At 67.4% G+C, this 54,239-nt stretch carries 55 protein-coding genes and 1 tRNA gene (1 of these 56 running past the window's edge); 34 read left to right on the forward strand and 22 right to left on the reverse strand.

Annotated elements, in window-relative coordinates; genetic code table 11:
- From BUR94_RS00005 to BUR94_RS00025, 5 genes are all read left to right on the forward strand, one after another.
- Positions 1 to 92: EF-Tu C-terminal domain-related protein (locus BUR94_RS00005; RefSeq protein ID WP_211330766.1), on the forward strand; the 92-nt coding region annotated here is incomplete at its 5' end.
- Between the two features lie 173 nt (positions 93 to 265).
- A complete protein-coding gene (locus BUR94_RS00010; protein WP_074254242.1) occupies positions 266 to 727 on the forward strand; it encodes a (2Fe-2S)-binding protein in 462 nt (153 codons plus the stop codon).
- Between the two features lie 3 nt (positions 728 to 730).
- Positions 731 to 2,881 (forward strand): xanthine dehydrogenase family protein molybdopterin-binding subunit, encoded by a 2,151-nt coding sequence (locus BUR94_RS00015; RefSeq protein WP_074254243.1) that lies wholly within the window; start codon positions 731 to 733, stop codon positions 2,879 to 2,881.
- A gap of 139 nt (positions 2,882 to 3,020) precedes the next feature.
- Positions 3,021 to 3,992: a zinc transporter ZntB gene (locus BUR94_RS00020; RefSeq protein ID WP_074254244.1), complete on the forward strand. Its 972-nt coding sequence runs from the start codon at positions 3,021 to 3,023 to the stop codon at positions 3,990 to 3,992.
- Between the two features lie 87 nt (positions 3,993 to 4,079).
- Positions 4,080 to 4,155 (forward strand) — tRNA-Trp (locus BUR94_RS00025).
- A 58-nt stretch (positions 4,156 to 4,213) separates the two neighbouring features.
- On the opposite strand, the gene BUR94_RS00030 is transcribed toward BUR94_RS00025, so the two are convergent.
- The 6 genes from BUR94_RS00030 to BUR94_RS00060 form a co-directional block, all read right to left on the reverse strand.
- Complete coding sequence (locus BUR94_RS00030; RefSeq protein WP_074254245.1) at positions 4,214 to 5,260, reverse strand: tyrosine-type recombinase/integrase; 1,047 nt, start codon at positions 5,258 to 5,260, stop codon at positions 4,214 to 4,216.
- A gap of 194 nt (positions 5,261 to 5,454) precedes the next feature.
- Positions 5,455 to 5,784 (reverse strand): DUF2190 family protein, encoded by a 330-nt coding sequence (locus tag BUR94_RS00040; protein ID WP_074254247.1) that lies wholly within the window; start codon positions 5,782 to 5,784, stop codon positions 5,455 to 5,457.
- 1 nt (position 5,785) lies between these two features.
- Positions 5,786 to 6,004 carry a phage head-tail joining protein gene (locus BUR94_RS00045; protein ID WP_074254248.1) on the reverse strand — a complete coding sequence of 73 codons (219 nt, stop codon included), beginning with the start codon at positions 6,002 to 6,004 and terminating at the stop codon, positions 5,786 to 5,788.
- On the reverse strand, positions 6,004 to 7,782 hold the full coding sequence (locus BUR94_RS00050; protein ID WP_084192846.1) for a prohead protease/major capsid protein fusion protein: 1,779 nt from the start codon (positions 7,780 to 7,782) through the stop codon (positions 6,004 to 6,006). The genes BUR94_RS00045 and BUR94_RS00050 overlap by 1 nt, the downstream gene beginning before the upstream one ends.
- The gene (locus BUR94_RS00055; protein ID WP_245794291.1) at positions 7,772 to 9,046 is read right to left on the reverse strand and encodes a phage portal protein; all 1,275 of its coding nucleotides are present in this window, start codon (positions 9,044 to 9,046) and stop codon (positions 7,772 to 7,774) included. Before BUR94_RS00055 ends, BUR94_RS00050 begins: the two co-directional genes overlap by 11 nt.
- Positions 9,047 to 9,156: 110 nt before the next feature.
- Positions 9,157 to 9,780: a hypothetical protein gene (locus tag BUR94_RS00060; RefSeq protein WP_074254250.1), complete on the reverse strand. Its 624-nt coding sequence runs from the start codon at positions 9,778 to 9,780 to the stop codon at positions 9,157 to 9,159.
- A gap of 559 nt (positions 9,781 to 10,339) precedes the next feature.
- Between BUR94_RS00060 and BUR94_RS20345 the strand changes: the two genes are divergently transcribed.
- A complete protein-coding gene (locus BUR94_RS20345; protein ID WP_139301180.1) occupies positions 10,340 to 11,149 on the forward strand; it encodes a hypothetical protein in 810 nt (269 codons plus the stop codon).
- A gap of 25 nt (positions 11,150 to 11,174) precedes the next feature.
- Here BUR94_RS20345 and BUR94_RS00065 read toward each other — a convergent pair whose 3' ends face one another.
- Positions 11,175 to 12,947, reverse strand: coding sequence for a phage terminase large subunit family protein (locus BUR94_RS00065; protein ID WP_074254251.1), 1,773 nt, complete (start codon positions 12,945 to 12,947; stop codon positions 11,175 to 11,177).
- Positions 12,937 to 13,368 (reverse strand): hypothetical protein, encoded by a 432-nt coding sequence (locus tag BUR94_RS00070; protein ID WP_139301181.1) that lies wholly within the window; start codon positions 13,366 to 13,368, stop codon positions 12,937 to 12,939. Before BUR94_RS00070 ends, BUR94_RS00065 begins: the two co-directional genes overlap by 11 nt.
- Before the next feature lie 302 nt (positions 13,369 to 13,670).
- Here BUR94_RS00070 and BUR94_RS20350 point away from each other — a divergent pair, with 302 nt between their 5' ends.
- Positions 13,671 to 14,282: a hypothetical protein gene (locus tag BUR94_RS20350; protein ID WP_139301182.1), complete on the forward strand. Its 612-nt coding sequence runs from the start codon at positions 13,671 to 13,673 to the stop codon at positions 14,280 to 14,282.
- 172 nt (positions 14,283 to 14,454) lie between these two features.
- Here the strand turns inward: BUR94_RS20350 and BUR94_RS00075 are convergent, their stop codons facing one another.
- Positions 14,455 to 16,347, reverse strand: a complete 1,893-nt coding sequence (locus tag BUR94_RS00075; protein WP_245794532.1) for an AAA family ATPase — start codon at positions 16,345 to 16,347, stop codon at positions 14,455 to 14,457.
- A 395-nt stretch (positions 16,348 to 16,742) separates the two neighbouring features.
- Between BUR94_RS00075 and BUR94_RS00080 the strand changes: the two genes are divergently transcribed.
- The 3 genes from BUR94_RS00080 to BUR94_RS00090 all read left to right on the forward strand — a co-directional run bounded on the left by BUR94_RS00080 (position 16,743) and on the right by BUR94_RS00090 (position 21,077).
- A complete protein-coding gene (locus BUR94_RS00080) occupies positions 16,743 to 18,389 on the forward strand; it encodes an electron transfer flavoprotein-ubiquinone oxidoreductase (protein WP_245794293.1) in 1,647 nt (548 codons plus the stop codon).
- 128 nt (positions 18,390 to 18,517) lie between these two features.
- Entirely contained in the window at positions 18,518 to 20,233 is a 1,716-nt protein-coding gene (locus BUR94_RS00085; protein WP_074254255.1) for a tetratricopeptide repeat protein, read from the forward strand.
- Positions 20,220 to 21,077 carry a 4-(cytidine 5'-diphospho)-2-C-methyl-D-erythritol kinase gene (locus BUR94_RS00090; RefSeq protein ID WP_074254256.1) on the forward strand — a complete coding sequence of 286 codons (858 nt, stop codon included), beginning with the start codon at positions 20,220 to 20,222 and terminating at the stop codon, positions 21,075 to 21,077. Before BUR94_RS00085 ends, BUR94_RS00090 begins: the two co-directional genes overlap by 14 nt.
- A 21-nt stretch (positions 21,078 to 21,098) precedes the next feature.
- Here BUR94_RS00090 and BUR94_RS00095 read toward each other — a convergent pair whose 3' ends face one another.
- Entirely contained in the window at positions 21,099 to 22,037 is a 939-nt protein-coding gene (locus BUR94_RS00095) for a polyprenyl synthetase family protein (RefSeq protein ID WP_245794534.1), read from the reverse strand.
- A gap of 130 nt (positions 22,038 to 22,167) precedes the next feature.
- On the opposite strand from BUR94_RS00095, the gene BUR94_RS00100 reads away from it, so the two are divergent.
- From BUR94_RS00100 to BUR94_RS00110, 3 genes are all read left to right on the forward strand, one after another.
- Complete coding sequence (locus BUR94_RS00100) at positions 22,168 to 22,386, forward strand: putative signal transducing protein (protein WP_074254257.1); 219 nt, start codon at positions 22,168 to 22,170, stop codon at positions 22,384 to 22,386.
- A 31-nt stretch (positions 22,387 to 22,417) separates the two neighbouring features.
- A complete protein-coding gene (locus tag BUR94_RS00105; protein ID WP_245794295.1) occupies positions 22,418 to 23,137 on the forward strand; it encodes a tRNA1(Val) (adenine(37)-N6)-methyltransferase in 720 nt (239 codons plus the stop codon).
- A 138-nt stretch (positions 23,138 to 23,275) separates the two neighbouring features.
- Positions 23,276 to 23,440 carry a YdcH family protein gene (locus tag BUR94_RS00110; RefSeq protein WP_074254259.1) on the forward strand — a complete coding sequence of 55 codons (165 nt, stop codon included), beginning with the start codon at positions 23,276 to 23,278 and terminating at the stop codon, positions 23,438 to 23,440.
- Here the strand turns inward: BUR94_RS00110 and yddG are convergent.
- Together yddG and gcvA are read right to left on the reverse strand one after the other, a co-directional pair.
- Positions 23,421 to 24,311 (reverse strand): aromatic amino acid exporter YddG, encoded by an 891-nt coding sequence (gene yddG / locus BUR94_RS00115; RefSeq protein WP_074254260.1) that lies wholly within the window; start codon positions 24,309 to 24,311, stop codon positions 23,421 to 23,423. The genes BUR94_RS00110 and yddG overlap by 20 nt on opposite strands.
- The gene (gene gcvA / locus BUR94_RS00120; RefSeq protein ID WP_074254261.1) at positions 24,308 to 25,249 is read right to left on the reverse strand and encodes a transcriptional regulator GcvA; all 942 of its coding nucleotides are present in this window, start codon (positions 25,247 to 25,249) and stop codon (positions 24,308 to 24,310) included. Before gcvA ends, yddG begins: the two co-directional genes overlap by 4 nt.
- Before the next feature lie 110 nt (positions 25,250 to 25,359).
- Here gcvA and BUR94_RS20560 point away from each other — a divergent pair, with 110 nt between their 5' ends.
- Complete coding sequence (locus BUR94_RS20560; RefSeq protein ID WP_175570396.1) at positions 25,360 to 25,521, forward strand: hypothetical protein; 162 nt, start codon at positions 25,360 to 25,362, stop codon at positions 25,519 to 25,521.
- Here BUR94_RS20560 and phbB read toward each other — a convergent pair.
- From phbB to BUR94_RS00135, 3 genes are all read right to left on the reverse strand, one after another.
- A complete protein-coding gene (gene phbB, locus BUR94_RS00125) occupies positions 25,518 to 26,240 on the reverse strand; it encodes an acetoacetyl-CoA reductase (protein WP_074254262.1) in 723 nt (240 codons plus the stop codon). The genes BUR94_RS20560 and phbB overlap by 4 nt on opposite strands.
- 90 nt (positions 26,241 to 26,330) lie before the next feature.
- Complete coding sequence (locus BUR94_RS00130; protein WP_074254263.1) at positions 26,331 to 27,506, reverse strand: acetyl-CoA C-acetyltransferase; 1,176 nt, start codon at positions 27,504 to 27,506, stop codon at positions 26,331 to 26,333.
- 294 nt (positions 27,507 to 27,800) lie between these two features.
- Positions 27,801 to 28,643, reverse strand: coding sequence for an EAL domain-containing protein (locus BUR94_RS00135; RefSeq protein ID WP_074254264.1), 843 nt, complete (start codon positions 28,641 to 28,643; stop codon positions 27,801 to 27,803).
- Positions 28,644 to 28,743: 100 nt separating this feature from the next.
- Between BUR94_RS00135 and BUR94_RS00140 the strand changes: the two genes are divergently transcribed.
- A complete protein-coding gene (locus BUR94_RS00140) occupies positions 28,744 to 29,325 on the forward strand; it encodes a DNA-3-methyladenine glycosylase I (protein ID WP_074254265.1) in 582 nt (193 codons plus the stop codon).
- A gap of 25 nt (positions 29,326 to 29,350) precedes the next feature.
- Here the strand turns inward: BUR94_RS00140 and BUR94_RS00145 are convergent, their stop codons facing one another.
- The gene (locus tag BUR94_RS00145) at positions 29,351 to 29,902 is read right to left on the reverse strand and encodes a TlpA family protein disulfide reductase (RefSeq protein ID WP_074254266.1); all 552 of its coding nucleotides are present in this window, start codon (positions 29,900 to 29,902) and stop codon (positions 29,351 to 29,353) included.
- Positions 29,903 to 29,925: 23 nt separating this feature from the next.
- On the opposite strand from BUR94_RS00145, the gene argH reads away from it, so the two are divergent.
- From argH to BUR94_RS00170, 6 genes are all read left to right on the forward strand, one after another.
- Positions 29,926 to 31,326: an argininosuccinate lyase gene (gene argH / locus BUR94_RS00150; RefSeq protein ID WP_074254267.1), complete on the forward strand. Its 1,401-nt coding sequence runs from the start codon at positions 29,926 to 29,928 to the stop codon at positions 31,324 to 31,326.
- A complete protein-coding gene (locus BUR94_RS20355; protein ID WP_139301183.1) occupies positions 31,323 to 31,460 on the forward strand; it encodes an argininosuccinate lyase in 138 nt (45 codons plus the stop codon). Before argH ends, BUR94_RS20355 begins: the two co-directional genes overlap by 4 nt.
- Positions 31,457 to 31,663 (forward strand): hypothetical protein, encoded by a 207-nt coding sequence (locus tag BUR94_RS00155; RefSeq protein WP_074254268.1) that lies wholly within the window; start codon positions 31,457 to 31,459, stop codon positions 31,661 to 31,663. The genes BUR94_RS20355 and BUR94_RS00155 overlap by 4 nt, the downstream gene beginning before the upstream one ends.
- Entirely contained in the window at positions 31,641 to 31,826 is a 186-nt protein-coding gene (locus tag BUR94_RS00160; protein WP_074254269.1) for a hypothetical protein, read from the forward strand. Before BUR94_RS00155 ends, BUR94_RS00160 begins: the two co-directional genes overlap by 23 nt.
- 97 nt (positions 31,827 to 31,923) lie before the next feature.
- The gene (lysA, locus tag BUR94_RS00165) at positions 31,924 to 33,222 is read left to right on the forward strand and encodes a diaminopimelate decarboxylase (protein WP_074254270.1); all 1,299 of its coding nucleotides are present in this window, start codon (positions 31,924 to 31,926) and stop codon (positions 33,220 to 33,222) included.
- Positions 33,223 to 33,238: 16 nt separating this feature from the next.
- On the forward strand, positions 33,239 to 35,836 hold the full coding sequence (locus BUR94_RS00170; RefSeq protein WP_074254271.1) for a TIGR02302 family protein: 2,598 nt from the start codon (positions 33,239 to 33,241) through the stop codon (positions 35,834 to 35,836).
- A gap of 72 nt (positions 35,837 to 35,908) precedes the next feature.
- On the opposite strand, the gene BUR94_RS00175 is transcribed toward BUR94_RS00170, so the two are convergent.
- Positions 35,909 to 36,859, reverse strand: coding sequence for a zinc-ribbon domain-containing protein (locus BUR94_RS00175; RefSeq protein ID WP_074254272.1), 951 nt, complete (start codon positions 36,857 to 36,859; stop codon positions 35,909 to 35,911).
- Between the two features lie 172 nt (positions 36,860 to 37,031).
- On the opposite strand from BUR94_RS00175, the gene BUR94_RS00180 reads away from it, so the two are divergent.
- Genes BUR94_RS00180 through BUR94_RS00195 form a run of 4 tightly spaced genes read left to right on the forward strand, consistent with a single transcriptional unit; the run spans position 37,032 to position 40,001 of the window.
- The gene (locus tag BUR94_RS00180; RefSeq protein WP_074254273.1) at positions 37,032 to 37,709 is read left to right on the forward strand and encodes a cell division ATP-binding protein FtsE; all 678 of its coding nucleotides are present in this window, start codon (positions 37,032 to 37,034) and stop codon (positions 37,707 to 37,709) included.
- A gap of 20 nt (positions 37,710 to 37,729) precedes the next feature.
- Positions 37,730 to 38,650 carry a cell division protein FtsX gene (locus BUR94_RS00185; protein WP_245794299.1) on the forward strand — a complete coding sequence of 307 codons (921 nt, stop codon included), beginning with the start codon at positions 37,730 to 37,732 and terminating at the stop codon, positions 38,648 to 38,650.
- A complete protein-coding gene (locus BUR94_RS00190; protein ID WP_074254274.1) occupies positions 38,647 to 39,399 on the forward strand; it encodes a lysophospholipid acyltransferase family protein in 753 nt (250 codons plus the stop codon). The genes BUR94_RS00185 and BUR94_RS00190 overlap by 4 nt, the downstream gene beginning before the upstream one ends.
- On the forward strand, positions 39,396 to 40,001 hold the full coding sequence (locus BUR94_RS00195; RefSeq protein ID WP_074254275.1) for a pyridoxamine 5'-phosphate oxidase family protein: 606 nt from the start codon (positions 39,396 to 39,398) through the stop codon (positions 39,999 to 40,001). Before BUR94_RS00190 ends, BUR94_RS00195 begins: the two co-directional genes overlap by 4 nt.
- Before the next feature lie 67 nt (positions 40,002 to 40,068).
- Here the strand turns inward: BUR94_RS00195 and BUR94_RS00200 are convergent, their stop codons facing one another.
- Positions 40,069 to 41,031 carry an acetyl-CoA carboxylase carboxyltransferase subunit alpha gene (locus tag BUR94_RS00200; protein ID WP_074254276.1) on the reverse strand — a complete coding sequence of 321 codons (963 nt, stop codon included), beginning with the start codon at positions 41,029 to 41,031 and terminating at the stop codon, positions 40,069 to 40,071.
- A 118-nt stretch (positions 41,032 to 41,149) separates the two neighbouring features.
- Here BUR94_RS00200 and BUR94_RS00205 point away from each other — a divergent pair, with 118 nt between their 5' ends.
- Positions 41,150 to 41,980 carry an AraC family transcriptional regulator gene (locus BUR94_RS00205; protein WP_084192849.1) on the forward strand — a complete coding sequence of 277 codons (831 nt, stop codon included), beginning with the start codon at positions 41,150 to 41,152 and terminating at the stop codon, positions 41,978 to 41,980.
- On the opposite strand, the gene BUR94_RS00210 is transcribed toward BUR94_RS00205, so the two are convergent.
- Complete coding sequence (locus tag BUR94_RS00210) at positions 41,977 to 42,933, reverse strand: L-malyl-CoA/beta-methylmalyl-CoA lyase (RefSeq protein WP_074254277.1); 957 nt, start codon at positions 42,931 to 42,933, stop codon at positions 41,977 to 41,979. The two genes, BUR94_RS00205 and BUR94_RS00210, sit on opposite strands and share 4 nt — an antisense overlap.
- Before the next feature lie 268 nt (positions 42,934 to 43,201).
- Between BUR94_RS00210 and dgcN the strand changes: the two genes are divergently transcribed.
- From dgcN to BUR94_RS00235, 5 genes are all read left to right on the forward strand, one after another.
- A complete protein-coding gene (dgcN, locus tag BUR94_RS00215; RefSeq protein ID WP_074254278.1) occupies positions 43,202 to 44,209 on the forward strand; it encodes an N-acetyltransferase DgcN in 1,008 nt (335 codons plus the stop codon).
- 72 nt (positions 44,210 to 44,281) lie between these two features.
- Complete coding sequence (gene dgcA, locus BUR94_RS00220) at positions 44,282 to 45,247, forward strand: N-acetyl-D-Glu racemase DgcA (protein ID WP_074254279.1); 966 nt, start codon at positions 44,282 to 44,284, stop codon at positions 45,245 to 45,247.
- A 182-nt stretch (positions 45,248 to 45,429) separates the two neighbouring features.
- A complete protein-coding gene (locus tag BUR94_RS00225; RefSeq protein ID WP_074254280.1) occupies positions 45,430 to 46,284 on the forward strand; it encodes a D-amino-acid transaminase in 855 nt (284 codons plus the stop codon).
- A gap of 111 nt (positions 46,285 to 46,395) precedes the next feature.
- A complete protein-coding gene (locus BUR94_RS00230) occupies positions 46,396 to 48,915 on the forward strand; it encodes an OmpA family protein (RefSeq protein ID WP_074254281.1) in 2,520 nt (839 codons plus the stop codon).
- Positions 48,916 to 48,927: 12 nt separating this feature from the next.
- Complete coding sequence (locus tag BUR94_RS00235) at positions 48,928 to 49,662, forward strand: hypothetical protein (protein ID WP_074254282.1); 735 nt, start codon at positions 48,928 to 48,930, stop codon at positions 49,660 to 49,662.
- A 160-nt stretch (positions 49,663 to 49,822) separates the two neighbouring features.
- Here the strand turns inward: BUR94_RS00235 and BUR94_RS00240 are convergent, their stop codons facing one another.
- The gene (locus BUR94_RS00240) at positions 49,823 to 50,134 is read right to left on the reverse strand and encodes a DUF1244 domain-containing protein (protein WP_074254283.1); all 312 of its coding nucleotides are present in this window, start codon (positions 50,132 to 50,134) and stop codon (positions 49,823 to 49,825) included.
- Between the two features lie 199 nt (positions 50,135 to 50,333).
- Here BUR94_RS00240 and BUR94_RS00245 point away from each other — a divergent pair, with 199 nt between their 5' ends.
- Entirely contained in the window at positions 50,334 to 51,386 is a 1,053-nt protein-coding gene (locus tag BUR94_RS00245; RefSeq protein ID WP_074254284.1) for a Gfo/Idh/MocA family protein, read from the forward strand.
- Between the two features lie 7 nt (positions 51,387 to 51,393).
- On the opposite strand, the gene BUR94_RS00250 is transcribed toward BUR94_RS00245, so the two are convergent.
- On the reverse strand, positions 51,394 to 52,161 hold the full coding sequence (locus tag BUR94_RS00250) for an N-formylglutamate amidohydrolase (protein ID WP_425445228.1): 768 nt from the start codon (positions 52,159 to 52,161) through the stop codon (positions 51,394 to 51,396).
- 124 nt (positions 52,162 to 52,285) lie between these two features.
- Between BUR94_RS00250 and pyk the strand changes: the two genes are divergently transcribed.
- Positions 52,286 to 53,731, forward strand: a complete 1,446-nt coding sequence (gene pyk / locus BUR94_RS00255) for a pyruvate kinase (protein WP_074254285.1) — start codon at positions 52,286 to 52,288, stop codon at positions 53,729 to 53,731.
- 219 nt (positions 53,732 to 53,950) lie between these two features.
- Positions 53,951 to 54,181: a hypothetical protein gene (locus tag BUR94_RS00260; RefSeq protein WP_245794301.1), complete on the forward strand. Its 231-nt coding sequence runs from the start codon at positions 53,951 to 53,953 to the stop codon at positions 54,179 to 54,181.
- On the opposite strand, the gene BUR94_RS00265 is transcribed toward BUR94_RS00260, so the two are convergent.
- Positions 54,178 to 54,239, reverse strand: the final stretch of a protein-coding gene (locus BUR94_RS00265) for a dienelactone hydrolase family protein (protein ID WP_074254286.1). 631 nt of this gene lie beyond the right edge of the window; 62 of the gene's 693 nt are visible here — the last part of the coding sequence; its start codon lies beyond the right edge, outside the window; the stop codon is at positions 54,178 to 54,180. The two genes, BUR94_RS00260 and BUR94_RS00265, sit on opposite strands and share 4 nt — an antisense overlap.

Below are 54,239 nucleotides of genomic sequence, written 5' to 3' on the forward strand. Positions count from 1 at the left end.
CCCCGATCGCCATGGAAGACGGCCTCCGCTTCGCCATCCGCGAAGGCGGCCGCACCGTCGGCGCCGGCGTCGTCTCCAAGATCATCGAGTGATCTTGCGCCCGGGCGTTTCGCCCGGCGGCTAAAAAGACAGCAGGGGCCGCCTCGGCAGGAGGCGGCCCCGTTTTTTTTGCAGAACCGGGCAGGACAAGCGCCGATCCGGCCCTATCTCCCTGCGCAAGGTGAACGGCACGGTTCACCATGCCAGCTCAGGGAGGCCAGCACAGATGTCGATTTCCTTCACGCTCAATGGAGAGGCGGTCAGCGTGGACGCGCCCGAGGAGATGCCGCTCCTCTGGGTGATCCGCGACCGGCTCAAGCTCACCGGCACCAAGTTCGGCTGTGGCGTGGCCTCCTGCGGGGCCTGCACGGTGCATATCGACGGCCAGCCGACCCGCTCCTGCCAGACCTGGATCTCGGATGTGGAAGGTGCCGAGGTGACCACCATCGAGGGCATCAACGGCACGGTCGCCGAGGCGGTGCAGGCCGCATGGCGCGAGAACGACGTGGTGCAGTGCGGCTACTGCCAGTCGGGGCAGATGATGCAGGCCATCGGCCTGCTGACCGAGAACGCGGCGCCGAGCGACGATGACATCGACGCGGCCATGGGCGGCAATGTCTGCCGCTGCGCCACCTACGTGAGGATCCGCGCCGCGATCCACGATGCCGCCAAGCGGATGGAGGGCTGAGCCATGAAGGATTTCAAGACGTCTCGCCGTGGATTCCTCGCCGGAGCGACCGCCGGAGCCCTTGTCATCGGGTTCGGCCCGAAGGGCGCATTGGCCGCGGGCCACGAGGGCACGCTGATGCCCAACCCTTTCGTCCGGATCGCGCCCGATGGCACGGTGACGGTGATCCTCAAGCATTTCGAGATGGGGCAGGGCACCACCACCGGCCTCGCCACGCTGGTGGCGGAGGAGCTGGATGCCGATTGGGAGAAGGTCGACATCGCGTTCGCCCCGGCAGATGCCACGAAATACGCCAACACGCTCTTCGGGATGCAGGGCACCGGCGGCTCGACGGCCATGGCCAACAGCTACATGCAATACCGCCAGGCGGGGGCCGCAGCCCGGGCGATGCTGCTGGAGGCGGCCTCGATGGAATGGGCGGTGCGTGCCAGTGACATCGTGATCGAGAACGGCGTGGCCACGCATGGCAACTACCGCGCGACCCTGGGCGAGATGGTGGCCCTTGTGAAGGCGGGAGCCGAGCCGCCGACCGATCCTATCCTGAAGGAGCCGAAGGACTTTCGGCTCATCGGAAGGGATCTGCTGCGCCGCAAGGACACGCCCGGCAAGACCGACGGCAGCGCGATCTTTGCGATGGACGTGGCGCCGGAGGGCACTATCCATGCGGTAATGGCGCGCGCGCCGCGCTTTGGCGGGACGGTCGCCAGCTTTGACGCCACCGCCGCCCTCGCGGTGCCCGGCGTGACCGCGGTGAAGCAGACGCCGAAGGGCATTGCGGTTTTTGCCGAGGATACCTGGGCTGCGATCCGGGGCCGCGAGGCGCTGACAGTGGAGTGGGACTTCTCCGCCGCCGAGGGCCGCTCGACCGAGGAGATGGAGGCCGAATACGCCGCCGCGCTCGATGGCGAGGGGCCGGTTGCCCGCAATGACGCGGGCGTGGAGGAGGCGCTGGCGTCGGGCACGGCGGTGGAGGCGGAGTTCGACTTCCCGTTCCTTGCCCATGCGCCGATGGAGCCCATGGTCTGCGTGGTGCAGGTCAAGGACGGCAAGGCGCATATCTGGGATGGCTCGCAGTTTCCGACCATCACCCAGATGGCAGTGGGCGCGGTGACCGGCGTGGGCGCGGAGAACACCACCATCGAGACGGTCTATGCCGGCGGCTCCTTCGGGCGCCGGGCCAACATGGACAGCGATTACCACGTGGAGGCCGCGATGGCCGCCGTTGCGCTCGGGACCGATCAGCCGGTGAAGCTGGTCTGGACCCGCGAGGACGACGTGCAGGGCGGCTACTACCGGCCGATGGTCAAGCACCGGGTGAAGGCGGCGGTCGACGGCGAGGGCAAGCTCGCCGCCTGGCGCTCGCAGGTGGCCTCGAAGTCGATCTTCGCCGGCACGCCGATGGAGCAGATGATGGTGCACGAGGGCGTCGACCACGCCTCGGTGGAGGGGGTCAGCGACACGCCCTACAGCATTCCGGCGATGCATGTTTCGGTGCGCAACATGGAGACGCCGGTGCCGGTGCTCTGGTGGCGCTCGGTCGGCAACAGCCACACCGCCTATGCCATGGAAGTGGCCATGGACATGGCGGCGGAGGCGGCGGGCGCGGACCCTGTGGCCTTCCGCGAGGGGCTGCTCGGAGGCAACCCGCGCCTGCTGGGCGTGCTGAAGCTCGCCGCCGAGAAGGCAGGATGGGGCAGTGAGCTGCCCGAGGGCTGGGGCCGGGGCGTGGCGGCACACTTCTCGTTTCAGAGCTACGTGGCGCAGGTGGCGGAGGTTTCGACCGACGCCGACGGCCGGGTGAAGCTGGAGCGGATCGTGGCGGCGGTGGATTGCGGCGTGGCGGTCAACCCCGACGTGATCCGGGCCCAGATCGAAGGCGGCATCGGTTATGGCCTCGGCCATGCGATGCGCCAGAAGATCACCTTCGACGGCGGGGAAGTGGTGCAGAGCAACTTTCCCGATTATGAGCCGCTGCGGATCGGCGACATGCCGAAGATCGAGGTGCATATCGTGCCGTCCGCCGAGGCGCCCACGGGCATCGGCGAGCCGGGCCTGCCGCCTGCGGCACCTGCGGTGGCCAATGCGATCTATGCCGCGACGGGCAAGCGGATCTTCCGGCTGCCGATGGTGGATGCGGGCGTGGAGTTTGCCTGACCACCGGGGCCCGGCCGTGGCGCGCGTGGGGCACGGGCGGGCCCTGCCAGGGTGCGGCCGGGGCCAGGGGCGACGGGGGGTGACCCTCGGGTGTTGATTTGATGTTGCCCAGCGCCGCGGGGCGGGTAGCCTCGCGGACATGGATCATATCGAATTCGCCTATTGTCTGAACGGTTCCGACGCGGGAAAGCGGCTGGACAGCCAGGATCACATCGTCGAGCGGCTTAAGGCCGACGAACTGGCCTGGCTCCACCTGATCGCAGACCACCCCGACACCGACCCCTGGATGGAGGAGGTGCTGGACTTCGTCGAGGCGCCGACCCGCGCGGCGCTCACCGCCAAGTCGACCCGCCCGCGCGCCTCGGTGCAGGAGGACGGGCTGGTGGTGATCCTGCGGGGCGTCAACCTGAACCCCGGCGAGGAGGTCGAAGACATGGTCTCGCTCCGGGTGTTCCTGAACCCGGCGCGGATCATCACCCTGTCGCGCCGCCCGCTGCGCACGCTGGCCGAGCTGCGCGAGCAGGTGGAGGCGGGCGAGGGGCCTCAGAGCGTGGGGGCCTTTCTGACCGGGATCGTCGAGCGCATGGGCGGGCGGATCGACGAGACGATCTTCGAGCTGGCCGAGCGGGTCGACGTGCTGGAGGACGAGGTGATCTCGGCGCCCGCGCCCGAGCAGCGGGCGCAGGTGGTGGACGAGCGCCAGGAGGTGATCGACCTGCGGCGCTACCTCGGGCCGCAGCGCGACGCGATCAGCCAGCTGGCCAGCGGCGGCCATGCGATGCTGTCGAAGCAAGACCGGCGGCGGCTGGCGGAGGCGCATGACAAGCTGGTGCGCGCGGTGGAAGAGCTGGACGCCATGCGCGACCGGCTGATCGTGCTCAAGGAAGAGATCGACGCCGCGGTGCAGGACCGGCTGAACCGCAACCTCTACCTGCTCTCGATCCTCTCCGCGATCTTCCTGCCGCTGGGCTTTTTGACCGGGCTGATGGGGATCAACCTGGGCGGCATGCCGGGGGCGGAGGGCGATTGGGCGTTCTGGATCTTCACCGGCGGGCTGGTGGTGGTGGGGATCGCGCAATTCTGGGTGCTGCGGCGGTTGAAGTGGATCTGAGCGCCGGGTTGCGCCCCCTTCACCGCAGGTGGCGCGATTTGCCTCTTGCCAAGTGCAGCCCGCTTTCATATTCACGGCACCGGCCTTAGGGGTATAGCTCAGTTGGTAGAGCGACGGTCTCCAAAACCGTAGGTCGCGGGTTCAAGCCCTGCTGCCCCTGCCACTTCTTTTCATGGACCAAATGGACTTCTGCGGCGGACTCCCGTGGAGCGGTTGGGCGTTCAGTTGGGAATTTTTGTTCCGGCTTCGTGCGCCTCCCGCTTGCTGAGTGCTGATTCTGCCATGCGGGCATCACGGCTCAGATAGTGGGCGTCGAGGATAGCGGCGACGTCCCGAAGGCTATGCCCGGTGAAGGTCGCAATCTCGGCTTCGCTGCATCCGGCGAGTGCGAGCCGGGTGACGGCTGTGCCCCGCAGATCATGGAACGTGAGCCCCGTGACCTGCGCCTTCGCCAGCGTTTTGCGCCAACTGGCGCTGAAGCCATGACTCGTCCAAGTCGTGCCCTTGGTGGTGGTGAGGATCGTGACCGCGCTCTTGGTCTTCGCGGCTTCGTCCAGAGAGGCCTTCAGGGTGCCACTCACAGGGATCACCACCCGGCGGCCCGTCTTGCGCTGAGTGAGGCGGATATGGGTGCCGTCGTAGGCTTTCCAAGTCAGCCGCAGAAGGTCGCCTTGGCGCTGCCCGGTCCAGACCGCCAGAAGGTAGGCGAGGCGAATGCGGGCCGGGGCGATTTTGAAGAGGGCGGTTTCATCCGCCTCGGTCCAGATCGTATCGGACCGCTTGGAGCGATAGAGCTTGCCGGGACGGGCGCAGGGGTTGGTTACGATCATGCCCCGGTCGGCGGCCCATGCGAGGATCGCCGCGAAGGTGGCGAAGACGTAATCGGCTTGCCGACGCGAGTTGGCCGCCATCCGGTCACGCCATGCCAGAAACTCGCCGCGCGTGCGCCGGTCGGAAAGAGCGGCCAAGGGGAAGTCGCCAAATTCGGTTTCTATCTTGCGGACGTGCTTCACGTAATCCTTTCGGGTGCGTTCGGCCAGATCGGTGAACTTCGGCGAGTCCTGATAGGCGTTCAGAACAGATTGCAGCGTTCCCTTCGGCGTCTTCGCCTTCGCGGCAATCGCCACATTGTAGGCGTCCACAAACTCAGGATCGCCGGGCTTGCCGGGCAGCCGGGGGCCACCCTTCCATGCGTAGTAGTAAGTTACCCGGCTGCCATCGGCGAGCCGTTTGGAAACCCTGTTTATACCTTTAAGACGGAGCCGCATCGCGCTTGGCCTTCCATGTGTCGAAGGGCGTTTCGGCCTGAGCCGACTCGCCGGATGGTGCCCCCACCATAACCCGGATCGTTCCCTCTCTTGTCACCTCCACAGTCCCGACGCTCAGCCCCGTGGAGCGGACGGCTTTCACCGCCCGTTCCACATCGGCTTGCCGGAATGTAGAGGGAGTCCGGGGCATTGCCTTAACCGTTCAGCCGCACGCGGACAGAGCTGGACGGGTTGGCGGCGGTCGTGACGGCGACGCCGATCTCCGCATTGGAGCCGGAGTCATCGTCGGCGGTCGCCAGTTTGCCGCTCGCATCCCAATAGACCGGATCGCCCACGGCGAGCACATCGGTCGCGGGCTTGGGCATCTCGAAGACACCTTCGGTGACGATGGTCAGCGTGTCACCGATCTCAGCGTCTCCGGCGGCAATGCCGAAGAGCGAGCCGACCAAAACGCCGTCGCCGGAGCTGGAGGCCGCTGCGGCCGTCAAGGTGATGTTCTCACCCGGTTGCACGTAGTTCTTCATCTCACGTTCCTTTCGAGGTCTTGAAGTGGAAGGCGGCAGGGGGCCGTTGAGCCAGCGCCGCGATCTCCGAGTCCAGGGCGGCGAGCGCCCGGGCCATCTCGGCGTCGGAGCGGTATTCGACTTCCTCGCCGTTGGCGTCCCGGGCGCGGCGCACGCCACCCGCACGCGCTCTGAGAAGCGCGTCACGGGCAGCGGTCAGCTCTGCGGCGGTCAGGGCCATCACTCACCTTCGTTGAGGTAGGAGCCGCGCCAGTCCAGCCAGCCCGCGCCGAAGTCGAGCCAAGCGCGGAACTTGAGGCCCAGCGTGGACCACGCCTCGGCGCGCTGGATTTGCACGCCCTGCGCCGAGCTGAGGTAGCCATACTGGATCGCCGCCAGCCGGGCCGGATCGGTGAAGAGATACCAGCGCTCATCGGTGATACGCGGCTCCACCAGAAGCGAAAGCTTGGTGGCGAAGGCGTTCACGTCATCGACGGTGGCCGGGTAGATGTTGGCCAGCAGCCGCTCGGCCGCGCTCTCGCACTCCGGGCCGACCAGAAGGTATTTGGGCGAAGCGTTGATGAGCGTCTTGCCATCAAGGCCGGTGTAGCCGCGCATGGCCTTGCGAGCCGCTTCAATCGTGGTCTGAGCCCCCTCGGAATTGAGGGAGAGGCCGCTACTGGCGATGTTGCCCCGGCTGGCGTCATGGACCGGCGTGCCGTCGCTCAGGTTGGGGTTGGCCGTGACCAACGCCACCAAGATTTCGTCTTCGGTCTGGGCTGCTGCCTCGCCGAAGGCGGCCGTCATGTCGCCGAGCATCCCAAGGTCATCGTTGATGAGCAGCTTGCGCGAGACGGTAATGCCCCGGGCATAGGTGCTGAGCTGCATCGTCTCGCCGTTCTCTGCACGGCTGGTGGCGGTGATCTCGCCGGACTCGTCCAGCTCTTCCAGCCGCCCCATCTCGCCAAGGCGGATGCTGGTCGCGGTCTTGAAATTGGAGAGGCTGCGCTGGCGGCCGAGCTTCTTCAGAGGCGAGCTGGCAGCTTGGTAGCTCGTCTCAGCCGTCTTGCCCATGGCATTGCTGACCAGCAGCGCGAAGTCGGACGTGGTGTGCTCGGCCGCCCGGGTGAAGACCTCATCCGGCGACATGCCACGGGTGGAGACGCCAGCCCGGTTCAGGCTTTCCCGGGCCACGTCGCTCATCGTGAGGGACATATACGGCCGGACCTCGGGCGCGGGCTCGCCACCCGCCATGCGGATGTGCAGCGCCTCGGCTTGCCGGTCGCGGATCACCGCCGGGTCATCGTTGGAGCTGTGAATGCGGATGGTCGGCTGCGAGCGGCGCTTCTCCTGCGTCGCGTCGAAGACGGCGGCCTTCGCGGCGGTCATGTCGGACCTGCCATCAATGAGCTGGTCGGCCAGCTCATCGCCGAGACCGGCCGAGCGGACCAGCCCCCGGATGTCGCTCCGGCGCTGCGCCTCGGCCGCTTCCGGCGTCTGGGTTTCGATCACTTCTTCGGGCATCTCGTTTCCTTTCTGCCTCAGTCGGGCCGACGGATCGGCCGGGTTGCTTGTCAGGGTGACTTCAGTAATCCGCCAGCTGGACGGGCTCTTGGCCCGGCCCTGCGGCGTGGACCTCTCGGTCCATCCCGAGGGACGGTAGCCGACGCTGACTCCGCTCAAGGTGCCATCCGCGACCCGCTGGCGGATCGGCGCAGCATCTTCGGCGGAGGTCAGCTCAAGGACGGCGACAACGGAAGTGCCCTCCAAGGCGATGGACTGGACCCGTCCAATCTGGTCGCGCACGGAGCTGGTGCGGTGACTGTCGAGAACGGGAAGACCTTCAGCGGCCGAGAGGTCCAGCGTCTCGGCCGTGAGGATTTCTTGGTAAGGGCCCCGGGAGTCTTGGCGCAGGACCGGGTTGGACGTGGCGATCACGGCCGTAACGGTGCGGGTGTCCGGATCGTAGGAGTTGGGCCGCGTCGACGCGGCGCGGGTCATCTGGGCATCAAGAGGCATCGGGGGACTCCTTGGAGCTGAAGGACAGGCCCAGCTCGGCTTCGCGGGCGCGGTCGGCCGCGATCTCCCGGTCCAGCTCATCGGCATTCCAGCCAAGCTCATTGATCGCCTGCGAACGGGACGTGAGGCCGAGCGCCAGAGCCTCGCCAACGGCCGCCATGTCCTTCTGAGGATCGACTTGCTGGTGGCGGGGCATGATCCACTCGGCGCGAAGGTCCGGCAAAACGTCCAGCCGCCCGGAGCTGACTTCCAAGGCGAGCCAACGCCGCCAGATGGGCCGAAGAAGCTGGGGCACCAGCACGCCGTATTGAGTTTGCTCCACCCGGGCGCGGAAGGGCAGCAGCCCGGCGCGAAGGGAGCTGTAGTTGGCGTTGGTGAGGTCGCCGCTGACCATGTGCTCCGGGAGGCCCAGAGCGGCCGCCAGAGCCAGCAGGTTCATCCGGACGAAGGCCGGAGCGTCCTTCAGCTGTTCCGGTCCGCTAAGACGAATATCTTCTCCGAAACCAAGACGATACAGGCCACCGGGAGTAATGCCTTCCTCTTGGAGTCGATCCACCCCTTCTGAAAACGGCGTTCCAACGCCGTTCTGGTCAGTGATAAACCCGGCAAACATCGCAGAGACCTTCGCGGAGACCAGCAGCGCATCTGTCAGCTGGTCCAGCTCGCTGGCGGGCAAGACGGCCGCTGCAAGCCAACTCAGGCCCCGGACTTGTCCGGCGGCGAGCGGCTGCATGACGTGGAGCACGTCGGCCGCATCCACCCGCACGGGAGGGGCATACTCAGCGAAGGTGGAGGTCGGCTTCTGCGGCAGAATCCAGTAGGCCACGCGCTGGCCCTCGGCGTTGAACTCCACGCCGTTGACGATCTCTCGGCCGTCGCCAAGGGTGGCGGTCTTGGACTCGTCCAGCAACTCAGGTGGAATGAGTTGCAGCCTGAGCCCGTCGGGCTCATCGCGCATGATGAGAATAGCTTCGCCGTCGACCATCAAGTGGCGGGCGACGCTGGACAGAAGCCCCCAAAAATCGGTGGTGCCGTAATGGTCGGCAAGCTCGGCCCACAGCTCGAATGCACCGCCGATCAGTTCCCGGGTGCCAGCATCATCGGTGCGGGTCGCGGGGCGAATGCCGGTGCCGACCAAGGCCGCGACGAAGTTGGCGACGGCATTGGAGACGAAGCCGTTGTTGGTGGCGAGATACCGGCACCGGCCCCGCGTGATCGAGGCAGCCGCGCTGACCTCAGGATTGATCGGGCCGCTGACGCCCAAGCCGCTCCCTCTCCGGCCACCCGTTGCAGCGTCGATAGAGCGCCGCCGGGTGGTCGGTGCGTCCCGCGAAATGATGCGCCGGACGAATTGAGGGAGGAAAGCGCTGGCCATCAGTTCATGGCTTCCCGGCGGGCCCGCCCATGGGGGTGCCAGCGGTCCAGAGCATCGGTGAGGTCGACGGCGATGCACGAGCGATGCAGGTATTGGCCGTGGTTGCCGTATTGCAGCGGCGTGCTGTGGAAGCCGTCAGGGTGCTTCGGGTCGACACGGTGGATGCGCCCTTCAAAGCGGAGGTCGCCGGTCTTCCCATGGATGAAGCTCCACAGCTCGAAGACCCAACCGCGCACATCAAGCTCATACTCAGCGATCACGTGCGCCGCAGGGCTGTGGACGGCACCTTTCGGGCGGCCACCCGACCAGCCGCGCAGCGCGAGCGCGGCGGCGAACATCGGATCGGCCTTGGCGCCTTCGCCGCCACGGATTCCAAAGTCACGCAGACGCAGCAGCACATCGGCGGTCAGCATGTAATCCGGGGTCAGCAAGAAGGACTTCTTGCCGCGCTCTTCGCGGGCACTCGGCAGGAAATACCCGGCCCTCAGGAGCGCCCGGGTCTGGTCATAGGCGACCTGCCGGTCTTGCCCAGCCACCATGAGCGTATCGGTGATCTGAGCGCAGTCGATGAGGCCCTTGGGGCGGTGCGCAACCGTGGGCGGAATGTTCAGAATGGCAGCCATTCAATGGTCCTTTCGAGCAAAAGAGATACCCCGGATTAACGGCGAATCGGCTCCAGCAGCAAGGCAAAAAATGCTTAGGCTACCGTGGGTTGCCTATGTCTTGACGGGGTGTCGGGTGTTGCCGAATCGGCTCCGGTGAGTGTAGGAGTGGACCCGTCGCCGCATACAGCCATGCGGGACTCCTTGCCGGATGGGCCAGCGCCGGGTTGCACTGGCCCATCCACTCGGAAGGGACCAAGCATGAAGAACTCGAAAAAGCTGGGCCGGACACGGGCAGGCGGAGCCAAGGCGTCGCGTGTGAGGTCGTTCCGTGCCGAACTAGACTTAATTGTTGCTCGCTACGAGACGCGAACTGGCGTCGGTTTTCCGCAGAATCTGGGGAGGCCAGAGGTCAAGGAGAGGGTCGAGGAAGATCCGGCTTTCCGGGCGGCTCTCGCTGAGGTTCACAAAGCGGCGGAGTATTGGCTGCACGGACAGGCGTGACTGCGCACGAAGGTTGATGCGTTCTGTCTGGTATGTCAGTCTTTCCCTAGGGATTTGGCCGTGCGGTAGATTTGAGATGGCAATAGATGACGGGATGTTCTTTTTCCCAAGCGGCAAGGCCACTTGCACGAAGTCTTTTTACAATTTTCTAGAGGATTATGACGGCATTGTAAGTAGCGTTCTTTTCATTGCTATGATGGCAACCTCAGCCGACGAAAAACGTGTTCGAGCACACGAATTTCTGCTGAAATATCGGAAAGCGATGGGTGAGGAAGGAAGCGAAGAGGAGATTGATCCTAGCTACTACGTGAAGGAATTCGTTAAGCACGATTTTGCAGTATGCCGAAGCATCATCTGCGGCTTTGCGGATGTGTTTCTTTGGTATCTGGTAGCCATCATTCAGGATTGTGGGCGACGGAGGCCGGAAATTCTGAACACAAATGAAAAAATTTCGATTGAAGACATATTAGTCAGGGGAAGTAAGAGCGAGATCATTGAGTTTCTGCTAGATCGAAAAATAAACTCCTTGTCCTATGGAGGGCTCAAGGGGATTGAGGCTTTCGCCAACGAGACCCTTGGAATCAGCATATTTCAAGATCAAGAGTCGCGTGATGCAGCCAGATTACTAATAGAGTGCAGAAACGTTTATGCGCACAACCGTGGATTTGTGAACGAAATCTTTATTCGTCGCCTTGAAGGTAGTGGCTTAGAGTTACCTGAGATTGGGAGTAGGCTGAATTTCAAGATTCACAAAATTATTGGACTCATCAACTTGTGTGTTCCGGCCTTGGTCCAATATGATCATTCGTTAGCAAAGAAATTTAAGATTCAAAAAAAGAAGATAAACACTTGGGGGAGCGCTTTTCCGAGGTTGTCTCCGGTTTAGGAGCGCTTGGCAGCCTCTATGCGTATCATCTTCCCAACCAATTGCTCCGGATCACCCTAGCCCGCTTCTCACCGCCCGTCACGCTCGCCAGATCGGCTTCCCTGCGCTCCACGTCCAGCCCCACCAGTCCCCGGGCCGCGTAGCTGTAGACCAGCGTATCCAGCGCTTCGTTGCGCCGCCCGGAGATGACCTCCCATCGCCGGATCGGGTGGCCCCGGCTGAACTTCGTCACAAGCCTCTCGGCCCGGAGCTGGTCGAAGTAGTCGCCGCCCAGCTCATCGCTGAAGAGGATCGTGTCGCCATGGGCGAGCCGCTGGTGCAGCGCCAGCTTCACGCCGTCGATCCCGATGAGCGCCAGCCGGGTGCTGCGCGACGTGCTGAAGGCGAGGGACTGGCGGCCGAAGCCCGAGACGCCCTTTCCGGGCAGAATGCGCCGGGCCGAGCGGGGGCGGCAGAATGCGTAGACTTGATCCGCCCAGTTGCCGGAGTCGATCACGGCCGCATCCAGTGTCAGCACGCCGCCCGCCGGGTGCCGGAACTGGCGGCGCAGGGCATCGTCCACTTCCGCCCAAGTCTCGTTTTCGGTCGGGCTGCCCCAGATCACGTCATGGCCCAGGACCCGCAGATCATCGTCTTTCGTCCAGCCGGTGAAGGTGATTTCCACCCGGTCCTTTTGCACGTCCGCGCCCGCCGTCAGCACCAGCGCTTCGGGCGGCACATTGGAGAGGCTGAAAGGCCGCCGCAGCCCTTCGAGGTCGGTCGCGTCCAAGTCGTCGCCTTCGCCGCGCCACGGCTCGCCAAGCACGGTGTTGAGCCAAGGCTTCAGGGTGGTCGGGCTCCGCTTGGCCTGAAGGAACTCGGCCGCTAGACGCGTCCAAGAGGCGTTGGGGAGGGTGCTGGTCAGGCTGGTGAGCTTGTAGCCCCGGTGGCCCTCCACGTGCGGCGCTGTGGCCCGCCAGCGGCCCTCTGCCACCATCCGGGGCTTCTGCCGGTCTTCCACCACGCTCCCGCACTCCGGGCAGACCCAATGGGCCGTCTCCGGCTTCTCGGCGTCCCATCGAATGTCTTTCCAGAGGATTTCCCCGAAATCGCCACAGCCGGGGCAGGGGACTTCAAAGACTCGCTTGTCGCTCTGGTCATAGGCTCGAAGGATGCGGCTCGTTTCGGCGTCGACCGGCGTTGAGGCGAGCACGATCTTGCGATTGCCGAAGGTCATGGTGCGGCGCATGGCCAGCTCCACCGGGTCGCCCTCTACACCCGCGCTCAGCTCATAGGCGTCGATCTCATCGGCGAAGAGGATGCGGGCCGTCCGGGCCCGGAGGTTGCGCGGGGCACGGGCAGAAACGATGGAGAGGCTGCCCCCGGCGAAGTGCCGGTGCATCAGCACATCGCGGCCAGAAGCGTCGGCCGTCAACGCCGCCCGGAGAGCGGGGGACTCGCCAAAGGTCGGCTCCACCACGCTGACCATCAGGTGCCGCGCATCGGCCTCGGCCGGGACAACGCAGAGCACCGGGCTCGGGTCGTTCTCCACGAAATGGCCGAGCGCCCCGACCATCAGCTGAGTGGCCCCGACGCGAGCGCTCTTCAAGATCGAGACGCGCTCCACGGTATCGTCGCCGATGGAGTCGGCGATCTCGATTTGCGGCTTCCAGAGGCGCATCCGGCCGGGCTGAGCGGCGAGGCTGGACGGGAGGTAGATGCTGGATTGAATCCACTCGCTGAGCGCCAGCTTGGCGGGCGGCCGGAGGGCTGCCAGAGCGTCGCGGCGCAGCTGGCCAAATCTCGGGTCAACGGTCATCTGCAATCGCCTCCATCGCGTCGCGGATTTCCGAGTCGAGCGCGGCCGTCTCTTTCCGGTCGAAGCCCAAGCGGCTGGCCACCCGGGACGGCACGGCGAGGATCGCCGCGCGAAGGTCCACCACGACAGAGCGCCACTCGTTGGCGACCTCCCGGGAGTCCAGAAGTTCCCCACGGGCGGCGGCGTTCTGAAGCGCGATCTTGTCGGCTTGCTCCCGGGCCAGCCGCACCTTCTCTTCCGCCAGTGCGTTGTCGGCGGCCTTCCCCTTGGCCAGCGAGCGGGCATGGTCGCAGTAGGCCGCCACCGATGCTCTCAGGGGATACCGCTTCTCAGGGGAGCGGGGCAGCACGCCATCCCTCCCCAGCGCATGGACCCGGTTGGCGGTGAGGCCCAGCCAATCCCCCAGCTCGCCAGCCGTCACCAAATCCCCCTCAGGGGCACGGGCGGCCATGAGAATTGCGTCAATGTCTTCCAGAGTAGTCACAGAGGCCCTTTCCCACGGTGAATATCCCCCACAGGGGCAAAATCCCCCTGAGAGGGTTTTTCCAAATCAAGATTGCCCCCACAGCCGAGAATCCCGGGGCTCCGCGCCCCCCGCAGAAGGCTGGTCCAGGAAGAACCTAAAGCGACGCGCTGTCGCGCGCCCTCTGATTGAACTGAATTGGTCATTGCAAGGCCGCATTCTCAGTCTCCGTTGCATTGGTGGAAATGAGTGGTGAACCGATGACAATCTATCCAGAGAACGAACCCAGCCATAGCCTTCTGACCCGGCGCAATAGGGAGGGTTTGAAGTTCGAGTCTGAACAGCCAGTCACTCATGTCGCGGAGAAGCCTCCCACAGAACTGACCAAAGCCGCGAAGATCGTGATCGGCATCGTTGTCGTGCTTGGTTTGGGACTTTGGTTCGTTCGGGGCGACTCCCAGCGAACTGAGAGTGGCGAACATGACTACGCGACGTTTGCTGTTCCCGAGATGCCGGAGAGACAATGTGAAGAATTCTCGAATGCAATGTATCGGTTTGCGCAGCGTCGCGATCATGGAGCAAACGAGTGGGGAGTTCGCAGAGCTATCAAGAAGTCGCTGCCAATGCCGTGGTTCATGGATGACGTGGACGGCTTCTCGGGTAGGCGTGAAAGAGCTCGTTCCATAGCCTTTCGGCTTTACAACTCGAGTCTTACACCGGAGGAGGTCCGCTCTTCCGTCGAACAGGACTGCAAAGCAGTCTTTGCGAGCAGGGCCGAACGCCGCAAGCCACCCGGTTCCAAATATTCCATCTCTGACCGGGACCGAAAGATCGTCATTGAAATGATGAACCGCGCGACCCGCGACCGCTGAACTGAAGACGTCAGCTAGAGTAACTTGCAGTTGGCAGAAGTGAGTTGCATCGGCGGGACAGGACAACAGGACACCCCTTAGGGGTTGTGTCCTGTCCTGTCCTGTGGCCCGTCGCCGGTTTGCCGGAGGACATGTCCTGTAAATGTCCTGTCCTGTCCTGTTGTCCTGTCGGCTATACATCCTCGTCCCCCAGCAGCATCTCAGGCGCATCGGGCAAATGGATTATCTCTCCCTCAGAGTGGAAGAGCTGTCGCCGGGCCAGCTCTTCCAACGCCCGCCGGAACGCCTTGCGCCGGTCGTCGGGCTTTTCAGCACCGGACACGGCGTCACTGTCGACGCATGCCTTGCGCCAATCGGATTTGGTGACGCATTTGCCACCTTCCGAAAGTGCCTCCAAGATTTCCAGAGCGGCCTTGGCGCTGGCGGGCAGCCGGGTGGCGGTGTCCCGCACAACCGGGCCGCTCTCGTCATCGCAGATCGGCGCGGTGATCGGATCGCCATCGGCATCCGTGCCCAGCTGAATCTCCCCCACGCTGAAGGCCAAGCTCTGGTCGGTCGTGCCGTTCCGGTTCTTCGACGGCCGGACCTCCACCAGCCGTTTCTCGCGCCTCAGGTGCAGCGACACATCCAGAGCGCCGTTGAGGATGGAGTGCCCGCGCGGGAGCCCGTCGCCTGCCTTGGTGTCGTGGTGGATGAGAAGCACGGCCGCGCCCCATTGGGTCAGGGAGCGGGCGACAGAGACCACCTTGCCCATGGCCTTGGACTCGTTCTCCTCAAGGCCCGGAAAGGCGGCTGCCAGAGTGTCGATGATGATGAGCGACGGCCGGTGCTGCTTCACGGCTTGGCGCAGCGCCCGGCTGTCTTCGACACTGGCGAGGTTGGTGACGCCTTCGACCAGATGGAAGCCGTCGGCCTCGCCATGCTGGTCCCGGAGCGCTGTGACACGCTTCCTGAGGCCGAGCGCGTCTTCCGCTGCGACATAGAAGACGCCGCCCGCCTTGGTGCGCCGGTCGAAGGCTTCAACGCCTCGCGCAACGGCATAGCCAAGATAGGGCGCGATGACGGATTTGCCGGAGCCCGGAGCGCCGATGATCGCGCCCACGTCCCGCTCCGCCAGCAGGCCCTTGATGACATATTCGCGGGCAGGCATCTCGGCGCAGTCGCGCGGCTTCAGCAGCCTCAGGCCGCCCCTGCTGCGGGTCTGGCGGTTCTCTTCCAGAATCCGGTCAATCTCGGCCATGGTCCAAGCGGCCGTTTCCACATCCTCATCGGTCAGCATGGACGTGTCGCGCCAGCCGCGCCTCTCCGCCTCGGCGATGATCGTTTTGCCGGTGACGCCGCCTTCCTTGTCGGCCGTGAAGGACGCCCACGCCTCATCGGTCTTGGTCGTGTCGTAGCTCGGGTGCTGGGCCGACCAGTCGTGCCAAGCCTCTTCGCCTTCGAGGCTGCCTTCTGTCTCCGCATGGAGGGCCATTCCGATCCGCAGCCAATCCTCCCGGCCGCCGAACTCGTCGCCGTCGTTGGGCAGCGCAGAGAGGGCAGAGAGGATCACGCTGAAGTCACGGCCACTGGGCTCGGCCTTGGCCTGTCCGGCGGGCTTCTGCTGCGGCAGGAAGGTCTTGGGCCACTCCGGGAGGTCATCGCCCAGAGAGCCGCTGGTGATGCTGTAGACGCCTTTCCCGTTGATCGCACCGGGCGCGATGACGAAGCCGCCTTCTGCCTTGACGTCTACGCCGTATGGAACGGGAGCACTATTGCCCATGCCTTCGGGGGGCCGGAAGTAGATGTGGCGGCCGCCGCTCGGCGTGGTGATCCAGACCGGCGACATGGCGTCCACGTCGTTGAAGAGCGCCAGCGCTGCGAGCCCGTCCCTTTCACCCTTGCAGTCCACATCCATGACGGCGATCCCGTTGCGGCTTCCGGTCGGCAGCGCGGGCATGGCGTTGGGCCATTTCTTCCACCATCGCTCGATTTGGGCCGGGTCATCGCTGGCCTTGTCCTGCCACCCCTTGATGAGCGGCCGCTTGTTGGCCCCGGCCGGAAAGACCGTGAAGCCTTTGGCCACCAGCGCCAACGCGGCGTCGCGGTTAGAGGCTTGTTCAGCCCCGGTTTCTGGGGTATTATGATACCGCATTATGCATAGTCTCCAGCTTCCATGTTGCCTGCGCCGCCCCGGTTGGTCCCTGAGGCGGCGCTTTCCTTTTCAGGGCATTCTTGGTTGGCAGTTCCGACGTAACCCATTGGCGCATAAAGGAGCGAAATCAGGGCAGTTGGAAAAATTGCCGTTAGGTTTCAACGGAACGGCCCGGACTCCAAAACCGTAGGTCGCGGGTTCAAGCCCTGCTGCCCCTGCCAGGCCACCTTTCCCGCAGTTCCGCGCCGCAGCGTCCCGATTGCCATGGGCCTGCCCCTCCGGTAACCAAGTCCGGACGAACAATTGTTGCGCGGAGGATGAGCCCCATGGCCGAGATCGAACGGGAATCGATGGACTACGACGTGGTGATCGTGGGGGCCGGTCCGGCGGGGCTTTCGGCGGCGATCCGGCTGAAGCAGCTCGATGCCGATCTGAACGTCGTGGTGCTGGAGAAGGGCTCGGAGGTGGGCGCGCATATCCTCTCCGGCGCGGTGCTGGACCCGTGCGGGCTCGATGCGCTGATCCCCGACTGGAAGGAGAAGGGCGCGCCGCTGAACGTGCCGGTGACGAAGGACAACTTCTACATCCTCGGCGAGGCGGGCAGCCTGCGGGTGCCCAACTTTCCGATGCCGCCGCTGATGAACAACCACGGCAACTACATCGTCTCCATGGGCAATGTCTGCCGCTGGATGGCGGAGCAGGCCGAGGCGCTGGGGGTGGAAGTGTTCCCCGGCATGGCCTGTTCGGAGCTGGTGTACGAGGGCGACCGGGTGAAGGGGGTTGTGGCCGGCGAGTTCGGCAGGAACCCCGATGGCACCCAGGGCGATGGCTACGAGCCGGGCATGGTGCTGAACGGCAAGTACGTGTTTCTCTCCGAGGGCGTGCGCGGCTCGCTCGCCAAGGAAGTGATTGGCAAATACGGGCTGGCCGAGGGGCATGAGCCGCAGAAGTACGGCCTTGGCATGAAGGAGATCTGGGAGATCGACCCGGCCAAGCACCGCGAGGGCACGGTGACCCACACGATGGGCTGGCCGCTGGGCGGCAATGCCGGCGGCGGCTCCTTCATCTATCACCTTGAGAACAATCAGGTTTACGTGGGCTTCGTGGTACATCTGAACTACCGCAACCCCTATGTCTTTCCCTACATGGAGTTCCAGCGGTTCAAGCATCACCCCATGGTGGCGGAGCTGCTGAAAGGCGGCAAGCGCGTGGCCTATGGCGCGCGGGCGATCAGCGAGGGCGGCTACCAGTCGATGCCCAGGATGGTGGCGCCCGGCGTGGCGCTGCTGGGCTGCTCGGTGGGCATGGTCAACGTGCCGCGGATCAAGGGCAACCACAACGCGATGCTCTCGGGCAAGGCGGCGGCGGAGGCCGCCTGGGAGGCGATTCAGGCCGGGCGCGAAGGCGACGAGCTTTCGGCCTACGAGGAAGAGGTGCGCGGCGGGGCCATCGGCGCGGACCTGAAGAAGGTGCGCAACGTGAAGCCGATGTGGAGCAAGTGGGGGCTCTGGCCGTCGCTGGGCCTGGGCGGGCTCGACATGTGGACGAACAACCTCTTCGGGTTCAGCCTGTTCGGCACCATGAAGCACGGCAAGACCGACGCCGAGGCGACCGGGCTGGCCGCGGATCACGCCCCGATCGACTACCCCAAGCCCGACGGCAAGCTGAGCTTCGACCGGCTGACCAACGTCAGCTTCTCGATGACCAACCACGAGGAGAGCCAACCCTGCCACCTGAAGCTGAAGGACCCGGCGGTGCCGATCAGCTTTACCCTGCCGAAATACGCCGAACCGGCGCAGCGCTACTGCCCGGCGGGGGTGTATGAGGTGGTGGAGAAGGACGGCAAGCCCGAGTTCGTCATCAACTTCCAGAACTGCGTGCATTGCAAGACCTGCGACATCAAGGACCCGCCGCAGAACATCAACTGGACTGTGCCTCAGGGCGGCGACGGGCCGAACTACCCGAACATGTAGGGGCTGCGTCACGAAGGCGCGAGAATCCGCGTGACAAGGGCTGTCGCGCCGCGGGATCGTATTGTTTTGGCCAGCGCGGGAGACTACCCTGCGCCAACCCGCAAGAACAGAGGTTCGAGAGCCCCGTCATGATCCCCACCCTTCTGCGTTCCGCCGCGGCCCTTGCGCTTGCGGTGAGCACCGCCCTCCCTGCCGTTGCTCAACAGGCTGACCGGGGGCTCGCAGGCTCCTATCTCGCGGCCCGGGTGGCGAGCTTCAACAACGATTTCCGCGCGGCGGCCGACTACTACACCCGCGCCCTGGTGCGCGACCGCGGCAATCCGCTGCTGCTGGAGAACGCCATTCTCGCCTTTGTCGGGCTGGCCGATTTCAGGGCGGCGGTGCCGATCGCGCAGCAGATGGTGGCGACCGTCGAGGAAAGCCAGATCGCGCAGCTGGTGCTGATTGCCGACCGGCTCCGCAAGAAGGAGTACCAGCCGGTGCTCGACGAGCTGGATGCGGGCGAGACGGTGGGGCCGCTGGTGGACGGGCTGGTGCGGGCCTGGTCGGAGCTGGCCCTGGGCAACATGGACAAGGCGCTGGAGGCCTTTGACGCCGCCGCCAGCGACACCGGGCTCAAGGCCTTCGGGCTTTATCACAAGGCGCTGGCCTTCGCGGTGGCGGGCGACTTCGAAGGGGCCGACAACATCTTCTCGGGGCGCGAGGCCGGGCCGCTGCGGCTGTCGCGCCGGGGCGTGATCGCCCATGCGCAGGTGCTGAGCCAGCTGGGCCGGAACCCCGACGCGGTGGAGCTGATGGACAAGGCCTTCACCCGGGATCTGGACCCGGAGCTGAGCACCATTCGCGCGCAGCTGGAGGCGGGCGAGACCCTGCCCTTCACGGTGATCGGCTCGGCCGACGACGGGCTGGCCGAGGTGTTCCTCAGCGTTGCCGGCGCGCTCAACGGCGAGACGACCGACAGCTACACGCTGCTCTATTCGCGGACCTCCGAGTTCCTGCGCCCGGACGACAACACCGAGGCCCTTCTGCTCTCGGCGGAGCTGCTCGACCAGATGCAGCAGTTCGAGCTGGCAACGCGGACCTATGACCGGGTGTCGCGCGACGACCCGGCCTTCCATGCCGCCGAGATGGGCCGCGCCGAGGCGCTGCGGCAGGACGGCAAGGTGGATGCCGCCACGGAGGTGCTGCGCCAACTGGCGCGGACCCGTCCCGAGATCCTGGGCGTGCACATCGCGCTGGGCGACATTCTGCGCGGCGAGGAAAAATGGGCCGAGAGCGAGGCCGCCTATGACAAGGCCATCGCGCTCTTCGAGGATGACCTGGAGACCCATTGGGTCGTCTACTACGCGCGGGGCATCACCCGCGAGCGGCTGAAGACCTGGGCCCTGGCGGAGGCCGACTTTCGCAAGGCGCTGGAGCTGCGGCCGAACCAGCCGCAGGTGCTGAACTACCTCGGCTATTCCTACGTGGAGATGGGCGAGAACCTCGTCGAGGCGCTCGACATGATCGAGCGCGCGGTGGCCGAGCGGCCCGACAGCGGCCATATCACCGACAGCCTCGGCTGGGTGCTCTACCGGCTGGGCCGTTACGACGAGGCGGTGGGCCACATGGAGCGTGCCGCGGAGCTGCTGCCCGTCGATCCCATCGTGAACGACCACCTGGGCGATGTGTACTGGGCCGTGGGGCGGCAATTGGAGGCGCGGTTCCAGTGGAAACGGGCGCTCAGCTTCGACCCGGAGGAGAGCGATGCGCTGCGCATCCGCCGCAAGCTGGAGCTGGGCCTCGACAGGGTGCTCGCGGAGGAGGGGGCCAAGCCGCTGACGGTCGTGAATGACGAAGGTTGAGGCCTTCGCCCCGGCCAAGATCAACCTCGCCCTCCACGTCACCGGCCGCCGCAGCGACGGGTATCACATGCTCGACAGCCTGGTGTGCTTTGCCGCGGTCGGCGACCACCTGAGCCTGCGGGACGCACCGGGCATGAGCCTTGGCGCATCGGGGCCGTTCGGTGCGATCGTGCCGGCAGGGCCGGGCAACCTGGTGCTCCGGGCCGCGGAGCTGATGGAGGCCGAGGCGGCGCGGCAGGGCATTGCGGTGGGCGGTGTCTCGATCCAGCTCGAAAAGCACCTGCCGATGTCGGCCGGGCTCGGCGGCGGGTCGGCGGATGCCGCCGCGACCCTGCGGGGGCTTTCGGAGCTATGGGGGGTGCCGGTGCCGGGGCCGCATGCGCTGGCCATGGCGCTCGGGGCCGATGTGCCGGTGTGCCTCGATCCCGAGACCGCCTGGCGGATGCAGGGGATCGGCGAGGAGCTGACGCGGCTGGAGCGGCTTCCGGCGCTGAACCTGCTGCTGGTCAACCCGGGCGTGCCGGTGGCGACGGCGGCGGTGTTCGGGCGGCTCGAGCGGGCCGACAATGCGCCCATGCCGGAGATCCCGGCGGCGCCCACGCGGCGGGAGCTGGTGGATTGGCTGACGTGGCAGCGCAATGACCTCGAAGCGCCGGCCTGCTCGCTCGCGCCCGAGATCGGCGAGGTGCTCGACGAGCTCCGGGGACTGGAAGGCACTATGCTGGCGCGGATGTCGGGCTCGGGCGCCACCTGCTTTGCCATCTTCGAGGACAACGAGGCCCGCGACCGCGCGGCGGGCCTGCTGCGCGACGAACGCCCCGAGTGGTGGGTGGCGGAAGCCTAGCCCCCGCGAAACCGGGCCGGCCTAGCGGATGCGGGCGACGACGTAATCGGCGAGATCGGTGAGCATGCTGCGCATGTCGCTTTCGGGCAGCGGGGCCAGGGCTGCCTTGGCGCGGTCGGCCCAGCGGGTCGCCTCGGTGCGTGTGGCCTCGAGCGTGCCGTGCCGGGCAAGCAGCGACAGAGCCGTCTCCAGGTCTCCCTCCTCCTGCTTGCCACGCTCGATGCAGCGCTTCCAGAATGCCCGCTCCTCGGCATCGGCGAGGGCCACGGCCTTGATGACCGGCAGGGTCAGCTTGCGCTCGCGGAAGTCGTCGCCCACGTTCTTGCCGGTGGCACCGGCATCGCCGGCGTAGTCGAGGTAGTCATCGACGATCTGGAAGGCGATGCCGAGCGCGTCGCCGTAGTCGAAGAGCGCTTGCGTCACGGCGTCGGGGGCCCCGGCGATCACCGCACCGGCCTCGGTGGCCGCCGAGAAGAGCGCGGCGGTCTTGCCGCGGATGATCTTGAGATAGACGCACTCGTCGGTGGCGAGGTTCTGCGCCGCGGTGAGCTGCAGCACCTCGCCCTCGGCGATGGTTGCGGCCGCGTTGGACAGGATCGACAGAACCCGCAGGTTGCCCGGCTCGACCATGAGCTGGAAGGCGCGGGCGAAGAGGTAATCGCCCACCAGAACCGAGGACTTGTTGTCCCACAGCAGGTTGGCGGTGGGCCGGCCGCGGCGCTGGGCGCTCTCGTCGACCACATCGTCGTGCAACAGCGTGGCGGTATGGATGAATTCGACCGTCGCGGCGAGATGCAGATGGAACGGCCCGGCATAGTCGCAGAGGCGGGCCGCGGCGAGCACGAGCATGGGACGGAGCCGCTTGCCGCCGGCGTCGATCAGGTGGGCCGAGACCTCGGGGATGCGGGGGGCATGTTCGGAGGCCATGCGCTCGGCAATGAGCGCGTTCACTGCCTCCATTTCGCCGGCCAGCGCCTCTGCCAGCCGTTCGTGCGGCCTGGTCTGCGCGGCAGCCTCTGCTGTCTTCGGCACGTTCACCCTCTCGTCACCCCGCTCGACAGCCTCCCCGGCTGCGCTTAAGTCTCTGTACATGAAGGCCGTTCTGCGCACCACCGACCCGACACAACTCGCATTCGCCAAGGCTCTGCTGGACGGCGAGGATATAGCTTGCTTCGAAATGGACGTCCACATGAGCGTGCTCGAGGGCTCCATCGGAATATTGCCGCGCCGGTTGATGGTGGCGGATGCCGACCACGCCGAGGCCGTGGAAGTGCTGCGGGACAATGGGGTGGATGGCGTTGTCGATTGAGTCGCGGTGCGACGCCTTTCTTGGCGGGCGCGTGCGGGCGTGGCAACCGGTTGCGGGCTACCGGGCGGGGGTGGATGCGGTGCTGCTGGCGGCGGCGGTGCCGGCCCGGCCCGGAGAGACGGCGCTGGAGCTGGGGGCCGGGGCCGGGGTGGCAAGCCTGTGCCTGGCCTCGCGGGTGGCGGGCATGGTGCAGACGGCGGTCGAGCGCGATCCGGGCTACGCGCATCTGGCGGGCCGGAACGCGGCCCAGAACGGGGTGGCGCTGGAGATCGTGGAGGCCGACCTGGCGGCGCTGCCCGAAACGGTGAAGGCGCGGCGCTTCGACCATGTAATGTTCAACCCGCCCTATTTTGACCGCACCCGGGGCAGCGCCTCGCCGGATGTGGCGCGCGAGATGGCCGTGGGCGAGGAAACGCCGATCGGCATATGGGTGGATGTGGCCGCCCGGAGGCTGGCGCCGGGGGGCTGGCTCACGGTGATTCACAAGGCCGAGCGGATGCCCGAGTTGCTCGGTGCGATCGTGGCGCGGGGCGGCTTTGGCGGGGCCGCGGTGCTGCCCCTTGCCGGGCGCACGGGGCGACCGGCGGGTCGGGTGATCGTGCAGGCGCGCAAGGGCGCGCGGGCCGAGGCCCGCCTGCTGGCACCGCTGGTGCTGCACGAGGGGCCGGTGCACGAGACGGATGCCGAGGACTACACCGCGGAAGTCTCGGCAATTCTCCGCGAAGGGGCCGCCCTGAGGCGGCTATTGTGACGGCTCTGTGAAGTATTAAACCTTTGGTAACGTTTGGGCTTGACCTTTAATCACATCCGATTTGAGCGGCCCACGTGACACGACTCAGTTTGTGTGCTGCAATCTCCGGACACAACCATCACAAGAGAGGAGATACTCATGTCCGTGACTGCCCATCTTCAGGAGCTCCGTCGCAAACACCAGGTACTCTCGGCCGAGGTGGAAGAGGCGCAACGAAGCCCCGGGGTGAGTGACTTTGCCATCGCGGAGATGAAAAAGCAGAAGCTGAAGCTGAAGGAAGAGATCAGCCGGCTGGCGAACTGAGTTTTGGCGCGCGCGCGCTCGCACGGGCTGCGAGCACCGCGCCCAGCGTGATCAGGAGGGCAGAGGCGGCCAGCCACTCGGTCGGCTTTGCCACTCCCGCGAGCACCAGCACGAGGGTGGAGAGCAGCGGGGCCGCGTAGGAGGCGGTTCCGAGGAGCTGGATGTTTCCGCGCTTCACCCCGATATCCCAGACATAGAAGGCCAAGCCCACCGGCCCCAGACCGAGCGCCAGCATGCTGGCCCAGCCGAGCCCGTCATGTGGCCAGGCGGTTTCTTCCAGCGCGAGATGCGCCACGGCGGAGAGCAGGGCCGAGGCGAGGCAGAAGAGGGTGACGACCTCCGAGGGGGCCGCGCCGAGCCGCCGCGAGAGCACCGTGTAGCTCGACCAAGTGAGGGCGCAGGCGAAGGCAAGGGCGTAGCCCTTGGCCCATTCGGCCGAGAGCCCCGCGCCGCCCTTGGAAATCAGCAGGGCCGCCCCGACAAAACCGGTGATCGCCCCTAGCACATGCCCGGCCCGCAACCTCTCTCCCGGCAGGAGGCCGGACAGCAGCACGATCAGGAGCGGCCAGAGGTAGGCGACGAGCCCGGCCTGGGCGGGCGGGGCGACGCGCAGGGCGGAAAAATAGAAGAAGTGGTAGCCGAAGAGCCCGGCGGTGCCGAACGCGATCACCTTCCAGCCGGGCGCGATCATGCGGGCAAAGCCGCCGGGCCGCGCCGCGCACCAGATCAACCCGATTGCCCCGCCGATGCTGAAGCAGATGGCATTGAGCTGAAGCGGCGGCACCGGGCCGGATCCCACGGTGAAGAGCGCGAGCAGGGCCCACATCAGGATGGCGGTGAAGCCGATGGCGGTGGCGAGAGAGCGGGTCATGGCAACTCGGCGAAGTCGAGGAAGGTGAGCGAAAGGCCCGGGTCGGGGGTGTCGGCGATGCGGGCGAGGATCCAGGCAAGGAAGGCGGCGATCTGCGGGCGGGTTTCTTCGCCCGACCGGCAGAGCAGCCTGTAGCGGTGCGGAAGCCGGATGGCCAGTGGATAGGGCGCGACCAGCGCGCCCGAGGCCAGGTCGCCCTGCGCGATCGACCAGCGGCCCAGCACCACCCCGGTTCCGGAGACGGCGGCATCGGTGGCGTGGTCGGCATGAGAAAAGCGCGGGCCCCCCGGCGCGGGGGGCGTCAGGCCGGCGGCCCTGAAGTAGCGCGGCCAGTCGAGTGTATCGGGGCCGAAGGGGTAGTTGTCGGTGTGCACCAGGGGGGCGGTGACGAGGCTCTCGGGCGTGGGGTGGGCGGCGGCGAGGGCGGGGCTCATCATCGGCGCGGCCCATTCGTCGCAGAGGCAGGTGTTGAAGAGGCCCGGATCGTCACGGTCGGAGAAGCGGATGGCAAGGTCGATCCCGTCGGTCTCGAAGTCCATCCGGCGCAGGCTGGCGGAGAAGTTCAACTCGATGTCGGGATGCGCGCGGGCGAAGTCGGGCAGGCGGGGCGCGAGCCACTTGGCGGTGAAAGCGGGGCCGGCGGTGACGGTGAGGCGGGCCGGGTCGGTGGCACGGCGGGCGGCGGCCCAGCCACGGGTGAGGGCGGAAAACCCCTCGCGGGCACCGGGCACCAGCGCACGGCCCGCCTCGGTGAGTTCGACCGCGCGGTTGAGGCGGCGGAAGACCGGCGCGCCGAGGTGCTCTTCGAGCGACTTGATCTGCAGCGACAGCGCCTGCGGGGTGACGTGCAGCTCCTCGGCGGCGCGCGCGAACGACAGGTGCCGGGCCGCGGCCTCGAAGGCACGCAGCGCGGTGAGCGGGGGCAGGGCGGCGGGCATGGGTAAGAGAAACTTGTCTGAATTGCGAGGAAGTCTGGTTTGCGGGCTTGTTTTGCGGGGAGCATAGTCAGGGCAGTCTAGAAAGTCTTGCTCAAAAGGAGCGCTTCCCGATGCTGAACCATGCCCCCTCTGCCGCCATTGCGGCCGCCAATGCCCGTGCCCGTCAGCTCCGCGCCGAGGCCTTCACCGGCTTCTTTCGTGCGCTCTTCGGACAGCAAAAAGGGGCCGCGGATCGCTCCACGGCCCCCGAATGCTGCGGCTGCGCGGCCTAGACGAAGAACTGCGCGCCGTTGGCCGAGATGGTCGAGCCGTTGATGAAACCCGAGTCCTCGGAAGCGAGGAACAGCACGCAGCGGGCGATCTCCTCGGGCGTGCCGAGGCGGCCCGCCGGGATGCCCGCGATGATCTTGTCGCGCACGCTCTCGTCGATGGACATGACCATCTCGGTGGCGATGTAGCCGGGGCAGATCGCGTTGGCGGTGATGCCGGCGCGGGCGCCTTCCTGGGCCAGCGACTTGACGATGCCGAGGTCGCCCGCCTTGGTGGCGGCGTAGTTCACCTGGCCGGCCTGGCCCTTCTGGCCGTTGATCGAGGAAATCACGATCACCCGGCCGAACTTGCGCTCGCGCATGCCAGGCCAGCAGGGGTGGACGGTGTTGAAGACGCCGGTGAGGTTGGTGCCGATCACCTCGTTCCACTGCTCCGGGGTCATCCGGTGGAACATGGCGTCACGGGTGATGCCGGCATTGGCGACAACGGTGTCGATCGGGCCGATCTCCTCGGTGATCTTGTCGATCCCGGCCTTGGAGGCGGCATAGTCGGCCACGTCCCACTTGTAGGTCTTGATGCCGGTGGCCTCGGTGAAGGCCTTGGCCTTCTCGTCGTTGCCGGCGTAGGTGGCGGCCACTTCGTAGCCTTCCGCCTTCAGGGCTTTCGATATGGCTTCGCCAATTCCCCGGCTTCCGCCGGTGACGAGTGCAACGCGGGTCATATGGGTCTCCTCCTCCGTGTTGGAGGCATTGTTACGTGAGGGTCGCTGGTCGCGCAACTATATTGCGCGACCCTTCTGCGGTGCGGCGCGTTACGGCCGCTCGAGGCACATGGCCACGCCCATGCCGCCGCCGATGCAGAGCGTGGCGATGCCCTTCTTGGCGTCGCGGCGCTTCATCTCGAAGAGCAGGGTGTTGAGCACCCGGCAGCCCGAAGCGCCGATGGGGTGGCCGATGGCAATGGCGCCGCCGTTCACGTTGACGATCGAGGGATCCCAGCCCATGTCCTTGTTCACGGCGCAGGCCTGGGCGGCGAAGGCCTCGTTGGCCTCCACCAGGTCGAGATCGGAGACCGACCAGCCGGCCTTGTCGAGCGCCTTGCGGGAGGCATAGATCGGGCCGACGCCCATCACCTTGGGGTCGAGACCGGCGGTGGCATAGGAGGCGATGCGGGCGAGCGGCTCGATGCCGCGCTTCTCGGCCTCCTCGGCGCTCATCAGCAGCACGGCTGCGGCGCCGTCGTTGAGGCCCGAGGCGTTGGCGGCGGTCACGGAACCGTCCTTGGTGAAGGCGGGGCGGAGCTTTTGCATCGCCTCGATGGTGGCGCCGTGGCGGATGTACTCGTCCTTGTCCACGACGATGTCGCCCTTGCGGGTGGAGATGGTGTAGGCGGCGATCTCGTCATCGAACTTGCCGGCCTTCTGCGCGGCCTCGGCCTTGTTCTGGGAGGCGACGGCGAACTCGTCCTGCTGATCGCGGGAGATCTGCCACTTCTCGGCGACGTTCTCGGCGGTCTGGCCCATGTGGTAGCCGTTGAAGGCATCCCAGAGGCCGTCGCGGATCATGGTGTCGATATACTGCATGTCGCCCATCTTCTGGCCCTGGCGCAGGTTGGCGCAGTGGGGCGACATGGACATGTTCTCCTGGCCGCCGGCGGCGACGATGGAGGCATCGCCGAGCTGGATGTGCTGGGCGCCGAGCGCCACGGCGCGCAGGCCCGAGCCGCAGACCTGGTTGATGCTCCAAGCGGCGGATTCGATGGGCAGGCCGGCGTTGATGTGGGCCTGACGCGCGGGGTTCTGGCCCTGGCCGGCGGTGAGCACCTGGCCGAGGATGGTTTCGGACACATCCGCCTTGTCGATGCCCGCGCGGGCGACGATGGCCTCGAGCACGGCCTTGCCCAGATCATGGGCGGGGGTGTTGGCGAAGGCACCGAGGAAGGAGCCCACAGGGGTCCGCGCGGCGGAGGCGATAACGACGTTGGTCATGAGACATCCTTTCCCGTTGACGTGGGCGAGGTGTCTTGTTGTCGCGAAGCGTCGTGACCCGACTCCACCCCGCCCGGATCACAGCCATGGGTAGAGAGTTGCGCAGGGCGGCGCAAGGGCCGGGTTGCTGCGCTGCGGCATTATGCTGCGGTGCGGCATGGCGGCGGCGCACGGTCGGGGGGACCGGGCCTCGGAGGAGCGCGGAACACATCGGTCGGGGCAGCGGGCCGACACACCCAGGCAATTTGGCTGCGAGCGGATGACCCAGGCGTGGCAGGCCGTGGGCGCCGGGGATCAGCCGGCGCGGCGCATGCCGCGCGGGAACTCGCGCCAGCTCGGCGAGGTGGTGGGCGCGCCGAAGTGGTAGCCTTGCAGGCAGTCCACCCCGATCTCGGAGAGCACCGCGGCATCCTCGGCGTTCTCGACGAACTCGGCCACGGTAAACATGTCGAAATGCCGGGCGATGGAGATCATCGCCTCGACGATCACCCGGTTGTCGGGGTCGCGGGCGATGCCCTTCACGAACTGGCCGTCGATCTTGAGGATATCGAAGAAGAAATCCCGGAAGTAGCGGAAGGCCGTGTAGCCGGCGCCGAAATCGTCCAGCGCGAAGGAGACGCCGCGGGTTTGCAGATCGAGCATGAAGACGGAGGTGATGTCGGGCATGACGATTGCGGAGGATTCGGTGATCTCGATGATCAGACGCTCGGCCAGGGTGGGTGCCATGGCGAGCCCGCGCTCAAGCGTCTGCATCCAGCGGGGATAGCCGATGGAGCGGGCCGACATGTTGATGGCGAGCCGAAGGCCGGGAGCCTCGTGAAGGGCGGTGAGGCCCATCTCGAGGGCGAGACAGTCGATGATGCGACCGATCTCGTTGGTCTCGCAGGCGGAGATGAACTCACGCGCGGGAATCACCCGCCCGGTATCGTCCAGCACCCGGATGAGCCCCTCGTAGAAGGCGGTTTTCTGGTGATCGGTGGCGCGGACGATGGGCTGGAAGGCGAGCAGCACATCCCGCCGGTCGAGCGCGGCGCGGACCATGGCGAGGATATCCGAGTCGCGCTGGCGCACGGCAGCGCCGAGGGGGGAGGATTCATCGGCCTCGAATCTGTGCCGCCGCGGTTCTGCTCCGGCCATCGCGCGCTCCGTTCTGTCAGGTATCGGCAGAATGCGGGTTGTTCCCTTAAGAAATGCTGAATATTCGTATTTTGTTCTAATTCGAGCGAAAGGGCGCGGAATGGGTGAGCGGTGCGGCTGGGTCGGGCAGGATCAGATCTACATCGACTACCATGACCAGGAATGGGGCGTGCCCGAATACGACGGTCGTGCGCTCTACGAGAAGCTCATGCTCGACGGGTTTCAGGCCGGGCTGAGCTGGATCACCATCCTGAAAAAGCGGGAGAATTTTCGCGCGGCCTTCGAGGGTTTCGAGCCCGCGCGGATTGCCGAATGGGGCGAGGGCGAGGTGGCGCGGTGCCTTGCCGATCCGGGCATCGTGCGGCACCGGGGCAAGATCGAGGCGGCCATCGGCAACGCGCGGGGCTGGCTGGAGATCGAGGCGCGTGAGGGGTTTGCAGAGTATCTCTGGAGCTACGTGGATGGCGCGCCGGTGCAGAACCGCTGGGGCTCGCTGAAGGAAGTGCCGGCGAAGACGCCGGTTTCGGAGGCGATCTCCAAAGACCTGAAGAAACAGGGCTTCCGCTTTGTCGGACCGACCATCGTTTATGCCTTCATGCAGGCGGTGGGCATGGTGAACGACCACGTGGCGACCTGCCCGCGCCATGCCGCCTGTGCCGCCCTGGGGCAAAGGCCTAGCTGAGACGTTTCAGCAAGAAAATGAGCGGTTAAGCGCCCTCTTCCACCAGAGCGGCGATGATGGCGCGGGCGCTGTCGCTGTTCCACTCTGCGTCGCCGGTGAGGCGGGCGACTTCGCGGCCTTCGGCGTCGAGGATCACGGTGACGGGCAGGCCGAGGATACCCATGTTGCGGGCGAGCTTCTGCTTGGGGTCGAGGTAGACGGGCAGGTTGGTGACCCCGATCTCGGAGAGGAACCGGTCGATCGCGCCTTCGGGGTTGCGCCCGGTTGCCACGGTGATGACGCGGGCGCCGGTGCCGTCGAGCGCGGTTTGCAGCTCGGAGAGGGCGGGCATCTCCTTGCGGCAGGGCGCGCACCAGGTCGCCCAGAAGTTGACCACGGTGACGGTGCCCTCGAACTCGGCCAGCGTCACCGCACCATCGGGGCCGGTGATGCTTTCGCCCGGCACGTCGCGGGGTTCGGCGTGGAGGGCCAGTTTTTTCATGCTGCCGTCGCGGAGCGCCTCGATGGCGGCGAGATCGCCCGCGTTTGCAGAGGTGGCCAGCGCCGTGTAGAGAACCGCGGCAATCAGTCTTCTCATTTTCAACTCCTTCAGGCCCCGACATGACAGAGACCCAGAACAAAGCCGCCAATGCCATGTGGGGCGGGCGGTTCTCCGCCGGTGTGGACGCGATCATGGAGGCGATCAATGCCTCGATCGGGTTCGATCAGCGTATGGCGCAGCAGGACATCGCGGGGTCGCGCGCCCATGCCGCCATGCTGGCCGAGGCCGGCATCATCTCGGATAGCGATGCCGAGGCGATCCGGGAAGGGCTGCTCACGGTGTTGTCAGAGATCGAAGGCGGAACGTTTCAGTTTTCGGCGGCGCTGGAGGACATTCACATGAATGTCGAGGCGCGGCTGGTGGAGCTGATCGGCGAGCCGGGCAAGCGGTTGCACACCGGGCGGTCGCGCAATGACCAGGTGGCGACGGACTTCCGGCTCTGGGTGCGCGACCAGTGCGATGCGGCGGTGCCGGCGATCCGGGCGGTGCAGAAGGCGCTGCTGAGCCAGGCCGAGCGGGGCGCGGACTGGGTGATGCCGGGCTACACCCATTTGCAGGTGGCCCAGCCGGTGACATGGGGCCACCACATGCTCGCCTATGTCGAGATGCTGGGGCGCGATGTGAGCCGGTTTCAGGATGCGCGGGCGCGGATGAACGAGTCGCCGCTGGGCGCGGCCGCGCTGGCGGGCACGAGCTTTCCCATCGACCGGGAGGCAACGGCGAAGGCGCTGGGCTTCGACCGGCCGATGGCCAACAGCCTCGACGCGGTGGCGGACCGGGACTTTGCGCTGGAGTTTCTCGGCGCGGCGAGCATCTGCGCGATGCACCTGAGCCGCTTGGCGGAGGAGCTGGTGATCTGGTCTTCGGCGCAGTTCCGCTTTGTCACGATGAGCGACACCTGGTCCACCGGCTCGTCGATCATGCCGCAAAAGAAGAACCCCGATGCCGCCGAGCTGATCCGCGGCAAGATCGGGAGGATCCTCGGGGCCAACCTCGGGCTGCTGACGGTGATGAAGGGCCTGCCGCTGACCTATTCGAAGGACATGCAGGAGGACAAGGAGGGCGTGTTCGACGCCGCCGACACGCTGATGCTGGCGCTGGCCGCGATGGCGGGGATGGTGGAGACCATGAGCCCCAACCGCGAGAAGCTGGCCGAGGCGGCGGGCACCGGATTTTCGACCGCGACCGACCTTGCCGACTGGTGCGTGCGGGTGCTGAACCTGCCGTTCCGCGACGCGCATCACGTGACCGGCGCGCTGGTGGCACTGGCCGAAAAGACCGGGCGCGACCTGCCGGAGCTGACGCTGGAAGAGATGAGATCGGTGAAGCCCGAGATCACCGAGGATGTCTTCACGGTGTTGTCGGTGGACAATTCGGTGGCATCGCGCACATCCTACGGCGGAACGGCGCCGGCCAACGTGCGGGCGCAGATTGCCCGCTGGAAGGAAGCCCTGACGTGAGACTTGCCCTTGGCCTTGCTGCCCTGCTGACGCTCGCCGGCTGCGGTATCGACGGAGAGCCGGAGCCGCCTGTGGAGCCGGGTGTGCACATCAGCGGCACGGTGAAGGTGGGTATCGTCGGGGGCAGCGGATGAGCCGCCTGCTGGCCGCTGTCGCACTCGGAGCGCTGGCCGCCTGCGATGGCGGGTTGAAGGTGGGCGTGGACCTGCCGACCAAGGTGCAGGCCGGGGTGGCCGGGTCGAGCGACGGCGAGACCCAGCTGATCCAGCGAGTGACGGACAACGAGCCCTACATCCTGATCGGAGCCGACGAGAATGACCGCACGCTCGCCTTTTGAGCTGGCGCTTCTGGGCGTGGCCCTTGTCTTGCTGTCGGCATGCGAGGCCAGCACCAACGAGCCGCCCTACCCGCCGGGCATCCACTTTACCGGCAAGGCGCAGATGGGCGTGGCCAAGGATGCCGATGGCAATATCCGCATGGTGACGCGGATCACCGACTGACCTCCAGCGCCGTGGCGGGCCCGGGCTGGCGGCCTTTCTCACCGATTGAACTGAGCGCCGCAGGGCAGTAGGAACGCGCGGAACGAGCGAGGGCGCGATGGACCATTTTCTCTACCGTGACGGCGTGTTGCATGCCGAGGATGTTGCCATCCCGGCGATTGCGGCGGAGGTGGGCACGCCCTTCTACGTCTATTCCACGGCCACGCTGACGCGGCACTACAAGCTCTTCGAGGAGGCGCTCGAGGGGGTGCCGCATTGTATCTGCTTTGCCATGAAGAGCCTCGCCAACCAGGCGGTGCTCACGCTCCTGGGCAAGCTGGGCGCGGGGATGGACGTGGTTTCGGGCGGCGAATACGCCCGCGCGATCGCGGCGGGTATCCCCGGCGAGCGGATCGTGTTCTCGGGCGTCGGCAAGACCCGCGCCGAGATGGCGATGGCCCTGGAGAGCGGTATCCGGCAGTTCAACATCGAGAGCGAACCCGAGATGGAGGCGCTTTCGGAGGTTGCCTGCGCGATGGGCACCGAGGCCCCGGTGACGCTTCGGGTGAATCCGGATGTGGACGCCAGGACCCATGAGAAGATCTCGACCGGCAAGAAGGGCGACAAGTTCGGCATCCCGATCTCGCGCGCGAAGGAGGTTTATGCCCATGCCGCCCGTCTGCCCGGCCTGCGGGTGGTGGGGATCGACGTGCATATCGGCAGCCAGCTCACCGACCTTGCGCCCTTCGAGACGGCCTTTCTCAAGGTGGTGGAGCTGACCCATGCGCTGCGCGCGGAGGGCCACCGGATCGAGCGGCTGGACCTTGGCGGGGGCCTCGGTATTCCCTACGAGCGGAGCAACTCCGCACCGCCGCTGCCCATCGAGTATGGCGCGATGATCAAGCGGGTAACCGAGGGGCTCGACGTGGAAGTCGAGATCGAGCCGGGGCGGCTGATCTCCGGCAATGCGGGGCTGCTGGTGAGCTCGGTGATCTACGAGAAGGACGGGGATGGTACCGACTTTCTCATCCTCGACGCGGCGATGAACGACCTGCTCCGGCCCGCGATGTATGGCGCGCACCACGATATCGTGCCTGTGATCGAGGCCGAGCCGGGGGCGGAACAGCGGACCTACGACATCGTCGGCCCGGTCTGCGAATCGGGCGATACCTTTGCCCGCAAGCGCACCATGCCGCCTGTGAAGCCGGACGAGCTGGTCGGCTTTCGCTCTGCCGGTGCCTATGGTGCCGTGATGTCGAGCGAATACAACTCGCGGCCGCTCATTCCGGAGGTGCTGGTGAGCGGAGATAACTTTGCTGTCATTCGCGAGCGACCGACCTTTGACGAAATGATTGCGCGCGATAAGGTTCCCTCGTGGGTGCAGGCCATGACGGCCGCGCCCGAGCCCGAATCCTGACCGAAGCCGGAGGGTCATGGACCCGAATGCCGCCCGCTCCCGCGCCCTGAAGCGCCTGATGCGACCCCTCCAGCTGACGCGGATGGGGATGATCGCCGAACGGGTGGTGCGGAGCTTCTGGCCGGTCTGGACGCTGGTCTTTGCGCTCGCCGCCGCGCTGGCCTTCGGCGCGCATGACGCCCTGCCGCCGGAAGGCGTTTGGGCCGTGGGCGGGCTCTGGATCGTCGCTTTCATCGTCGCACTGGGCCTCGGGTTTCGGGCCTATCACCGGCCTTCGGGCAAGGAGGTGGTGGCCCGGCTGGACGCCACGCTGCCGGGGCGGCCGATCAAGGCGCTGTCGGACAAGCAGGCGATCGGTGCGGGCGACTTTGGCTCCGAGGCGGTCTGGAACGCCCATGTGGAGCGGATGGCGGCGCGGATCGAAAGCGCGCGGGCCGTCCGGCCAGACTTGCGGCTCTCGGACCGCGACCCCTACGCACTGCGTTACGCGGCGCTGGGCGCGCTGGTGACGGCGTTGCTCTTCGGGTCGCTCTGGCGGATCACCTCGCTCGATGATGCCGCCGGCGCCGGAGCGGGCGCCGCGTTGGCCGCCGGGCCGAGCTGGGAGGGCTGGATCGAGCCCCCGGCCTATACCGGAAAGCCTTCGCTCTACCTCAACGACATCGCGCAGGCGGAGTTCACCGTGCCGGAAGGCTCGGAGGTGACGATCCGGCTTTATGGCGAGGTCGGCGCGCTCTCGGTGCGCGAGACGGTCTCTGGCCTGGTGCCTGCGGCCCCGGCCGAAGAGGCCGCCCCCGCGCCGGCGGATGACGGGGTGCGCAGCTTTGCGGTCAACGGCTCCGGCGAGATCGAGATCGACGGGTCGGGCGGGCGGCAGTGGACCGTGCTGATCTCGCCCGACACCGTGCCCAGGGTCGAGCTGGTGGGCGAGATCGACAAGACGGCGATGGGCGAGCTGCAGCAGCGGTTCCGGGCCGAGGACGACTATGGCGTGGTTGCCGGGTCTGCCCGGATCACGCTGGACGAGGGCGCGCTGAACCGGCGCTATGGCCTGGTGGCCGAGCCGGAACCGCGCGAGCCGGTGGTGCTCGACCTGCCGATGACCATCTCGGGCGACCGCGCCGCCTTCGAGGAAACCCTGATCGACGATCTCAGCAAGCACGCCTGGGCCAACCTGCCGGTGGTGATGCAGATGACGGTCGAGGATGCCAATGGCCAGCAGGGCCGCAGCGAGGCCAGGGCGATGGTGCTGCCCGGGCGGCGCTTCTTCGACCCGGCGGCGGCGGCGCTGATCGAGCTGCGGCGCGACCTGCTCTGGAGCCGCGAGAACGCCGCGCGCACCGCGCAGGTCCTGCGGACGATCACCTGGAAGCCGGCCTCGGCCCTGGCGCAACCGCGCAACTACCTGCAGGTGCGGATGGTGCTGAAACGGCTGGAGGCCGAGGGGGCCGAACTGCCCGAGGCCACCCGCGACGAGCTGGTGGAGGCGCTGTGGGAGATCGCCGTGCGGATCGAGGAGGGCACGCTCTCCAATGCACTGGAGCGCTTGCGGCAGGCGCAGGAGCGCCTGAACGAGGCCATCCGCAACGGTGCCAGCGACGAGGAGATCGCCCAGCTGATGGACGAGCTGCGGGAGGCGATGCAGGAGTACATGCGCCAGCTCGCCCAGCAGCAGGACCCGAACCAGCAGCAGCAAGGGGAGCAGGGCGAGAGCATCGAGCTCAGCCAGCAGGATTTGCAGGACATGCTCGACAAGCTCGAGGAGCTGATGCAGCAGGGCCGCACCGCCGAGGCGCAGGAGCTGCTGAACCAGCTCATGGAGATGATGCAGAACATGCAGGTCACCCAGGGCCAGGGCGGGCAGGGGCAGCAGAGCCCCGGCGAGCAGGCCATGGAGGGGTTGGCGGAGACTCTGCGCGACCAGCAGGGCCTCAGCGACGAGGCCTTCCGCGACCTTCAGGAGCAGTTCAACCCCAACGCCCAGCAGGGCGAGAGCGGGCAGAACCAGGGCCGCAACGGCAACCAGGGCCGGGGCGAGAGCCACGAGCAGGGGCAGAACCAGCAAGGTCAGGGCGACAACCCCGATGGCCGCCCCGGCGAGGGCAGCCAGCCGGACGAGCGCAGCCTGGCGCAGCGCCAGAACGAGCTGCGGCGGGAGCTGGAGCGTCAGCGCGGGCAATTGCCGGGGGCGGGCACCGAGCAGGGCGACGCCGCCCGCCGCTCGCTCGAAGACGCGGGCCGGGCAATGGACCGCGCCGAGGAGAGCCTGCGGCAGGGCGACCTTGCCGATGCGATCGACAACCAGTCCCAGGCCATCGAGCGGCTGCGCGAAGGGATGCGCAACCTCGGCGAAGCCATGGCCGAAGAGCGGCGCCAGCAGCAGGGCGGGCAGGGCGAGAACGTGGGCCGGGCCGACCCCAACGGCCGCCGCGATCCGCTGGGCCGCGACCGGGGTTCGACCGGGCCGCTGGGCACCGAGGAGCACATGCTGCAGGGCGATGACGTGTACCGCCGCGCCCGCGACCTTCTCGACGAGATCCGCCGCCGCTCGTCGGATCAGGGCCGGCCGGACGTGGAGCTGGAATACCTCAAGCGGCTGCTGGAACGGTTCTGACCCTGACGCGTGCCTGACGGCACCCTGCAGGGCAGGCGATTCAGTGAACTGTGGACCGGTGGTGCGCCGGGATCACTCGCCGCCGGCGCCGCGCAGGGTGGCGTCGAGCCAGAGGCGGCCCTTGTTGACAGCGGTAACGTAAGAGGTGATCGGCTCCTCGAGCGCGGGCACCGCGGCGGCAAGGCGCGGACCCTGCGTGTAGAGCAGGGCGGCCAGCACCGCGAGCGTGGCCACCAGCCCGAAACCGACGCGGAATCCGCGCTTTGCGCGCTCCTTCTCCGCGGCCTCCGCGGCGGCGCCGGCCTCTTCGGCGGTGCGGCTCGGGTCGGCGCTGGCGCGCAGGGTGGAATTGATCTCTTCGATATCGGGCAGCATCTCGCTGCGCTGGGCGGCGCGCCCCGAGAGCGCGGCGACGGCTGTTGCAGGGTGTTCGCCGCGCATCCGGGCCTTGTGGGTCTCGGTGGCCACCTGGCGCTCGTCGGGTTCGGGGAGGGCCTCCGGCTCCGGCTCCGGCTGAGGCTCGGGGAGAGGCTCGGCCACCCGGGTCGTCTGGGGCGCGGGAGCGGGCTCGGGCTGCGGCTCGGGCGCGGATTGAGGCTCGGCTGCGGGTGCGGGCTGCGGCTCGGGCGCGGATTGAGGCTCGGCTGCGGGTGCGGGCTTCGGCGGAGGCGGGGCCTCGGCGGCGCGCGCGGCCTTTTCGCGCTCGGCTTCCTCGCGCAGCACGTCCATCACGGCGGCATCGAGAGCGCGGCGTGGCAGGCGGTCGGTGGCGGGCTCGGGCGACGGCTCGGGCGGTTGTTCGGGCGCCGGATCGGGCATGCCGGTCGCGATCTTGGTTGTTTCGCGGCGGGGGCCGGGCTGGCCGGCCATGCGGGCTGCCGCGCTGTGGCGCTCTGCCGCGCCCTCCGGCATCTGGAACCAGCCGTGGCCGCAGTTGGAACACTGCACATCGCGCCCGGCCTCGGGAATGACATTGTCATCCACGGCGTATTGCGCACCGCAATTCGGGCATACAAGCCGCATCCGTGCCCCCTCGATCTCAACCTGTTTCGGTCGTGTGCCTCTGTTCTTTGGCACGCAAACTATCACCCAAGCCCTCGGAAGCAAAGAAATTGCGCCGGGCCCGGGGGTGCGGCAATTGCAAGTGAGGCATTGCTGCGGCAAAAGGAGCCGCAGCATTGGGCGGGGGCAGAGAGTGATCGAGCTGGAGAATGTGGCCTACAGCTACGGCGGCGGCGAACTTCTGAGCGAGATCTCGCTCCGGCTTGCGCCCGGCTCGTTCCATTTTCTGACCGGGCCATCGGGCGCGGGCAAGACGACTTTTCTAAAGCTCTGCTATCTCGAACTGGCCCCGACGGCCGGGCGGGTGCAGCTTTTCGGCAAGCCGGCCACCGGGTTCAGCCGCGACGAGGTGGCCCGTGCCCGCCAGCGGATCGGCGTGGTGCACCAGGATTGCCAGTTTCTCGACCATCTGCCGCTCGCCGAGAACATCGCGCTGCCGCTCACCGTGGCGGGGCGCAACGTGGAGCAGGAGAAGGGCAACATTGCCGAGCTGCTGCGCTGGGTCGGGCTGGAGAAGCACGCCGAGGCCCTGCCGCCCTCGCTTTCGGGCGGAGAGCGGCAGAGGGCGGCGCTGGCGCGGGCGGTGGTGATGTCGCCCGACATCGTGCTGGCCGACGAGCCCACCGGCAACGTCGACTGGGAGATGGGGCAGCGGTTGCTCCAGCTGCTGGTGGAGCTGAACAAGATGGGCAAGACCATCCTGATCGCCACCCATGACCTCAACCTGATCCGCACCGCCAAGAGCAAGGTCGCCGCGCGGGTGCTGCGGATCTCCAAGCGGCGGTTGCAGCTGGCGGGGGCGGACTTGTGAGCGGGCTGGGTGGACGGCTGTTGGCGCCGGTTGCGGCGCTGCGCCAACGCGCGCGCCGGGCGCTGGCGTTGTTGCAGGGTGACAGCCAGGCGGATCGGGTGGTGCCCCCGACCGGCTTTACCGCGAAGCTGACGCTCTTCACGGCGGGTGCGATGGCCTTTCTGGCCGTGTTCGCCCTCGCCCTGTCGCTGGCGACAGGCCGGGTGGCGAGCCGGTGGAGCGAGGAACTGGCGCGCTCGGCCACGCTGCGGATCTCGGCCCCCGCAGACCAGCGCGAGGCGCAGGCCGCGCGGGCGCTGGAAGTGCTGGAGAGCACGCCGGGCATTGCCTCGGCCCGCATGCTCTCGGACGACGAACAGCGCGCGTTGCTCGCGCCCTGGCTCGGGGTGGACCTGCCGTTGGAAAACCTGCCGGTGCCGGTGCTGATCGAGGTGATCGAGGGCGAGGGGCTCGACGTGGCGGGGTTGAAGGCACGATTGGCGGGCGAAGTGCCGGGCGCCGTCTATGACGACCATGCGCGCTGGCGGACGCCGCTGGTGCGCGCGGCCTCGCGGTTGCGGTGGCTGGGCCTCGTCGCGCTGGGGCTGATCGCGGCCTCGATGGCGGCGATGATCACCCTGGCCGCGGGCTCGGCGCTGGCGGCCAATGCCCGGCTCATCGCCACGCTGCGCCTCGTGGGGGCGCGCGACTCCTACATCGCCCGCGCCTTCGTGCGCCGCTTCACCCAGCGGGCGCTCGTGGGCGCGGCGGTTGGCACGTCGGTGGCGATGCTGGCGCTGGCTCTCCTGCCGAAGGCCGAAACGGCGGGAGGTTTTCTGACCGGGCTCGGGTTTACCGGGGCGGGCTGGCTCCTGCCCCTGCTGGTGCCGTTGCTGGCGGCCGTTACCGCGTTCTGGGCGACTCGCGCCGCCGCCCTGCGCACATTGAGGCAGGTGACATGAAGGCTGTGCAGTGGATCCGGTCATTGATCTTTGTCGGGCAGATGTACCTGGCGATGGCGGTGCTGGCGGTGTTCTTCACGCCCTGGATGCTGGTGGACCGGCGCGGCGCCTTTGCCGGGGTGCACACCTATTGCCGCTGGGTCCGCTGGTCGGCCAGGTGGATGGTGGGGCTGCGCAGCGAGGTGCGCGGCGAGGTGCCCTCGGGCGAGGTTCTGGTGGCCTCAAAGCACCAGTCGTTTCTCGACATCATCATCCTGGTCTCGGTGCTGCCGCGTCCGAAGTTCATCATGAAGCGGGAGCTGATGTTCGCGCCGATCCTGGGGCAATACGCGCTGCGCATCGGCTGCGTGCCGGTGAACCGGGGCAAGCGGGCGCAGGCGATCCAGAAAATGGTGGCCGATGTGGCCAGCGGGGCGCAGCGGCCCGGCCAGCTCATCATCTATCCGCAGGGCACCCGCGTCGCGCCCGGCGCGGACATGCCCTACAAGGTGGGCAGCGCCGTGCTCTACCGCGAGCTGGGCCAGACCTGCGTGCCGGCGGCAACCAACGTGGGCGTGTTCTGGCCGCGCAAGGGGATCTACCGCAAGCCGGGGCTGGCGGTGATCGAGTTTCTGCCGCCGATCCCGCCGGGGCTGGAGCCCCAGGCCTTCATGGCGCGGTTGAAGACAGAGGTCGAGACGGCCTCGGATGCGCTGATGCTGGAGGCGGGCTTCGACGCCCCGGCCGCGCGGGCAGGGCGCAAGGGATGACAGGCGTCGTGACCGATGTGGCCGAGCTGGAAGCCCTTTACGGCACGCCGGGCCGGCGCTCGCTCGACAAGGTGGCCGACCGGCTGACGCCCCTCTACGCCAAGTGGATCATGGCTTCGCGCTTCTGCGTGCTGAGCACTGTGGGGCCGGAGGGCACCGACGGTTCGCCGCGCGGTGACGATGGCCCGGTCGTGGCGGCGCTCGACGAACGGACGATCGCGCTGCCCGACTGGTTGGGCAACAACCGGATGGACAGCCTGCGCAACATCGTCCGCGACGGGCGGGTGAGCCTGATGTTCATGGTGCCCGGATCGCAGAACGTGGTGCGGGTGAACGGGCACGCGGTGATCTCGATCGAAGAGAGCCTCCGGGCACGGTTCGAGAAGGCGGGCAGGCAGCCGCGCTCGGTGGTCGTGGTGTCGGTGGGCGAGGTCTACTTTCAGTGCGCCAAGGCGATCATGCGCTCGCGCATCTGGAGTGGCGAAGACGAGAGCGGCGGGATTCCGACGGCGGGCGAGATGGTGCGCGAGGCCGATGCGGGCTTCGATGCCGAGGGCTATGACGACGGCTACGCGGAATATGCCGGTCCGCGGATGTGGTAAGGCCGGGGTGATGGGTTGCACCCCCTTGCCTGCCTTGGCCAGGGAAGGGGTGCGGTGACCCAGCTCGTCAGGCGGCCAGCCCCTTGGACCCCATCTTCAGGAACTTGTCGCGGCGGTCCTTGCGGAGTTGCTTGCGATCCTTGCCGTCGAGATCCGCCAGCAGGGTCTGCACCGCCGAGCCCACGCGCTTGATCACCTCGGCGCGGTGACGCTGGGCGCCGCCGACGGGCTCCTTGACGATGTGGTCGCAGATGCCGAGCTGCTTGAGATCCTGCGCGGTGAGCCGCAGCGCCTCGGCCGCCTCGCGCATCTTTTCGGCGTCCTTCCAGAGGATCGAGGCGCAGCCCTCGGGGGAGATCACCGAATAGATCGAGTGTTCGAGCATCGCCAGCCGGTTGGCCGAGGCAAAGGCCACGGCACCGCCGGAGCCGCCCTCGCCGATCACCACCGACACCATCGGCACGCCGAGGTTGAGGCATTTCTCGGTCGAGCGGGCGATGGCCTCGGACTGGCCGCGCTCCTCGGCGCCCTTGCCGGGGTAGGCGCCGGGCGTATCCACCAGCGTGACCACGGGCAGGCCGAAGCGGTCGGCGAGGTCCATCAGGCGGATCGCCTTGCGGTAGCCCTCGGGGCGGGCCATGCCGAAGTTGCGCTCGATCCGGGTCTTGGTGTCATGGCCCTTCTCGTGGCCGATCACCATCACGGGGCGGCCTTCGAGCCGGGCCATGCCGCCCATGACGGCGTGGTCGTCGGCGAAGTTCCTGTCACCGGCCAGCGGCGTGTATTCGGTGAAGAGGGCTTCGATGTAATCCTTGCAATGCGGCCTGTCGGGGTGACGCGCGACCTGGCACTTGCGCCAGGCGGAGAGGTCGCCATAGAGGTCGGCCAGCAGGTCGGAGGCCTTCTTGTCGAGACCCTTGGCCTCGTCCTCGACCTTCATCTCGGGGTTCGAGCGCGCCATGGCGCGCAGCTCTTCGGCCTTGCCCTCGATCTCGGCAAGCGGCTTTTCGAATTCAAGGTAGTTGGTCATCTATCCTCGCAGAGTGGCTGCCCCCCTCATATGGCGCAGCCACGCGGGGCTTGCAACAAAGCAAGATTTGTCAGGCGGGGCCGTGTTAGGCCGGGTTCAGCACAGGGGAGGCGCGGCGGTGGATTACCAGAGACGGATCGACAGGGTGATGAGCCACATCCAGACCAACCTCGACGGCGACCTGAGCCTCGACGTGCTGGCGGAGGTTGCGGCCTTCTCGCGGTTTCACTTTCACCGGGTCTATGTGCGCTTCGCCGGGGAGACAGTGGCCGAGACGGTGCGGCGGACCCGGCTGAACCGGGCCGCGGTGGCGCTGGCGATGAGCGAGATGCCGCTCGAGCGGGTGGCCGCCGTCAGCGGCTACCCCAACCCGCAGAGCTTTGCCCGCGCCTACCGCGCGGGCTTTGGAGAAACACCCACAGACACCCGGCGCGCGCGGATCATCCCGCCGCCGATGCTGCCGCAACGACAGGGAGAAACGGCGATGTATGACGTTGAAACGAGACAGGAGCCGGGCTTCAGCGCGGCGGGGCTGTTCCACCAGGGGGCCTATCAGCAGATCGGGCAGAGCTTCGAGAGGCTGATCGGACAGTTGATCGGCGCCGGGATGATGGGGCAGCTCGGCGACCTGATCGCGCTCTACTACGACGATCCGTCCTCGGTGCCGGTCAACGAGTTGCGCAGCCATGCCGGGGTGATCCTGCCCGATGGGGCGAAGCTGCCGGAGGGGCTGGAGCCGATCGTGATGCAGCCCGGCGAGGTGGCCGTGCTCACCTACAAGGGGCCCTACACGGGGCTGCCGACGGCCTGGAGCTACATGTATGGCGAGGGGCTGCCGAGGCTGGGGCGCGACCCGAAGGATGCCGCGCCCTATGAGCGGTATCTCAATTCGCCGATGGACACCGACCCCTCGGAGCTGCTGACCGAGGTGGTGGTGCCGCTGGCCTAGCCGGCGATCAGCTCGGACTGCTTCACGATCACCTCGGCCTGCTTGATCGAGGCGATATCCACCAGCCGGCCCTTGTAGACGGTTGCGCCGGCACCGTCCTTCTTGGCTTGCTCCATGGCCGCTAGGATCTCGCGGGCCTCGGCCACGGCCTCCTCGGAGGGGGTGAAAACCTCGTTGGCCAAGGCCACCTGCTTGGGGTGGATCGCCCATTTGCCGACCATGCCGAGGGTGGCCGAGCGGCGGGCCTGGGCGCGGTAGCCCTCGTCGTCGGAAAAGTCGCCGAAGGGGCCGTCGACCGGGAGCACGCCGTGGGTGCGGCAGGCGGCGACAATGGCGGCTTGCGCCCAGTGCCAGGGGTCGGAGTAATGCCGCGTGTCGCCGTGGAGCATGTAGTAGTTCTCCTGGGTGCCGCCGATGCCGGTGGTCTGCATGCCCATGGAGGCGGCAAAGTCGGCGGCGCCGAGGGACATGGCCTCCATGCGGGGGCTGGCGGCGGCGATCTCCTCGACATGGGCGATGCCCGCGGCGCTCTCGATGATGACCTCGAAGCCGATCCGCTTCTTTCGGCCCTTGGCGGCCTCGACGGCGGTGACGAGGGCGTCCACCGCGTAGATGTCGCCCGCGCAGCCGACCTTGGGGATCATTATCTGGTCGAGCCGTTCGGAGGCGTTTTCAAGCAGGTCGACGACGTCGCGGTACCACCAGGGTGTGTCGAGCCCGTTGATGCGGACGGAGAGGCGCTTGGCGCCCCAGTCGATGTCGCCGATGGCGGCGATGATGTTGGCGCGGGCTTGCGGCTTGTCGTCGGGCGCCACGGAGTCCTCGAGATCGAGGTTGATCACGTCGGCCGCCGAACCCGCCATCTTCTCGAAGATCGCCGGGCGCGAACCGGGGCCGAAGAGCTGGCAGCGGTTGGGGCGTGCGGGCGGCGTGGGCTGGAGGCGGAAGGACATCGGCGGATCTCCAAGTAAGGATATTTCGTGTACGTTGCCGTGGGTGGTAGATTATTGCGCCGAAATCTTCAAGCCCGTTTGCGCCGCAGTGCAGCGATTCAGATTTGCGCGTGACGCCACGCCCATTTGCAGTGCGTTGCGCGAGAATGTTGCGCAGGAGCGTGGCGACGCGAGAAATTCGTGCGGACACAGCTGTGCGACCGCCGCAGAACGGCACGAATTTCTCTGCCGTGCCGGGTAACATCGCGCCAAACAAGGAGATTCCCCGATGATCGAGACCCCGTACCTGCTGTTTCTCGGCGACGCGCCCGATGCCCTTGCCGCCAAGGTGGCACAGGGGATCAAGGACTGGCGGCCCCAGAACGCGGTGGGCCAGCTGAGCCTGCCGGGCTGCAAGGCCGACATGAAGCTGACCGAAATGACCATCGAGCAGGCGCTCGACGCCGGGGCCAGGACGCTGGTGATCGGCGTGGCCAACCGGGGCGGCACCATTGCGCCCTCCTGGATGGCGGTGCTGGAGAAGGCGCTGATCGCCGGGCTCGACCTGGCCTCGGGCCTGCACAACCTCCTGAAGAACGAACCGACGCTGGTGGCGCTGGCAAAGGAGCACGGGCGGACGTTGCACGACGTGCGCATCCCGAGTGTGACATACCCGATCGCCAGCGGGGAGCCGCGCAGGGGCATGCGCCTGCTGGCGGTGGGCACCGATTGCTCGGTGGGCAAGATGTATACCACCATCGCGATGGACGCCGAGGCGAAGGCGCGGGGCATGAAGTCGAGCTTCCGGGCGACCGGGCAGACCGGCATCCTGATCACCGGCAACGGCGTGCCGCTGGATGCGGTGATCGCGGATTTCATGGCCGGCTCCATCGAGTGGCTCACGCCCGACAACGACCCCGACCATTGGGACATGATCGAGGGGCAGGGCAGCCTGTTTCACCCCAGCTACTCGGGCGTCACCCTGGCCCTGATCCACGGCGGCGCGCCCGACGCGCTGGTGCTGTGCCACGAGCCGACGCGGGCCCACATGCGCGGCCTGCCGGGCTACCAGCTGCCGACCCTGGAGGCGGTGCGGGATACGGCGCTGACCATGGCGCGGGTGGTGAACCCGGGCTGCGAGGTGATCGGGATCTCGATCAACACCCAGCATCTCGGGGAAGAAGAGGCGCTGGCCTACATGGCCGAGGTCGAGGAGCGAATGGGGCTGCCCACGGTCGATCCGTTCCGCCAGGGCGCGGGGCGGCTGGTGGATGCGCTGCCGGCGCCGAAGGGCTGACCGGGTGGTGGGCAGATTGCCCACCCCAGGGGGCCGCGCTAGGCTTGGCTGACGGGATATTCGGAGAGGTTCATGGAAATAACGGCGAAGACCGAGCAGTTTGCGTTGGCCAAGCCCTTCACCATTTCGCGCGGCACCAAGGTGGCCGCCGATGTGGTGACGGTGGAAATCCGCGACGGCGGGGCGATCGGGCGGGGCGAATGCGTGCCCTATGCCCGCTACGGCGAGAGCCTCTCGAGCGTGATGGATCAGATCAGGGGCCTGCCTGAAAAGGTTTCACGCGCGGATCTGATGCGGCTCCTGCCAAGCGGCGCGGCGCGGAACGCGGTGGACTGTGCGCTTTGGGATCTGGAGGCCAAGCAGCGGGGCGAGCGGGTCTGGGCGCTGGCGAGCCTCAAGGAGCCGGGGCCGGAGATCTGCGCCTACACGCTGTCGCTGGGCGAGCCCGACGCGATGGAGTTGGCGGCGCGGGAGAATGCGCATCGCCCGCTGTTGAAGATCAAGCTGGGCACGCCGGAGGACATGCCCCGGCTCGAAGCCGTGCGCCGGGGCGCGCCGCGCTCGCGGCTGATCGTGGATGCCAACGAGGGGTGGAGTGCCGAGATATACTCCGACCTCGCGCCGCACCTGCTGCGGCTCGGCGTGGCGCTGGTGGAGCAGCCGGTGCCGGCCGATCAGGACGAGAGCCTTGTGGGGCTCATCAAGCCGGTGCCGGTGTGCGCCGACGAGAGCTGCCATGATCGCGCGAGCCTTAAGAAGCTGAAGGGCAAGTACGATGTCATCAACATCAAGCTCGACAAGACGGGCGGGCTGACCGAGGCGTTGGCGCTGAAGCGGGCGGCAATGGAAGAGGGCTATGGCATCATGGTGGGCTGCATGGTGGGCACCTCGCTGGGCATGGCGCCTGCGGTGCTGGTGGCCCAGGGCGCGGGCTTCACCGACCTCGACGGGCCGCTCTTGCTTAAGGAAGACCGGATGCCGCCGCTGGCCTATGACGGCCACGGCGTGCACCCGAGCCAGGCGGCGCTCTGGGGGTGACGCGAGCGGGCGGCGCTGTGCCCGAAGGTCGGTGCCACCTCGGGATGACGGCTGCGGCGCAGGGATCAGCGGGCTGTAGAGACGGGATGGATCTGCGCGGCGTGGCGAGTTTCAGCGGCCCACCGGCTTGACGGCGGTCGCGCCGCACAGGATGAAGCGCCGAGTGGCAAAGGAGAATGCACATGAGCCGGATCGTCTATGTGAACGGGGAGTATCTGCCGGAGGAAGAGGCGAAGGTTTCGGTCTTCGACCGGGGGTTTCTCTTTGCCGACGGCGTCTACGAGGTGACAACCGTTCTGGGCGGCAAGCTGGTGGATTTCGCCGGCCATGCCAAGCGGCTGTGGCGGTCTATGGGCGAGCTGGAGATGACCCCGCCCTGCACGGAGGAGGAGCTGCTGGCGATTCATCGTGAGCTGATCGCGCGCAACGGGCTGGAGGAGGGGATGATCTACCTCCAGGTGACGCGCGGCGCGGCGGACCGCGACTTTGCCTTTCCGCCCGAGGGCACCGCGCCGACGTTGGTGCTGTTTCACCAGGAGAAGGTGATTGCCGAGAGCCCGGCGGCGGAGAAGGGGATCCGTGTCATCTCGATTCCCGACGCGCGCTGGGGGCGGCGTGACATCAAGACGGTGCAGCTGCTCTACCCCTCCATGGGCAAGATGATGGCCAAAAAGGCCGGGGTGGATGACGCCTGGATGGTGGAAGAGGGCATGGTGACCGAGGGCACCTCGAACAACGCCTATATCGTCAAGGGCGGGGTGATCGTGACCCGGCAGCTCGGCACCGAGATCCTGCACGGGATCACCCGCGCCGCCGTGCTGCGGTTTGCCCGCGAGGCACAGATGACGGTGGAGGAGCGGCCGTTCACGGTTCAGGAGGCGCAGGCGGCGGACGAGGCCTTCATCACCTCGGCCTCGGCCTTCGTGATGCCGGTTGTGGAGATCGACGGTGCCCGGCTGGGCACCGGCACGCCGGGGCCTGTGGCGACACGGTTGCGCGAGATCTACATCGAGGAAATGCGAAAGGCAGCCGTCTAGGGCGGCAGCTGGCCTGGGCCGGGCCCGGGGCGGCCCGGGCTTTGGCCTTGCACTCCGGGGTGGCTTGCGGGCACGATGTGGCCAGATTTGAGAACCGGGAGATTTTGGGACGTGCGCAAGCTCTGGGGCGGGGCAGTTCTGGTCGGGGGCGTGCTGGCGCTGGGGCTCTATGCGGGCGCAAGGCCGGCCCATTCCATCGAGGACCGCGTGAGCGAACAGGCGGCGGCTGCCGTGCAGGGCGCTGTCCACGGGCTGCGGGCAGAGGTGCGCGGGCGCGATATCGTGCTGGGCGGATTGGCTGATGGCGATGCGGAGCACGCCCGCGTCATGGCCGCGCTGGATGCCGTGCCGGGGCGCCGGGTGGTGCGCTCGGAGGCCGAGATTCTCGCGGTGGCGGACCCCTACACCCTGAGCGGCGCCTTCGGTCCGGGTGGGCCGGTCTGGACGGGCCATGTGCCGAGCGAGGCGGCGCGGGCCGAGCTTGCGGGCGCCATCGGGGAGTCTGCCGCGGCCGGGCTGACGCTGGCGGCCGGTGCCCCGACGGGCTGGGCGGAGGCGACGGCGGCGGCCCTGGAAGCCCGCAGGACCCTGGTGCGCGGCGCGGTCAAGCTGGAAGGGCAGGCGATTGCGCTCTCGGGCGTGGTGCCGACGCCGAGAGAACAGGCCGCTGCGGAGGCTGCCTTGACCGTGCTTCCGGAGGGCTGGACCGCCGAGCTGGATCTGACCACGCTGGACGACGGCAAGCCCTTTGCGCTGGATATCGAGGCGGTCGACGGCAACGTCACCTGGCAGGGCGGCAAGCTGCCGCGCTCGGTGGATCCGCTGGACCTCGACACTGCCTATGGTGCGCCGGTGGCGGGCGACATCACCGTGGCCCAGATCGGCGAAGAGGAGCAGGATTTTGCCGGAGCCGCCCAGGCGGGCCTCGCTGCGCTGGCGCAGCTGATGCAGGGGCGGCTGCGGATCGAAGGGCAGACGCTGGCCCTCACGGGCCTTGCCGCCGACCCCACGGCGGCCGCCGCCGCGCGGGCCGAGCTGGCGGGGCTGCCCGAGGGCTTTTCGCCGCTTGTCGAGCTGGAGCTGAACGATGATGGCAAGCCCTTTGCGCTGACGTTAAAAAAGTCCGCCAGCGGGTTGCAGGCCGGGGGCAAGCTGCCCGCGGCGATGGCTGGAGATGATCTTGCGGCGCTGGCCGGGCAGGCGCTGCGGGGCGACGTGACGGTGGCGCGGATCGGGGCGGAGAACGAGGTGTTCACCACCGCCGCACGGGCCGCGCTGCGGGCTGTCGCGCCGATGAAGACGGCGGATGTGACGGTGAGCGAGGGCGGGCTCGACTTCGTGGCGCTTGCGCCCACGCCGGCCGAGGCCGCTGAGGCCGAGGCGGCGCTGATGCCTGTGACCGGCCAGGTGCCGGTTTCGGTGCAGATCGAAGTGGAGGACGACGGCGCGCCCTTTGCCCTCGTGGTCGAGAAATCGCCCGACGGACAGTGGACTGCCAGCGGCAAGGTGCCCAACGTGCTGGAGGGCTTCGACTATGCCGCTGCGGCCGGGGTGGAGACATTGGCCGCCGAGGGGCTGGCGGTGGCCCGGATCGGGGGCGAGGCCCATGGCTTTGCCGATGCCGTGCCGCCGGGCCTTGCGGCACTGGCCGCGCTGAACTTCGGCAAGCTGACGGTCCGGGAGGGATCTGTGGCGCTGGCGGGCGAGGCCGATGACCCGGAGGTGGCGGCGGAGGCCGAGGCCGCGCTGACCGCGCTGCCCGAGGGGTTTGCGCCGTCGATGGCGCTGGACCTCGTGGATGACGGCACGCCGCCGGCCTTCAGCTTTGAATACACGGTGGCCGGGGGCGGGAGCCTTGCGGGAAAGCTGCCTGCGGGCATGACTCCGCCGGAGATTGCCGAACTGGCCGGGCTGGCACAGCTCGAGGGCACGCCGGGCCAGTCGCGCGACGACGAGACCGGCGCCGAGGCGATGCGGGCGGCGCTCGGCGCGCTGGGCCCGTGGATGGGCGAGATCGAGGCGCTGGACCTGGTGCTGACAGAGGATGGCCGCGTGAGTGCCGAGATCACCGCGAGCCCGGGCGTGGATGGCGAGCTGATGCGCGCCCGGCTTGCCGAGGCGCTGGGCGGTGGCGTGACCCTGGTGGTGGCCGAGGCCGAGGGCCCGGAGGGCGCGCTGCGCGACAACCCGGCAACCGGCGGGCAGCAGCGGCTCTCGGGTGGCGTCTGGCTGCCGGTGATCGAGGACATCGACACCACGGTGGCCGGCTGCAACGCCGCGACGGCGGCGGCGCTGGAGGGCGAGCGGATCGGCTTTGTCACCGGCGCGTTCCGGCTCGATGCGGCCTCGTTCAGGGCGGTGAACAACGTGGCGGCGGTGGCGCTGGCCTGTGCCGGGGCCGGGCTCACGCTGGAGCTGGGCGGGCACACCGATGCCACCGGCAATGCCGAGAGCAACAAGGCGCTGAGCCAGCGGCGGGCCGAGGTGGTGGCGGCGGCGCTCGCTGCGCGCGGGGTGCCCGAGGCGGCGCTTGCGCCCGTGGGCTATGGCCCCGATCAGCCGGTCGCCGGCAACGACACCGAAGAGGGCCGGGCGCAGAACCGCCGCACCACCCTCGACTGGCGCGAATAGGAAGGACGCGAGATGTTTCAGAACTGGGGCTTCCTGCTCACCGAAATCTGGTTTCTGCTGATCCTCGCCGCGCTGGTGGGGCTGCTGGCCGGGTGGATCTTCTGGGGCAAGTCCGAGGTGGCGGACGAGGCGGTTGGCGAGGAGGGGGTCGACCGGGTCGCCTTCGACCAGGCCCGCGCCAACGAACACCGCCTGAGGGGCGAGCGCGACGAGCTGCTCCTGCGGCTCGACCGCTGCCGCTCGGACGGCGAGAAGAAGGACGCCCGGATGAAGGAAATGGAGGGCGAGCTCGACGAGCTGCGCGGCAAGGCGGCCTTTACCGCCCCGCTCGCGGCCTTCGAGGCGGAAGATGACGAGATCCGCGCCTTCGACGAGACCTCCGGCACCCCCGCCGCGCCGGTCAGCGGGACCACGCCCGATTTTGATGGTGACGGCACTCGGGAAGGGGCCGGTGAAGGCACCGCGCCGGCGACACTGGACGGGCCGCGCGACGGCGGGCCGGACGATCTGAAGAAGATCAAGGGGGTCGGCAAGAAGCTGGAAGCCCTGCTGCATTCGATGGGCTTTTACCATTTCGACCAGATCGCGAGTTGGACCGCCGATGAGGAGGCATGGGTCAATGCCAACCTCGTGGGCTTCAAGGGCCGGGTGAGCCGCGACAACTGGGTCGAGCAGGCAAAGCTGCTGGCCTCCGGGTCGGAGACCGCGTTTTCGCAGAAGGTCGACAAGGGCGGCGTTTACGACTGAGCGTGACGCCCGGCGGTCACGTTGGACGCGGGGGGCCAGCCCCCCGCACCCCCCGAGGTATTTGGACCAAGAAGAGGGACAGGGGCGGGGACAATTTTAGGCGATTTGTCCCTGGTCCTGCTCCGGTCGTCGCACCGGCGGTGCCGGTTGCGAGGCGCCATCAGCCCTTGGTGACGTTTTCCTCGAAGGCCAGCTTGAAGGCCTCCTGCTGGGTGTCGCTCGCCTCGGTCTGGTTTTGCGCTTTCCACTCTTCGTAGGGCATGCCGTAGAACAGCTCGCGCGCCTCCTCCTTGCTCATCGGGATGCCGCGCTCGGCGGCGGCTTCCTGCATCCAGCGGGAGAGACAGTTGCGGCAGAAGCCGGCGAGGTTCATCAGGTCGATGTTCTGAACCTCGGGGCGTTTCTCCATCAGGTGTGCGCGCAGGGTCCGGAAGGCGGCGGCTTCGAGTTGGGTGCGGGTGGCGTCGTCCATGGCGGTTCTCCTTTGGGGGTAGAGAATGGGGGTGTGGGCGCGGGAGGCAAGGGGAAGCGGTGATCGGGCGGGAAACGGAAGCGCGAACCTGCGCGCCGGCCGAGGCCGGGCGGCGGCCTCGCCAGGGCGCGCCGCAAATGCTATCGCGGTCGGACCGGACGGACGACCGGGCCGGGCAGGACTATCGGGAGCAAAGATCATGGCGAAATCCGCTGCACAGCAGCCTGTCGGGGTGGCCCTCATCGGGGCCGGCATGATCGCGGAGACCCATGTGACCGCCCTCTCGGCGGCGAGACACGCGGTGCGTCTTGCGGCCGTGGTCTCGCGCAGGCCGGACCGGGCGACCCATCTCGCCGCGCTCTGCGAGGGTGATCCGCCCCTGTTCACGGCCGATCTTGCCGCGGTTGCCGCGGACCCCGCCATTCCGGTGGCGATCGTCGCCACGCCTCCGAGCGTGCGCAGGGAGGTGATCGAGACCCTTGCGCAGGCGGGCACCCACGTTCTGCTCGAGAAACCGGTCGGGCGCACGCTGGAGGAGGCGATCGAAGTCGTCGAGATCTGCGAGCGCGCAGGCGTGACGCTGGGGGTGGTGTTTCAGCACCGGGTGCGGGCGCCCTCGATCGCGGCGGCCCGCCATGTGGCCGAGGGGGCGCTGGGCCGGCTTGGCATGGTTGAGATCGCGGTGCCGCTCTGGCGCGACCAGTCCTATTACGATGAGTTGGGGCGGGGCACCTATGCGCGCGATGGCGGCGGGGTAATGCTGACCAACGCGATCCATTCGATCGACCTTGCGCTCAGCCTGACCGGCCCGGTGGCCAGCGTTCAGGCGATGACTGCCACCTCGCCCCTGCACCGGATGGAAGCCGAGGACCTTGCCGTGGCCGGGCTGCGGTTTTCCTGCGGGGCGGTGGGCTCGTTCGTGGCCACCACCGCGGCGTTTCCGCACCGAACCGAGGTGATCCGGCTCCACTTCGAGAACGGGAGCCTGCGGATCGACAGGAATGGCCTCGAGATCAGCTGGCGCGACGGGCGGTCCAGCGTGGAGGCCGGGGCCAGGGTCGAGAGCGGGGACCGCCCGCTGGCCGGTGGAAAGCACGCGTGGCACCAGGCGGTGATCGAGGATTTCGTCTCGGCGGTCGGGGAAGGGCGCAAACCGATGGTGAGCGGACGCGAGGCGCTGGATTCGCACCGGCTGATCGACGCCATCGAGACCTCGTCGCGCACCGGCCGCCCATGTGAGCTGGCCTCCTGATCCGCCGTTACTGGCCGCAGTTCGCCAGCGCCTCTTCCAGCATTGGTGCCAGCCGTTCGGCCCAGGCGTCTTGCTGGGCGTCGGTTTGGATCAGGTCCTGCCGCAGTTCGATCAGAACGTTGGGCCGGCCTTGCTGAAGCGCGTGACGGTCCACCGCATCGCCGGGGAGGTGGCCGCCGTAGGGCTCATTGTCGCCCACGACGAGATCGGGTTCGCGGCGCAGGCGGGCGATGAGGGCCTGGGCAAGGGTCGGGTCCAGGTGCGAGTGGAGCACGCCGACCTGCCAGGGCCGGGCCGGCCGGCCCTTCAGCCTGGGCGTGAAGCTGTGCACCGAGCAGAGCACCGGCGCCTCGCGGGCGGCGAGCAGCTCGGCCAGCGCGTCATGGTAGGGGCGGTAGCAGAGCGCCTTGCGGCGCTCCAGCTCCTCGGGGCCGGCGTGGCGGTTGCCGGGGATGATGGTGCCGTCATAGAGCTTCATCAGCAGGGTCGGATCATCCTCGCCGCGGTTGGGGTCGATCACCAGCCGGGAGAAGTTGGAGCAGATCGCGGGGCCGCCCAGCCGCTCGGCGAGACCGAGGGCCACGCCCGCCGCGCCCGGATCGAAGGCGATGTGGCGGGCCATCTCGGCAGCGGGCAGGCCAAGGGTGCCGCCGTTCACCGCATCGGGAACGAAGTTCGTTGCGTGGTCACAGGTTACGCACCAGCGCCCGGGACGGTCCTGCCCGTGCAGGGTGAAGGGGTGATATGTCATGTCGGTGTTTTGATTTCGGATCATGCTCTGATACGCAGGAGGGACAGAGGATGCCAGAGCAACCGTGGTGCCCTCTTCCCGTTGCGCGGGTTTAGCGCTAACAGGGGTCTGACAAGTCCGAGCGGACCGGGATGAGGAGAGCCACGAGATGAAACGCAATCGCAACGTGAAGATCGTGGCCACGCTGGGGCCGGCCTCGGATACCTACGAGATGATCCGGGCCCTCCACGAAGCGGGGGCAGATGTCTTCCGGCTCAACATGAGCCATGGCTCCCATGAGGAGATTCGCGCTCGTCACGGGATGATCCGGCAGGTGGAGAAGGACGTGGGCCGCCCGATTGCCATTCTGGCCGACCTGCAGGGGCCGAAGCTGCGGGTGGGCACCTTTGCGGGCGACAGCGAGGAACTGGTGGAGGGCGCGAGCTTCAGGCTCGATCTGGACCCCACCGACGGCGATGCCAGCCGTGTCTGCCTGCCTCACAAGGAGATCTTCGACGCGCTCGAGCCCGGCTCCAGCCTGCTGGTGAATGACGGAAAGATCCGGCTGAAGGTCACCGAATGCGGCAGCGACTATGCCGATTGCGAGGTGATCGCGGGCGGCACCATCTCCAACCGCAAGGGCGTGAACGTGCCCGACGTGGTGCTGCCGTTGGCGGCGCTCAGCGAGAAGGATCTGAAGGACCTAGAGTTCGTCTGCGCCCTGGGTGTGGACTGGCTGGCGCTCAGCTTCGTGCAGCGCCCCGAGGATGTGACCCAGGCGCGGGAACTGGCCAAGGGCCGCGCCGCGATCATGTCGAAGATCGAGAAACCGGCGGCGGTGAAGGCCTTCGACTCGATTCTTGCGGTCAGCGACGGAATCATGGTGGCGCGTGGCGACCTCGGCGTGGAACTGCCGGTGCATGCCGTGCCGCCGATCCAGAAGCGGCTGGTGCGCACCACCCGCTCGGCGGCCAAGCCGGTGATCGTGGCGACCCAGATGCTCGAGAGCATGATCGAGAGCCCGATGCCGACACGGGCCGAGGTTTCGGACGTGTCGAACGCGATCTACGAGGGCACGGATGCGATCATGCTCAGTGCGGAGAGCGCGGCGGGGCAATACCCGATCGAAGCGGTGAAGACGATGAACGCCGTGGCGGTGGAGGTGGAGGGCGACCCCACCTATCGTGACGTGATCGAGGCCGCGAGGCGAATCGAGCGCTCCAGCGTGGCAGATGGGATCGTGTCTGCGGCCCGCGAGATTGCCGAGGCGACCGACATCAAGGCCATCGCATGCTTTACCCAGACCGGCACCACCGCGAGCCTGGTGGCCCGCGAGCGGCCGCAGGTGCCGATTCTCGCGCTGACAAACCACATCGGCACCGCGCGCCGCCTTGCCCTGACCTGGGGTGTGACCTGTGCCGTGACCGCCCGTCTCGAGCGGTTCAAGCAGGCCGTGGTCAGCGGTGCGCGCGCCGCGCGCGAGCTGGGCATGGCCACCGAGGACGATCAGATCGTGGTGACCGCCGGTGTGCCCTTCAACGTGCCGGGCTCGACCAACATCCTGCGCGTCGCGCCCTGTGCCGAACGGCTGATTTACGCCTCGGACCCGGAATAGGGCGCCCCTCGGACGACGGGCGTTTGAGCGACGGGTGCTTTGTGTCTGCCGGTGGCTGTCGGTCTCGGCTTGCAGTCGGTCCGTCCGCGCCAGACGCAGCACGGCCACTGCCCCTGACGATCTTCGGGCTGTCTTTCCAGACACGTTGATTTTGGCCGCGCCGCCCGGAATACTTGCCGTCGGGGCAAGGCAGGGTGCGGGCAGGTTAGGAGTGGCAGGGTGAATATCGACACGGATGTGATCTTCGTCATTGGTCTGGTGGTGGGGCTTCTCTCCATCCCGGCACTGATCGGCGCATTCTCGGAAAGCCGGCCGCCGCGCGCGGCGGCGATCCTGGTACTCATCGCGGCGGGGCTGATCTCGATTGCCGTGATCCGCAAGCCGGGTGGCTACACGCTGAGCAGCGCGCCGGACGTCTTCATGAAGGTCATCTCGGGGATCGTGAACTAGAAGACGGCCGAGAAGAGCTGTGCCGTCGCCGCCCAGGCGCGTTCCGTGGCGCGGGCGT

The organism is Vannielia litorea (genome assembly GCF_900142295.1).
GTDB classification, from domain to species: domain Bacteria; phylum Pseudomonadota; class Alphaproteobacteria; order Rhodobacterales; family Rhodobacteraceae; genus Vannielia; species Vannielia litorea.

Bases quoted from the DNA above. Each gene is read 5' to 3' on its own strand.
- BUR94_RS00130 (WP_074254263.1), bottom strand. From the start codon at position 27,506: ATGACCAACGTCGTTATCGCCTCCGCCGCGCGGACCCCTGTGGGCTCC.
- BUR94_RS00160 (WP_074254269.1), top strand. From the start codon at position 31,641: ATGACCGCACGCTCGCCTTTTGAGCTGGCGCTTCTGGGCGTGGCCCTT.
- BUR94_RS00100 (WP_074254257.1), top strand. From the start codon at position 22,168: ATGAAGGCCGTTCTGCGCACCACCGACCCGACACAACTCGCATTCGCC.
- lysA (WP_074254270.1), top strand. From the start codon at position 31,924: ATGGACCATTTTCTCTACCGTGACGGCGTGTTGCATGCCGAGGATGTT.
- BUR94_RS00140 (WP_074254265.1), top strand. From the start codon at position 28,744: ATGGGTGAGCGGTGCGGCTGGGTCGGGCAGGATCAGATCTACATCGAC.
- BUR94_RS00030 (WP_074254245.1), bottom strand. From the start codon at position 5,260: ATGCGGCTCCGTCTTAAAGGTATAAACAGGGTTTCCAAACGGCTCGCC.
- BUR94_RS00010 (WP_074254242.1), top strand. From the start codon at position 266: ATGTCGATTTCCTTCACGCTCAATGGAGAGGCGGTCAGCGTGGACGCG.
- BUR94_RS20345 (WP_139301180.1), top strand. From the start codon at position 10,340: ATGGCAATAGATGACGGGATGTTCTTTTTCCCAAGCGGCAAGGCCACT.
- BUR94_RS00060 (WP_074254250.1), bottom strand. From the start codon at position 9,780: ATGGCTGCCATTCTGAACATTCCGCCCACGGTTGCGCACCGCCCCAAG.
- BUR94_RS00145 (WP_074254266.1), bottom strand. From the start codon at position 29,902: ATGAGAAGACTGATTGCCGCGGTTCTCTACACGGCGCTGGCCACCTCT.
- BUR94_RS00175 (WP_074254272.1), bottom strand. From the start codon at position 36,859: ATGCGGCTTGTATGCCCGAATTGCGGTGCGCAATACGCCGTGGATGAC.
- BUR94_RS00040 (WP_074254247.1), bottom strand. From the start codon at position 5,784: ATGAAGAACTACGTGCAACCGGGTGAGAACATCACCTTGACGGCCGCA.
- BUR94_RS00155 (WP_074254268.1), top strand. From the start codon at position 31,457: ATGAGCCGCCTGCTGGCCGCTGTCGCACTCGGAGCGCTGGCCGCCTGC.
- BUR94_RS00095 (WP_245794534.1), bottom strand. From the start codon at position 22,037: ATGGAGGCAGTGAACGCGCTCATTGCCGAGCGCATGGCCTCCGAACAT.
- BUR94_RS00225 (WP_074254280.1), top strand. From the start codon at position 45,430: ATGAGCCGGATCGTCTATGTGAACGGGGAGTATCTGCCGGAGGAAGAG.
- argH (WP_074254267.1), top strand. From the start codon at position 29,926: ATGACAGAGACCCAGAACAAAGCCGCCAATGCCATGTGGGGCGGGCGG.
- BUR94_RS00020 (WP_074254244.1), top strand. From the start codon at position 3,021: ATGGATCATATCGAATTCGCCTATTGTCTGAACGGTTCCGACGCGGGA.
- BUR94_RS00085 (WP_074254255.1), top strand. From the start codon at position 18,518: ATGATCCCCACCCTTCTGCGTTCCGCCGCGGCCCTTGCGCTTGCGGTG.
- BUR94_RS00200 (WP_074254276.1), bottom strand. From the start codon at position 41,031: ATGACCAACTACCTTGAATTCGAAAAGCCGCTTGCCGAGATCGAGGGC.
- gcvA (WP_074254261.1), bottom strand. From the start codon at position 25,249: ATGCCCGCCGCCCTGCCCCCGCTCACCGCGCTGCGTGCCTTCGAGGCC.
- BUR94_RS00045 (WP_074254248.1), bottom strand. From the start codon at position 6,004: ATGGCCCTGACCGCCGCAGAGCTGACCGCTGCCCGTGACGCGCTTCTC.
- phbB (WP_074254262.1), bottom strand. From the start codon at position 26,240: ATGACCCGCGTTGCACTCGTCACCGGCGGAAGCCGGGGAATTGGCGAA.
- BUR94_RS00210 (WP_074254277.1), bottom strand. From the start codon at position 42,933: ATGTCCTTCCGCCTCCAGCCCACGCCGCCCGCACGCCCCAACCGCTGC.
- BUR94_RS20350 (WP_139301182.1), top strand. From the start codon at position 13,671: ATGACAATCTATCCAGAGAACGAACCCAGCCATAGCCTTCTGACCCGG.
- BUR94_RS00190 (WP_074254274.1), top strand. From the start codon at position 38,647: ATGAAGGCTGTGCAGTGGATCCGGTCATTGATCTTTGTCGGGCAGATG.
- BUR94_RS00135 (WP_074254264.1), bottom strand. From the start codon at position 28,643: ATGGCCGGAGCAGAACCGCGGCGGCACAGATTCGAGGCCGATGAATCC.
- yddG (WP_074254260.1), bottom strand. From the start codon at position 24,311: ATGACCCGCTCTCTCGCCACCGCCATCGGCTTCACCGCCATCCTGATG.
- BUR94_RS00195 (WP_074254275.1), top strand. From the start codon at position 39,396: ATGACAGGCGTCGTGACCGATGTGGCCGAGCTGGAAGCCCTTTACGGC.
- BUR94_RS00080 (WP_245794293.1), top strand. From the start codon at position 16,743: ATGGCCGAGATCGAACGGGAATCGATGGACTACGACGTGGTGATCGTG.
- dgcA (WP_074254279.1), top strand. From the start codon at position 44,282: ATGGAAATAACGGCGAAGACCGAGCAGTTTGCGTTGGCCAAGCCCTTC.
- BUR94_RS00240 (WP_074254283.1), bottom strand. From the start codon at position 50,134: ATGGACGACGCCACCCGCACCCAACTCGAAGCCGCCGCCTTCCGGACC.
- BUR94_RS00235 (WP_074254282.1), top strand. From the start codon at position 48,928: ATGTTTCAGAACTGGGGCTTCCTGCTCACCGAAATCTGGTTTCTGCTG.
- BUR94_RS00250 (WP_425445228.1), bottom strand. From the start codon at position 52,161: ATGATCCGAAATCAAAACACCGACATGACATATCACCCCTTCACCCTG.
- BUR94_RS00065 (WP_074254251.1), bottom strand. From the start codon at position 12,947: ATGACCGTTGACCCGAGATTTGGCCAGCTGCGCCGCGACGCTCTGGCA.
- pyk (WP_074254285.1), top strand. From the start codon at position 52,286: ATGAAACGCAATCGCAACGTGAAGATCGTGGCCACGCTGGGGCCGGCC.
- BUR94_RS00170 (WP_074254271.1), top strand. From the start codon at position 33,239: ATGGACCCGAATGCCGCCCGCTCCCGCGCCCTGAAGCGCCTGATGCGA.
- BUR94_RS00245 (WP_074254284.1), top strand. From the start codon at position 50,334: ATGGCGAAATCCGCTGCACAGCAGCCTGTCGGGGTGGCCCTCATCGGG.
- BUR94_RS00050 (WP_084192846.1), bottom strand. From the start codon at position 7,782: ATGCCTCTTGATGCCCAGATGACCCGCGCCGCGTCGACGCGGCCCAAC.
- BUR94_RS00110 (WP_074254259.1), top strand. From the start codon at position 23,276: ATGTCCGTGACTGCCCATCTTCAGGAGCTCCGTCGCAAACACCAGGTA.
- BUR94_RS20560 (WP_175570396.1), top strand. From the start codon at position 25,360: ATGCTGAACCATGCCCCCTCTGCCGCCATTGCGGCCGCCAATGCCCGT.
- BUR94_RS00090 (WP_074254256.1), top strand. From the start codon at position 20,220: ATGACGAAGGTTGAGGCCTTCGCCCCGGCCAAGATCAACCTCGCCCTC.
- dgcN (WP_074254278.1), top strand. From the start codon at position 43,202: ATGATCGAGACCCCGTACCTGCTGTTTCTCGGCGACGCGCCCGATGCC.
- BUR94_RS00015 (WP_074254243.1), top strand. From the start codon at position 731: ATGAAGGATTTCAAGACGTCTCGCCGTGGATTCCTCGCCGGAGCGACC.